At 60.3% G+C, this 57,671-nt stretch carries 39 protein-coding genes (1 of these 39 cut by a window edge); 15 read left to right on the top strand and 24 right to left on the bottom strand.

Annotated features, from left to right (window positions below):
* Positions 1–159, bottom strand: partial view of an acyloxyacyl hydrolase gene (locus LGH74_RS16230; RefSeq protein ID WP_226177267.1) — the beginning only. It extends 951 nt beyond the left edge of the window; only the first 159 of its 1,110 coding nucleotides appear in the window; its start codon is at positions 157–159; its stop codon lies beyond the left edge, outside the window.
* A gap of 271 nt (positions 160–430) precedes the next feature.
* On the opposite strand from LGH74_RS16230, the gene LGH74_RS16225 reads away from it, so the two are divergent.
* The 4 genes from LGH74_RS16225 to LGH74_RS16210 all read left to right on the top strand — a co-directional run bounded on the left by LGH74_RS16225 (position 431) and on the right by LGH74_RS16210 (position 3,864).
* Positions 431–1,171, top strand: coding sequence for a porin family protein (locus LGH74_RS16225; protein ID WP_226177265.1), 741 nt, complete (start codon positions 431–433; stop codon positions 1,169–1,171).
* Positions 1,172–1,324: 153 nt separating this feature from the next.
* Positions 1,325–1,939 carry a porin family protein gene (locus tag LGH74_RS16220; RefSeq protein ID WP_226177264.1) on the top strand — a complete coding sequence of 205 codons (615 nt, stop codon included), beginning with the start codon at positions 1,325–1,327 and terminating at the stop codon, positions 1,937–1,939.
* A 144-nt stretch (positions 1,940–2,083) separates the two neighbouring features.
* Positions 2,084–2,776: a porin family protein gene (locus tag LGH74_RS16215; RefSeq protein WP_226177262.1), complete on the top strand. Its 693-nt coding sequence runs from the start codon at positions 2,084–2,086 to the stop codon at positions 2,774–2,776.
* Between the two features lie 476 nt (positions 2,777–3,252).
* On the top strand, positions 3,253–3,864 hold the full coding sequence (locus LGH74_RS16210) for a porin family protein (RefSeq protein ID WP_226177260.1): 612 nt from the start codon (positions 3,253–3,255) through the stop codon (positions 3,862–3,864).
* An 87-nt stretch (positions 3,865–3,951) separates the two neighbouring features.
* On the opposite strand, the gene LGH74_RS16205 is transcribed toward LGH74_RS16210, so the two are convergent.
* The 8 genes from LGH74_RS16205 to prmA all read right to left on the bottom strand — a co-directional run bounded on the left by LGH74_RS16205 (position 3,952) and on the right by prmA (position 14,980).
* Positions 3,952–5,313, bottom strand: coding sequence for a dipeptidase (locus LGH74_RS16205; protein ID WP_226177257.1), 1,362 nt, complete (start codon positions 5,311–5,313; stop codon positions 3,952–3,954).
* Between the two features lie 120 nt (positions 5,314–5,433).
* Positions 5,434–5,844: an STAS/SEC14 domain-containing protein gene (locus LGH74_RS16200; protein WP_226177255.1), complete on the bottom strand. Its 411-nt coding sequence runs from the start codon at positions 5,842–5,844 to the stop codon at positions 5,434–5,436.
* A 77-nt stretch (positions 5,845–5,921) separates the two neighbouring features.
* Positions 5,922–6,359 carry a hypothetical protein gene (locus LGH74_RS16195; RefSeq protein ID WP_226177253.1) on the bottom strand — a complete coding sequence of 146 codons (438 nt, stop codon included), beginning with the start codon at positions 6,357–6,359 and terminating at the stop codon, positions 5,922–5,924.
* A gap of 193 nt (positions 6,360–6,552) precedes the next feature.
* Positions 6,553–7,059 (bottom strand): hypothetical protein, encoded by a 507-nt coding sequence (locus LGH74_RS16190; RefSeq protein WP_226177251.1) that lies wholly within the window; start codon positions 7,057–7,059, stop codon positions 6,553–6,555.
* A gap of 184 nt (positions 7,060–7,243) precedes the next feature.
* Positions 7,244–7,747 carry a DUF2199 domain-containing protein gene (locus LGH74_RS16185; protein WP_226177249.1) on the bottom strand — a complete coding sequence of 168 codons (504 nt, stop codon included), beginning with the start codon at positions 7,745–7,747 and terminating at the stop codon, positions 7,244–7,246.
* Between the two features lie 30 nt (positions 7,748–7,777).
* Complete coding sequence (gene plsY / locus LGH74_RS16180) at positions 7,778–8,446, bottom strand: glycerol-3-phosphate 1-O-acyltransferase PlsY (protein WP_226177247.1); 669 nt, start codon at positions 8,444–8,446, stop codon at positions 7,778–7,780.
* A 304-nt stretch (positions 8,447–8,750) separates the two neighbouring features.
* Entirely contained in the window at positions 8,751–14,120 is a 5,370-nt protein-coding gene (locus tag LGH74_RS16175) for a hypothetical protein (RefSeq protein WP_226177245.1), read from the bottom strand.
* 29 nt (positions 14,121–14,149) lie between these two features.
* Positions 14,150–14,980, bottom strand: coding sequence for a 50S ribosomal protein L11 methyltransferase (gene prmA, locus LGH74_RS16170; protein WP_226177242.1), 831 nt, complete (start codon positions 14,978–14,980; stop codon positions 14,150–14,152).
* 262 nt (positions 14,981–15,242) lie between these two features.
* On the opposite strand from prmA, the gene LGH74_RS16165 reads away from it, so the two are divergent.
* Both LGH74_RS16165 and LGH74_RS16160 read left to right on the top strand, forming a co-directional pair.
* Positions 15,243–15,956 carry a hypothetical protein gene (locus LGH74_RS16165; RefSeq protein ID WP_226177241.1) on the top strand — a complete coding sequence of 238 codons (714 nt, stop codon included), beginning with the start codon at positions 15,243–15,245 and terminating at the stop codon, positions 15,954–15,956.
* 26 nt (positions 15,957–15,982) lie between these two features.
* Positions 15,983–16,297: an OmpA family protein gene (locus tag LGH74_RS16160; protein ID WP_226177303.1), complete on the top strand. Its 315-nt coding sequence runs from the start codon at positions 15,983–15,985 to the stop codon at positions 16,295–16,297.
* Positions 16,298–16,368: 71 nt separating this feature from the next.
* On the opposite strand, the gene LGH74_RS16155 is transcribed toward LGH74_RS16160, so the two are convergent.
* The 3 genes from LGH74_RS16155 to LGH74_RS16145 form a co-directional block, all read right to left on the bottom strand.
* The gene (locus tag LGH74_RS16155) at positions 16,369–16,755 is read right to left on the bottom strand and encodes a 7(1) septoil knot domain-containing protein (RefSeq protein WP_226177240.1); all 387 of its coding nucleotides are present in this window, start codon (positions 16,753–16,755) and stop codon (positions 16,369–16,371) included.
* Positions 16,756–17,005: 250 nt separating this feature from the next.
* Positions 17,006–17,770 (bottom strand): triose-phosphate isomerase, encoded by a 765-nt coding sequence (gene tpiA / locus LGH74_RS16150; protein WP_226177239.1) that lies wholly within the window; start codon positions 17,768–17,770, stop codon positions 17,006–17,008.
* Between the two features lie 98 nt (positions 17,771–17,868).
* Positions 17,869–18,669 carry a tryptophan-rich sensory protein gene (locus LGH74_RS16145; RefSeq protein ID WP_226177238.1) on the bottom strand — a complete coding sequence of 267 codons (801 nt, stop codon included), beginning with the start codon at positions 18,667–18,669 and terminating at the stop codon, positions 17,869–17,871.
* Between the two features lie 184 nt (positions 18,670–18,853).
* On the opposite strand from LGH74_RS16145, the gene LGH74_RS16140 reads away from it, so the two are divergent.
* A complete protein-coding gene (locus tag LGH74_RS16140) occupies positions 18,854–21,313 on the top strand; it encodes a TonB-dependent receptor (RefSeq protein WP_226177237.1) in 2,460 nt (819 codons plus the stop codon).
* 96 nt (positions 21,314–21,409) lie between these two features.
* A complete protein-coding gene (locus LGH74_RS16135; protein ID WP_226177236.1) occupies positions 21,410–22,552 on the top strand; it encodes a PepSY-associated TM helix domain-containing protein in 1,143 nt (380 codons plus the stop codon).
* A gap of 105 nt (positions 22,553–22,657) precedes the next feature.
* On the opposite strand, the gene LGH74_RS16130 is transcribed toward LGH74_RS16135, so the two are convergent.
* The 3 genes from LGH74_RS16130 to LGH74_RS16120 all read right to left on the bottom strand — a co-directional run bounded on the left by LGH74_RS16130 (position 22,658) and on the right by LGH74_RS16120 (position 27,007).
* Entirely contained in the window at positions 22,658–23,071 is a 414-nt protein-coding gene (locus tag LGH74_RS16130) for a DUF2251 domain-containing protein (RefSeq protein ID WP_226177234.1), read from the bottom strand.
* Between the two features lie 75 nt (positions 23,072–23,146).
* Entirely contained in the window at positions 23,147–25,984 is a 2,838-nt protein-coding gene (gene uvrA, locus LGH74_RS16125) for an excinuclease ABC subunit UvrA (protein ID WP_226177233.1), read from the bottom strand.
* A gap of 126 nt (positions 25,985–26,110) precedes the next feature.
* The gene (locus LGH74_RS16120; RefSeq protein ID WP_226177232.1) at positions 26,111–27,007 is read right to left on the bottom strand and encodes a TolB-like translocation protein; all 897 of its coding nucleotides are present in this window, start codon (positions 27,005–27,007) and stop codon (positions 26,111–26,113) included.
* A 503-nt stretch (positions 27,008–27,510) separates the two neighbouring features.
* Here LGH74_RS16120 and LGH74_RS16115 point away from each other — a divergent pair.
* The 3 genes from LGH74_RS16115 to LGH74_RS16105 all read left to right on the top strand — a co-directional run bounded on the left by LGH74_RS16115 (position 27,511) and on the right by LGH74_RS16105 (position 33,262).
* Entirely contained in the window at positions 27,511–30,696 is a 3,186-nt protein-coding gene (locus LGH74_RS16115; RefSeq protein WP_226177231.1) for a TonB-dependent receptor, read from the top strand.
* 446 nt (positions 30,697–31,142) lie between these two features.
* A complete protein-coding gene (locus tag LGH74_RS16110; protein ID WP_226177230.1) occupies positions 31,143–32,633 on the top strand; it encodes an alpha/beta hydrolase family protein in 1,491 nt (496 codons plus the stop codon).
* An 80-nt stretch (positions 32,634–32,713) separates the two neighbouring features.
* Positions 32,714–33,262: a hypothetical protein gene (locus LGH74_RS16105; RefSeq protein ID WP_226177229.1), complete on the top strand. Its 549-nt coding sequence runs from the start codon at positions 32,714–32,716 to the stop codon at positions 33,260–33,262.
* A gap of 292 nt (positions 33,263–33,554) precedes the next feature.
* On the opposite strand, the gene LGH74_RS16100 is transcribed toward LGH74_RS16105, so the two are convergent.
* From LGH74_RS16100 to LGH74_RS16070, 7 genes are all read right to left on the bottom strand, one after another.
* Positions 33,555–42,896 carry a CARDB domain-containing protein gene (locus LGH74_RS16100; RefSeq protein ID WP_226177228.1) on the bottom strand — a complete coding sequence of 3,114 codons (9,342 nt, stop codon included), beginning with the start codon at positions 42,894–42,896 and terminating at the stop codon, positions 33,555–33,557.
* Between the two features lie 38 nt (positions 42,897–42,934).
* Positions 42,935–43,867 (bottom strand): hypothetical protein, encoded by a 933-nt coding sequence (locus LGH74_RS16095; protein WP_226177227.1) that lies wholly within the window; start codon positions 43,865–43,867, stop codon positions 42,935–42,937.
* 262 nt (positions 43,868–44,129) lie between these two features.
* Complete coding sequence (locus LGH74_RS16090) at positions 44,130–46,265, bottom strand: LA_2272 family surface repeat-containing protein (RefSeq protein WP_226177226.1); 2,136 nt, start codon at positions 46,263–46,265, stop codon at positions 44,130–44,132.
* A 76-nt stretch (positions 46,266–46,341) separates the two neighbouring features.
* Positions 46,342–47,445 (bottom strand): FecR family protein, encoded by a 1,104-nt coding sequence (locus LGH74_RS16085; RefSeq protein WP_226177224.1) that lies wholly within the window; start codon positions 47,443–47,445, stop codon positions 46,342–46,344.
* A 158-nt stretch (positions 47,446–47,603) separates the two neighbouring features.
* On the bottom strand, positions 47,604–48,446 hold the full coding sequence (locus LGH74_RS16080; protein ID WP_226177222.1) for a DUF4249 domain-containing protein: 843 nt from the start codon (positions 48,444–48,446) through the stop codon (positions 47,604–47,606).
* Between the two features lie 28 nt (positions 48,447–48,474).
* Positions 48,475–50,838, bottom strand: coding sequence for a TonB-dependent receptor (locus tag LGH74_RS16075; RefSeq protein ID WP_226177221.1), 2,364 nt, complete (start codon positions 50,836–50,838; stop codon positions 48,475–48,477).
* Between the two features lie 243 nt (positions 50,839–51,081).
* Complete coding sequence (locus LGH74_RS16070) at positions 51,082–51,810, bottom strand: head GIN domain-containing protein (RefSeq protein WP_226177220.1); 729 nt, start codon at positions 51,808–51,810, stop codon at positions 51,082–51,084.
* A gap of 210 nt (positions 51,811–52,020) precedes the next feature.
* Between LGH74_RS16070 and tssD the strand changes: the two genes are divergently transcribed.
* On the top strand, positions 52,021–53,898 hold the full coding sequence (gene tssD, locus LGH74_RS16065; RefSeq protein ID WP_226177219.1) for a type VI secretion system tube protein TssD: 1,878 nt from the start codon (positions 52,021–52,023) through the stop codon (positions 53,896–53,898).
* Entirely contained in the window at positions 53,895–54,293 is a 399-nt protein-coding gene (locus LGH74_RS16060; RefSeq protein WP_226177218.1) for a toxin-antitoxin system YwqK family antitoxin, read from the top strand. Before tssD ends, LGH74_RS16060 begins: the two co-directional genes overlap by 4 nt.
* A 20-nt stretch (positions 54,294–54,313) precedes the next feature.
* Here LGH74_RS16060 and LGH74_RS16055 read toward each other — a convergent pair whose 3' ends face one another.
* Together LGH74_RS16055 and LGH74_RS16050 are read right to left on the bottom strand one after the other, a co-directional pair.
* Positions 54,314–54,895: an RNA polymerase sigma-70 factor gene (locus tag LGH74_RS16055; protein WP_226177217.1), complete on the bottom strand. Its 582-nt coding sequence runs from the start codon at positions 54,893–54,895 to the stop codon at positions 54,314–54,316.
* Between the two features lie 118 nt (positions 54,896–55,013).
* Positions 55,014–56,315 carry an MFS transporter gene (locus LGH74_RS16050; protein ID WP_226177215.1) on the bottom strand — a complete coding sequence of 434 codons (1,302 nt, stop codon included), beginning with the start codon at positions 56,313–56,315 and terminating at the stop codon, positions 55,014–55,016.
* Between the two features lie 189 nt (positions 56,316–56,504).
* On the opposite strand from LGH74_RS16050, the gene LGH74_RS16045 reads away from it, so the two are divergent.
* Positions 56,505–56,930, top strand: coding sequence for a hypothetical protein (locus tag LGH74_RS16045; RefSeq protein WP_226177213.1), 426 nt, complete (start codon positions 56,505–56,507; stop codon positions 56,928–56,930).
* A gap of 75 nt (positions 56,931–57,005) precedes the next feature.
* The gene (locus LGH74_RS16040) at positions 57,006–57,578 is read left to right on the top strand and encodes a DUF6799 domain-containing protein (protein ID WP_226177211.1); all 573 of its coding nucleotides are present in this window, start codon (positions 57,006–57,008) and stop codon (positions 57,576–57,578) included.
* Positions 57,579–57,671 lie beyond the last annotated feature (93 nt).

Here is a 57,671-nt window from a genome sequence, read left to right as displayed (position 1 = left end):
GTGCTTCACCGAGGGCGTGTGAGCAATAATAAAGCTACCCTGCGCATATAGACCCAAAATCAGGGGCGGACGCGCGTCGTGGGGGGCGGTAGGCAGCTGGGCCCGGCTGGCGGTGGCTGCCAGCAGCATAGTCACGAGCAAACCGAGGCGAATCATCATAAAGCAGTAGAATCCAAGCTCCCAAAAGTAGCTAAAGGGGGGCAAGCAGCCGCGGAAACGTTTCTTTATTGAGCTGTATCCAACAGCCTGACCCTATTACCAGTTGCGGGAAACCAGCTAGCTACCAATGGCTTTCTTCTTAAGAAAAGCTTTACTCATCCGCAACAATTGCGTCTGATTTTGCGGTAAGAAGGGCATACCATCATCTTTCGAGCACGCTGTTGCTCTCAAATATCTCTTCCCACATCATTCCTTTTTTGCTCCTACGCTCATGAAAAAATACGCAGCTCTCGCCTTTGCCCTTGCTACCGCTTCTGCCGCTTCTGCCCAGGATGCCGGTGGTTTCCGCCTCGGAGTAAAAGTGGGCGGCACCTACTCCAACGTTTCCGGCGACAACGTTACCCAACTCACCGGCACCGGCTACAGCAGCGAGTTGGGCGACTATAAGTTCGGCTACAATGCCGGTATCAGCGCCAGCGTACCTATCACCGACGACGGGTTTTTCTCCTTCGCCCCCGAGCTGCTATACAACCGCAAGGGCTACGAAATCACCTCGACCCAGAAAAACGTTACCGGCAACATCGCCAAGGTTGAGACCGAGCAGCAGCGCGTACTGCACTACCTGGATGTGCCACTGCTGGCAAAAATCAACGCGGGCGGCCTGTTCTTTGAGTTGGGCCCGCAGGTAAGCTACCTGTTTGGTTCGAAAGTGAAGCAGCAGACCACCACCAAGTACACCGACGGCACCAAGGATAAGGTGGAAGACAATAACGGCTTCCTCGACTACACCGGCGTTTCACGCGACGAAGCCAGTAAGTCAGACCTCGCGCAGTTCGACATCAGCGGCGTAGCCGGCCTGGGCTACCAAACCGAAGGCGGCCTGAGCCTGGGACTGCGCTATGCCCGTGGCTTCAACTCGCTGATTGACACGAAAGACGCCGACAACGAGCCCAAAGCCTTCAATAATGCCTTTACCCTGCAGGTAGGCTACTTGCTGCCACTGGGCAAATAGCATTTTTAACCTGTTGATAGTCTGGCCGCTTCTCCCGAGGCGGCCAGATTTTTTATATTCAGCTATACCCTAGCCGGCTCAATTGCGTTTGAGGGCACATCCTGGCCATTTGCAGGATACGCTTTCATTTCCGTTCACCACACTCCCTTTCTCATGAAAAAGACCACTGTCCTGTTGTCCATCTTAGCTGCCGTCGGTTTCTCAACTGCCGCGCAGGCTCAGGTACGTTTCGGCGTGAAGGGTGGCGTTAGTCTGTCCAATTATTCCGGCTTGACAGATGCTGAAAAAAAAGGCGTTGAAAACCTGGTAAACGGTAATGCCGGCGTCATGCTGAATGCGCCTATCACCGACGACGGGTTCTTTTCTATTCAGCCCGAGCTCCTGTATTCCGGGAAAGGCGGCAAGTTCTCTGACAGCGGCGTGGAAATAACCAACCGCATGCACTATGTTGACCTGCCCATTCTCGCTAAAATCAATGCTGACGGCTTTATCTTCGAAGCCGGGCCGCAGGTGGGTTACCTGGTAGCCCGCAACTACGAAGCCACCAGCACCGGGCCGGTAGTGAAGTCTTCCACCCTGAACGACTACAACCGCTTCGATGCAGGCTACGTGGTCGGCGTAGGCTACGAACTGGAAAGCGGCCTGGGCCTGGGCATCCGCTACAACGGGGGCCTCACCAACGTGCTGAAAGAAGTAGCCGGCGTGCAGTCAAAGGCCAAAAACTCGGTATTCCAATTTCAGGTCGGTTACCTGTTCGGCGGCCAATAGCCTCTTTAAATGCCTAAAAAAAGCCCCGTTCTGCACTAGGACGGGGCTTTTCTGCGTTTATAGGTTTTCGGGGGCACTTGCACTTTGGCATATTTTTCGCCTTGCTCCTACCATTCCATTCTCCGTTCTTTCTCTCCCCACACTATGAAAAAGACCATCATTGCTTTAACCTCTTTGCTCTCCGTCGCTACCATCAGTGCTTCCCGGGCCCAGGGCGTCCGGCTGGGCCTGCGGGCCGGGGCCAACTACTCCAACCTGGCCGGCGAGGTGCAGAACGAAAATACCTACAACAACAAAATCGGCTTTCTGGGCGGCGTAATGCTCAACGCCGACCTGAGCGGCGACGGGTTCCTGTCGGTGCAGCCCGAAATCCTGTTCTCGCAGAAAGGCTTCGAAAACAAGCCCACCGAATACAAAAACCTGCTCGGCACCACCCAGAAGCGTGAAGGACAGGTAAATTACAACTACCTCGACGTGCCGGTACTCTTCAAAGTAAACGCCAGCGGCCTGGTGTTCGAAGCAGGTCCACAGTACTCCTACCTGCTCAGCGTGAAGGACGAAACCAAGGTAACGACCACCTCGGGCCTCACCGGCAACACGAGCACCGCCACCAGCCACGACCAGAAAGACCTGAGTAAGCTCAATCGGAACGAGCTGGGCTACGTGGCGGGCATCGGCTACCAGGCTGAGAATGGCGTGAGCCTGAACCTGCGCTACACCGGCGCCTTCAGCGACTTTGCCAAGAGCGACGACGGCTCGTACTTCGACGGCGACCTGAAAAACGCCCGCAACTCGGCCTTCCAGGTGTCGCTGGGCTACCTGCTCCCGAATAAATAACACCCCTGTTTTGTACCAGTGCAAAAGCCCCGACATCTGCCGGGGCTTTTTTTCTCTTCCCACCTGTTGCCCCTGCAGTCGTAGTCAGGTGGTGAAAAACAGGATTTTTACCGACTATGGGCAACGCCCCAGAAGCAGCAGAGCGTTTGTCGCCGGCAGCGGCAGGGCCGGCAAGCTGCCTTTGGGCTAAGTGGCTCAGCCGGGGCAGAGTTGAAATCTTGCTGGCCAGCTAGGCTCCACCGGTACTGTAGCCAGGGCTTTAGGGCTAACTATAAGAACATTATCCGTCTCGAAGCCCAACTGCCCCTTCTGCTTCCTCAAGCAGAGCCAGGTCATGCGCTTACCCAACTACCTGGTTGAAAGCTGCCGCAGCAACTCTGCCACGCACAGCGACATAGTACCGGCAGACATCGTCAAGTTTGTATGATTTCGTGTACCTTCGCATCACCATTCATTATTTTCAAGTTTCCTTACTCATGAAGAGAATTCTCCTCTCTGCCCTACTGCTTGCCGGCCTTGCTGCCACTGCTTCGGCACAATCGGTTGGTTCTATCGGCGTCAAAGCGGGCTTCAACTACTCTAGTATTGAGGGCAAAAACATTGATGTGGATTATCGTCCTGGCTACAGCGCAGGGTTTTTCCTGAATGCTCCGCTGAGTGCCGATGGTGCCTTGTCGTTGCAGCAGGAAGTATCCTTCGCCGTGAAAGGCTCTAAAGCCGAAGAGGGTGGTGCCAAGGAAACCCTGCACCTGGGCTATATCGAAACGCCCCTGGTGCTGCGCTACAAAAAGAGCAACATTTTCGTCGAAGGTGGTTTGCAGGCCGGCATTCTGGTTGACACCAAGTACACCCTGAAGGTTGATGATGAAGAACTCAGCACCAACAAGGCTTCTGACCTGGGGTTGAGCAGCTTCGACCTGAGCTACGTAGGCGGCGTAGGCTACCAGATGGAAAACGGTTTCCAGGCTGGCCTGCGCTACACCCGCAGCTTCACCAATCTGTTCAACGAGGATGATCTGCTGGGCGGCACCAAGGGCCGTAACTCAGTATTTCAGCTGTATGTAGCCTACTCGCTCAGCGGCAAATAAGCAGTTCGCAGCATACGTACGCCCATAAAAAAAGCCCCACCGGAATATATTCCGGTGGGGCTTTTTTTATGGGCGTACGCCGCACTTTTACTTCGTTGCGGCCGCGTAGTTGCGGTAGAAGTGCGGAATGGTTTCGATGCCTTTCAGGAAGTTGAAGACACCGTAGTGCTCGTTGGGCGAGTGAATGGCGTCGGAGTCGAGGCCGAATCCCAACAGCACCGTATCAAGGCCCAGCTCCGACTTGAACATGGCCACAATCGGGATGGAGCCGCCACCGCGGGTAGGAATGGGGCGCTTGCCAAAGGTGGTTTCCATGGCATCGGCGGCGGCTTTGTAGGCTACCGAGTCGGTGGGCGTTACCACGGGCTCCCCGCCGTGGTGAGGCTTCACCTTCACCGTTACACTGGCCGGGGCAATGCTTTCGAAGTGTTTCTGGAACAGCGCCGTGATTTCGTCGGAAGTCTGGTGGGGCACCAGGCGCATCGAGATTTTGGCGTAGGCCTTGGAGGCAATAACGGTTTTGGCCCCCTCGCCGGTGTAGCCGCCCCAAATGCCGTTGACATCCAGCGTGGGCCGTATGCTGACGCGCTCCAGGGTGCTATAGCCCTTCTCGCCGTGGATGTCGGTGAGGCCGATGCTTTGCTTGAACTCGTCGTCGGAGTGCGGAGCCTTGGCCATTTCGGCCCGCTCGTCGGCGCTCAGCTCGTCCACGTTATCGTAGAAGCCGGGGATGGTAATGTGGTTGTTCTCGTCGTGCAGCGAGGCAATCATCTGGCACAGGATGTTGATGGGGTTGGCCACCGCGCCGCCGTAGAGGCCCGAGTGCAGGTCGCGGTTAGGACCCGTCACTTCTACCTCGTGGTAGCTCAGGCCGCGCAGGCCCACCTCAATGCTGGGCACGTCGTTGGCAATCATGCCGGTGTCAGAAATCAGGATGACGTCGGCCTTGAGCTTTTCCTTGTTTTCGCGCACGAAGATGCCCAAGTTGTTGGACCCAATTTCCTCTTCGCCCTCAATCATCACTTTCACGTTGCAGGGCACGCCCCCTTCCTGCATCATCACCTCGAAGGCCTTTACGTGCATGTACACCTGGCCTTTGTCGTCGCAGGCACCGCGGGCGTAAATTTTGCCGTCTTTAATAACAGGCTCGAAGGGCGGGGAAGTCCAAAGCTCGTAGGGGTCGGCGGGCTGCACGTCGTAGTGGCCATACACGAGCACCGTGGGCAGGCTGGGGTCAATGATTTTCTCGCCGTACACGATGGGGTTGCCAGCCGTCTGGCACAACTCCACGTTTTCGATGCCCACTTCTTCGAGGCGGGTCTTGAGGTATTCGGCAGCCTTGAGCACGTCGCCGTGAAACTTAGGATCGGCCGAAACGGAAGGGATGCGCAGCCAGTCGAGCAGCTCGCTCAGGAAACGTTCTTGGTTGCTTTCGAGGTAGGAAGCCATGCAGGATGGGGTTTGGGAAGTGTAGCCGTAAAAGTAGCTAACGAACCAGTAGTAACTAGCGCTGCGGTGGCAAGTTCCCGGCCTGTGCCGGGGAAGGAATCTGTTTTGCTGGTGCTACGCTTACTTGCCACAGGTAGTACGCAGCCACGCTTTGGCGTCGTCGTCGTTGCCGAAAATCCGCACCTCAAAGCCCTTGAGCTGGGCGTAGAACGAAGCCGCCGAGGCATCGGCCATCGAGTCGGGCACCGAAACCATGGCGAAATGACGGATGCCGGCGGCCGTAGCGTTGGGCGCCCACTCGTTCAGAATCCAGTCCATCGAATGGTCCCAGGGGCCAATTACCTTGCGCGTATCATTCAGCACGCAGCGCAGCCCCGACGCCGCCACGGCATCGATGTAGGCCTGGGCTCCGGCCTTGATGCTCTCGGCCGTGAGGTAGCCCGCCCACTCTACCAACACCCAGCGGTTGGTCATGTCGGTATCGATAGTAAGGTAGGGCCGCCCCAGGGAGCTTCGCAGTTCTTGTTTCATGTACATATAGGCAACTAAAACCAGCCCGCAGGCCGGCAAAACAAGAAAAAAGGAATAATCCACCGGTTGGGGTGCCCTTAGCGCAACACCTGCCGCAGCCAGCGTTTGGCCTCAGCCAGGGTATGGTGATGCGCCGGCTCGATGTAGTAGCTGGTGGCCTCTTCGGTCTGGGTGGTGTATTGCTGCACCGAAATCTGACCAAAGACGCTTTCCGGCGACACGAAGCTACAGTGCCGGATACCGGCGGCGTAGGCCCGGGGGTTCCAGTCGTGGGCCAGCCACTGCTGAATGGCGGGGGTAGTAGCACCCACCAGCCGCGTATCGGCCAGCCAGCCCAGGAGCCGGGTGCGCTGCACCTCCTGCTCGTACAGGGTCAGCCCCCGGTCCATCAGCGACTGGAACTGCTGACGGTTGGCAAAGCCGTGCCATTGCACAACCATACAGGGCACTTCCGGGGCCAACAGCATCGAGCCGTAGGACTCCGCCAGCAGGGTGGTATCAGATATTAGAGGCAAGGTAAGACAACTACGGCTCCTAACCTGCCAAGCCGGACTGCGGTTTGAAAATAGCTGGCAAATGCTCGGGAGCATAGCCCGCCCACGCCGCACCGGCGCGGGTGTGGCGCAGCCTAGCGCGCACCCACACCCGCAGGCAGCCCCACGCCCCGGCGGCTCTGTGGCCACCGGGGCGTGGGGCTGCTTAGGAGAGCTATGCGGCCGGGGCGGCCGGAGCCGCTGCGGCGTCTACCACGTACTCATGGGCCTTGGTGGCGTCGGTCAGCTTCCAGAGAGAGTCGCCGGCGGCGCAGAGCTGCACCAGCTGCCGGTAGAGGCCGTTGGCAAACAGCAGGCGCGCCCGGGTAGCGCCGCTGCGGGTATTTTCGGCCTCCTTGCGCTCAGTGAGGCCTTCTACAAATTCCTCGTTGTTGCGGGCTACCTCATCGAGCATGGCCGCCGTGAGGCCCTCGGTTTTGTACTCATCGAGGTACTTGCGGCCCTGCTTCACGAGCATGGTAGCGGCTAGGTGCAGCTTGGGCTCACTCACGCCCGTTATGTCGGCCACGCCAAAGCGCTTGTAGCGGGCCGAGCGGGCGTCATCTTTCAGGCTAATAACGCCCATCACCTGCTGGATACTGGTTTCCAGGGCCTTCACTATAGCATCTTTTTCTTCCGTCACGGCGGCTCCCTCCTGCATCAGCACGGTATCGGGTTCCATGGTGCCGAAGGCAGCCGTGTCGGCAGCAAATTGAGGCAGCGCTGCCAGAATAACCTTACGGCGCGGGACGTTCGCGGCAGAGCCGCTCCGGCGTAAGGGTCACTCGGCATAGCCGAGCGACTGCGGGGGCAAATGGGCAGAAGCGGTTGGGACTTGGGCCAGCGACGGCGACGGGGCGTTTTGTTCAGACAGATAAATCTTCTGGCTTTATGTATTCGTGCACAATTTCCCAGGCCCGCTCCAAGCTGATACCGTCTCGCTGTGCCACTGCCAGAGGAGGATGATCAGTAGGCTCCAACTCTATCCAAGGGCGTAAGCCATTGCCTTGAAAATGCACCATGGTTTTTAAGCTTGACGTTGAGCCAAAAGCTGGTATATCACTACAGAGCCAACCAAAATAGGGCCCAATATCGGCGGTGTCCGGATTTCGCCTGTAGGTTTCGAAATTTTCGTCTTTCTGACTTACCCACACCCCTAACCCAAACGTGGTTTCCTGTCCGTGCACGGGTAGCTCAATAAGCCCGCGGATAAAGAATTCTTCGTTGTTGATGACGCAGGTATCGGTTGTCAATTCAATTCGCTCTTCCCGCTCTGCTTGCGGTATGGTGAAGTACGGATCGGGTTTAGCAAAACCAACATCTGGCAGGCCCTCGTGTAGTTGGCCGCAGCAGGCGCATAGGTAGCTCATAGGACTTTAAAATTGCTGTCAGACGCCTGCCTACTTCCGCCCGAACAGCGGCACGCGGCTTTCGTTGCCGGCGCGGAGGCGGCCGATGTTGGCGCGGTGGGTATAGATGAGCAGGGCGGCCAGGATGAAGCCGAAGTAGAGCAGCAGCGGGTTGTCGGGGCGGAACGCGTCCATCCCAGTGCTGTCGGGCAAAAGCACGGCTATTAGCTGAAGCAGCGCGAAGGCCACGCCGGCCGACATGGAAGCCAGCGACACGTAGCGGAACAGCATGAGCATCACGAGGAACACCAGGATGCAGACGCCCACCGTGGCCGGGGCAATGGCCAGCATCATGCCCAGCACCGTGGCCACGCCCTTGCCCCCCCGGAACTGCGCAAAAACCGGATAGATGTGGCCAATGACGGCCAATACCCCGCAGGCCAGCTGGAAGTAGAGCAGCTGATCGGGCCGGATGGCACCCTGGTTGAGCATCACGGTAGCCATCATGGTGGCGGCCCAGCCCTTGAGCACGTCGATGGCCATAACCACTGAGCCGGGCTTTTTGCCCAGAACCCGGAAGGTGTTGGTAGCCCCGGCGTTGCCCGAGCCATGCTCCCGGATATCGAGGCCGAAGAAGCGGCGGCCCACCCAGAGGGCAGTAGGAATGGAGCCAAGCAGGTAGGCGGCCACGAGCAGGGCCAGAACGATAGGAATGTTCATAGGAAAAAGGGCGGAACAGGGCGGTGTGGCCAAAGATAAGAGGCTTCCACAGGCTTGTACGCAAATTTGCGGCGCTGTGCCGGCAGGTGGCCGTCGTCCCGCAACATGAATTTGGAAACCCGTCCGCCCTGTCGACCAACGGGAGACATCTTGCGGGCCATGGTAAAATCAATTACTACTGCCCGCGAGATGTCTCCCGTTGGTCGACAGGACATGCTTGGTTTAAACCGAACCTTCCAAAAAAAACAGCCCCGCCTCGGATACCGGGGCGGGGCTGTGGATGCTCGGGGAAGCGGAGAGGAGCTTACGAGTCGCCGAAGGGGTCGTCCTCCTTCTTCTTCTTATTCTTCTCGGCTTCTTTAGCCTTTTTCTCTTCCTCCTTCTTAAGCTTTTCGGCTTCCTTGGCTTTGGCAGCTTCCTCCTTTTTGAGTTGGGCGGCCGTCTTGCCTTCGTCTACCGGGGCGTCGGTGGGCGGCGTGGCCTGATCGGCTACCGGCTCATCCTTCTTCTTTTTCTTCTTGCCCGTATCCTCTACCGGGGCGTCGGCCGCGGGCGTAGTGGCATCTACGGCCGCAGCGTCCTTGTCCTTTTTCTTCTTTTTACCGGTGTCTTCTACCGGCGCATCAGCGGGCTGGCTGCCGTCGTCGAAGGCGGCATCTTTCTCCTTTTTCTTCTTCTTTTTCTCCTCCATGAAGTCGAAGCTGCCTTCGCTCACGGGGCGGGCTGGGGCAGCTTTGGGCTTGCTGTTGTCGCCGAGGTAGTCTTTGCGGAAGTGGCGGGTGAAGAGGTCCTTCTCCTGCTCGTCGCCGAGGTAGAAGCCGTACTCGGTGGCCGTGTTGTAGTCGCCCTTAGCCTTGAAACCAATAATTTCGTCGTAGGAGCCGTGCTGGGCCTTGGTCAGGAGCACGTTGTTGGAGTAGCGGATGTGGTACCAAGTCTGGGGCTCGGCTTCGAGGTACATTTCTACCGCGTCGCCGGTGCTTTCCTTCTTGATTTCGATATAGCCGTCAATCAGGGCGTTGATGTCCTTCTTGCCCACGCTCACCAGGCCAATCTTGCCCACCGAGTACCAGGCCTTGAACTTCTCCGACCAGCGCAAATCAATCTTGCTGAAGACCAGCGTATGCAGGAACTTGGCCGATACCTTCTGGAGCGGCGTGTAGCCCCCTTTGCGGTCCTGGTAGCTCTGCACGGCCTTGCTGCCGATAAACTCGCCCATCTTGTACATCAGGGCCGGGCTGCCGTCGAGTGCTTCGGCCAGGCCCTTGGTGTTGGTGGCCATGTCCGTCGCCATGGCTTCCACGGCCTTCTCCGGAATGTTGATGTCAAAGGTCATGAACGTATCGAGGCGGTAGATGCTGCTATCAGGCTTGGCATAGCCCACGGCGGCCGACTGCACGTTGTAGTCCTTGTTGGAGTTGAGCAGCTGCACCTTACCGCGGAAGTCCAGGGCGCCGGTCGAGTCGTGCAGGGTCATCACGCTGCCCTCGTAGATGTTCGGGTCCGAGAGGTCGTTGCGGGTGATGGTGTAGTCGCCCTTTTTGGCGTCGAAGCTCAGCGTACCATCTACCTGGAACAGGTTCATGTCGGTAATGCCCGGCTTCACGGCCACGAACAGCGGATATACCTTGGCCGTAGCATCGGACAGGTAGAGGCCCGAAACCATCAGCGTTCCGTCGCTCGACTTAGGCTCCATGAGCTTTATTCGAATGCCTTTCGGGTCGATACTATCCTGTACCGGGAACCAGTCGGCGGCGGCAGCCTGCTTGCTGAACTCCAGGCGGCTCTGGCCGTCGAAGGTAAAGCCACGCTTCTGCGAGTTCAGGTTTACGGCACCCCGGTAGGCAATGCGCGGAGCCAAGTGAAACTTGTCGGTGGCCTGAATGGTGGCTACGGCCGTGGTCGGCGGCGCAAACGGCGTGTCGTCATCCTTCTTCTTCAGGATTCCCTTGCCGCCTTTGCCAGCGTTGGCCTTCCGGTTGCCAGCCCCCGCCACTGCCGCCGAGTCGACGGCGAAGTTGGTGAACTTGATGGCAAAGGAGTCGGCCGAGGCGTTCTTGTAGCTATACAGCGCATTGCCCATAAACGAGGTGCGCGACTGAATCTTGATTTCGCCCTTGTACAGGTTGTGGTACTTAGCCAAAGTATCCATCGTGATGCGGGCATTCTGGAAGGCGCGCATCTGGGCCCCGGCCATAACGTACACCTTGTTACTGTCGGGCTCAATCCAGGCGTCGGCAGCGGCAATGTAGGGCACACCGCCGGCAATGAGGCGGTAGCGGCTCAAATCGTACTGGCCGGTGCTGGCCCGGAACTTCAGGCCCTTCTGCTCGGGCTTGGTGGAGTAGAAGTAGGAGCGCGACGAGTCGGCTCCGGGGGCTACGCGCATCTGCACGATCTTCTTTTTGAAGTCCCATTTACCGCCGCTCAGCGTGGTACGGTACTCCGAGTAGGGCAAATCGATGCTGGCTTTACTGCCCTCCTCGCGGGAGAAGTCGGCGTAGCCCTGCTTGATGTCATACTGGAAGGCTACCTCGTTGGCTGTTACGGCTGGCTTGTTGGCCTCCGCCGATTTGATGCTCAGCGTCGACTTCTTACCCGAGTAGCTGGTGGGCTTGAATACGAAAGCGCGGGACCGGATGAACGACTGCGGGCCGTCCATGCGGCCGTCGCCGTAGAGGCCGCCGGGCGTCAGAATGGCGGTACCCTTAAAGTTGTGGTCCCCGGCATAGAACTTCATCGGCTGGCCGTCGCGCGGGGCGCTCAGGTACATCGAGTCGGCTTTTACCACCCACTTCATCTGGTAGCCCGGCAGCAGCGACACCTTGGCAAACTCCACCCCGTTGAGCGGTCCCTGTGCGATAGTAGCCGTCTTACCAACCGTCACCACGGAGTCTTTGTAGAAAATGAACTGGTCGCTGAACAGGTCGCCGGTGAGGTATTTCATTTCCCCAATGCCCTGAATACCGCGGTTGCTCATGCTCACTTTGTTGAACAGCCGCGCCTTACCGCCATACAGCGGGAAGCCGTCCTTGGGTACGTCGTACACGAAGCCCAGGGAGCCGTCGTCCTGCAAACTCAGCTTGGTTTTGAACTCCGGCATGATGTTGCCCGACACAAACGTGCCCTTGAAGCCCACGGCCGAGCGGTTCTTGTTGTTGAGCGAGTCAATCTTGAACGGCGGAATATCGAAGTATACCGTCGTATCATAGGCGCCGCCGAGCACTTCGGGCTTATTGAAGAACACGTAGGCCCCGGTGCTGGCATCGAACGATGGGAAGGCACCCAGCTTCTTGCGGCCCGACTTGTTGTTGGGCGCGTTGATGTAGAGGCGGCCGGCGGAGGTTTTGTTCTTGTTGGTCAGCGCAAAGTCGGTTTCCTTGCGGGCCTTCATTACCGAGCCCTTCGAGCCTTTGCCCTTCACGATGATGGAGTCAATCTTGACCAGATCCACGTAGAAGCCGTCGTAGTCGAACTTGAACTCCTTGCCCTTGAAGATAAAGGCCGAGGCCACTACCGTACCGTTAAACAGCACGCCCCGGTTTTTCTGAATCCGGATGATGGAGCTGTCGGGCTTCACGAACACCGTCACGGAGTCGTCGGAGAAGTTGAACCGGTCGACGCCGCGCACAATCAGGTCGTTGGTAGCCAGGTTGAGCGTGGCGTTCTTGCCCGACGGCGACAGGGAGCGAATGGCAATGTGGTCGTAATCCTTCTTGCCACGCGACGAATTCACGTAGTGCATGGCCTTGGGCAGCAGCACAATCTGCTCGGTCTGGGGGTTCCACTGCACGTAGCCGTCCTTGGCCAGGCCGGCCACGGCCGAGCGCACGTTGGGCTCCTTCACCTTCAGGGCCGTAGCCACATCCTGCACTGTGAAGGATTTGGCGTTGCCGTTCTGCTGGCTGTAGCCCACCACCAGCTGCAGCGGGTGCAGCTTGTTGATGCCCTTGATCTGCTGGTAGCGGGTGTTGGTGTAGAATTCCTTGGACTCGAAGTTAGCCGTTACCTGGTTTTTAGCGGTCAGGATGGCCAGGTTGATGTAAGGCGTCTTGAGCGGCCAAGTCAGCAGCTCCGTCGCAATTTCCATCTGGTGGTAGGAGTCGTTGTAGGGCGTGGTCTTGTAGAGGCCATCTTCGCGGGCCAGCTGCAGCACCTGCCGGCTCTTGGAGTAGCGCAGCTTCACGCCGGGGTGGGTCAATGAGTCGCTCTTGTCCTGGAAGATGGTCACGGCGGCGCGGTCGGCTGAAATCAGCGTGTCGCCGAGCAGGTACGCCCGCGACGAAGCCCGGAACTTGGTTTTGCCATCCACGTCCACAATAATGCGCGAGAGGCTGCCGTCGAGCGAGGCCGAGAGCGTGCGGCTGCCGGCCAGCGAGAAGCCGCCGAAGTAGCGGATGTTGTCGCCGATATTCTTGACGCGGGCGTCGTTGGTGAGCGAGATAAAGCGCGGGTAGCCAGTATCAGTGGCTCCCACTTTCTTCTTGATGCTCTTATAGGAGAAGGCCCCACGGATGGGAGCTTCCAGCACGGCCGGGTAGGTCAGCGTCACGGGCTCGGCCGTGAATTCGGCCTTGCCCATGTCGAAGTCGTAGTTCACGAAGTCGGCCGTTACCAGGTTCTGCTTGATAGACCACACGTACTGCCCACCCTGCCCGATAAAGCGGTTGGTGCCGGGCACGACCACCCCGCTGGTTTTGCGGATGAAGATAGAGTCGCCGGCGGCGGCCATAAATAGGTCAGCATCCTTGATGAGCATCACCGGGCCGCGCGTGGCGGGTGCCACGTACGAGTCGTAGTACTGGGCCGGAGCGGGCTCAGGCTCGGGTTCGGGCTCGGGGGCTTTGGCGGCGGGCGTGGTGCCTTTGGCCGGGGCTTTGGCTACCGGCTTTTTCTTGGGCGCGCCCCAGCCATCATCTCCCCAGCCCCCGCCGGTGTCCCACACGTCGCCGGTATCCCAGCCCGAGCTGCTCTTTTTCTTGGCTGCGGGCTTGGCAGCGGGTTTGGCCGTCGGCGTAGTTGTCGTTTTCAGGGGCTGCGTTACGACGGCCGCGGCGGGTGGTGCCGGCTGGGGCGCGGGCGTGGGCTGGGGCATATCTACTTCGTTGTAGGCGAAGCTGAAGGTGCCGCCAATCGCGCGCAGCGTGTTGTAGCGGGATTTGTAGAGCGTTTTGGTATCCAGAAACTGGCCCGCGCTAACCAGAAACTTCTCGGAGTTGGCCACCGATTCCCGGTTCACGGTTTTCACCACGACTTCCAGAAAATCGTCCATCTGCTTGTCGGAGAAGCTGTGCACGACGGCCCCGGCCACCACGCCCTGGTAGAAGCCCTCAATGGCGGGGTGTGGCTTGTACTTACGCAGCAGCATCTGCTGCGAAATCTCCACGATACGCGCCTGCTGGGTGGCCGTAAGCTTATTGCTGGCCCACAGCTGCTGCAACTTCACGCCCACGGCCTTGGCCTGAGCATTATTGGCTGCCACCATCATCGACTGCACATCGATGATGAACTGCTGGGGGTCCTTCGACAGCTTGCCCGTGAACTTGGGCAACGCGGGAGCAGCCGGCGCGGCGGCCGGGGGCTGTTTGGAGGGAGTTTTCGTTTGTTGGGACCAGGCGGGGGTACTGAGTCCCAGCATCACCGCGCATAGCCACCCAAAAGCAAGTTGCTTCATACTTTTTCCGTCAAGGCCTACTAAGACGGCTACAATTTCGTGAAAATCGCCGAAACCCAGTTATTCTTGGTTCGGTGTGATTGATAGACCAATGCGTGTTTTGTCGCTTCGGCTTCAATCTTGGATAAATCCTCTTGGTAAAAGCCGCTGAAAAGGATAGGACGGCCCTGCGGCAACAAGGCTGCATAGGCGTGCATATCCTCCAGAAGCACATTCCGGTTGATGTTGGCCAGAATAATATCGAAGGGAGCTTCGCGCTCCAACACTTCTACCCCACCGAGGCGGCATTCAATATTCGTGCAATTATTTTCGGCGGCGTTGTCGGCGGCGTTTTCCACGGTCCAGGGCTCCACATCCACGGCCAGCACTTCCTTCGCACCCAGGTGCACGGCCATAATGGCCAGAATACCGGTGCCGCAGCCCATATCGAGCACACGCTTACCAGCATGGTCGATGTCGAGCTGGTTTTCAATCATCAGGGCGGTGGTTTCGTGGTGGCCGGTACCGAAGGACATGCGCGGCATTATCACGATTTCGTACTCCAGGCCCTCGGGCTTCTCGTGGAAGGGCGCCCGCACCGACACCCGGTCGGCAATGATGAGAGGCTGGAAGTTCTTTTCCCACTCGGCATTCCAGTTCTGGCGCGTAATGACGCGGTGCTCGTAGCCCAGCTCGCCCAGGCCCTCGTAGCGCGACATTACCTCGGCCACGGCATCGGGGTTGAAGTCGCCCTCACCGATGTAGGCGCAAAAGCCTTCGTCGTTGTCCTCAAAGGTGTCGTAGCCGACTTCGGCCAGCTCGGCTACCAGAATATCGGCCAGTTCACGGGGGGCTTGTACGCGTACTTCTACAAAATCCATCTTATCTAGTTGTGGTTGAGGCGGGAGAAGCGCAAAACGCTTCTGCGGTTAAGATGGCAAGTTCGCACGAAAAAACGGGTGCGTCGCAACCAACCCGCACATTGCCAGTCTGCGGCAACAGCGGGGCGGCGGTTTCCGGTTCCGGCGAGGCGCGCTAATCCTGCGCCTCACATAGCAGCATTTCTATTGATTAATATAATTAAGCGTTTATTTGCCGGTCTTTTCCAAAGAAGGACATATCCACTCTTCCCTTTATTATTCCATGAAACAAACTGCTCTGACCCTTTCCTGCCTCGTTTTGCTGGGTAGCGCCAGCCTTATTGGCTGCAAGCCGAAAGAAACGGAAGCCGGCGAAACCACCGCCGCTGCTACCACTCCCGCCGCCGAAACCACCGCGCCGGCTACCACCGAAGCCGCCGCGCCGGCCGCCACCGAAACGGCCGCCGGCCCGGCCGCCACCTTCGACCTGAGCAGCGTGCCGGTATCGACGGCCAATCTGGGCGCCTTTCCTTATCTGAGCCGGCTGAAAGGCTACGAAACCCGCTACGACAGCGACAGTACCGGCTTCGACTTCGACCGGACCTACGTTTACGACGGCAAGAACATTGTTCCCATCGAAGGTAAAATCGTGCGCCGCCACTACCGCCCCGCCGAATCCGAAAAGGCCGCCTCCGAGTTGATGATTCAACGCAACTACGAAAACCTGGTGACCAGCCTGGGCGGCGTGAAAGTATCGTCGGCGAAGATTCCGGATGACGTACTAAAGAAAACCGGCGAGAGTGAGTACGAAAAGCACAGCGGCGGCATGCACAACTACCAGCCCGTTGACACCTATGTGATTCGCCAGAAAGACAAGGAAGTGTGGGTGCAGGTGCAGACCTCGTCCGACCACCAGTATAAGCTCAACGTGACGGAGCGGGCCGCCATGCCTCAGCAGGCCGGCGTAGTACAGGCCACGGAGTTAAAAAAAAACTAGATACCGAGGGTAAAGCCACGGTTTACATCAACTTCGACACCGACAAGGCCACCATCAAGCCCGAGTCGGAAGCCACAGTGGCCGAAGTGGTGAAGCTCTTGCAACAGAACCCGGCGCTACGGCTTTCAGTAGAAGGCCACACCGACAACACCGGCGCGGCGGCCCACAACCGGCAGCTTTCCGAAGCCCGGGCCCAAGCCGTGGTAGCCGACCTGACCCGGCAGGCTGTGGCCGCCAGTCGCCTGCGTGCCGCCGGTTTCGGGCCTGACAAGCCCATTGCCGACAACGCCACCGAAGCCGGCAAAGCCCAAAACCGCCGGGTAGAGTTGGTGAAGTTGTAGGCCTTGGTATTTGAACACAAAAAAGCCCTGCCGGACTTCCGGCAGGGCTTTTTTGTGCTTCAGGCACTCCCCTACTGCTTGCGGCAGCCGGCAAACGAGCGGGACTTGGTGTAGGTGATGGAGAAGTCGGCCAGGGCGCGCCGGTCGGATACGAAGAGCACATAGTCGGCAAAGTCGCGGGTGGGCGTCTGGTACCAGAACCCGTTTTTGTCGGCAAACAGCTTGTTGTCTTCTTTATACACCAGCAAATCGGCAAAGGCTTCCTCGGGCTCCAGATAAATGGTGGCAAAGCAGTAGCTGCGCCGCACCGGGTCGGTTTCGAGATACACGGAGCCGTAAATCTGGCACGGGTCGATGGAGCCGAACGTGGCCACAACCGGAGCTACAAACGGCACGGGCGGCGTGGCACGGAACGGATTCAGGGCCAGCAGGCCGGAAAGCAGCAGAGAAGCCAGCATTAGGATAAAACTCAGAGGGTGGAGCGTAGAAAGCCGAAGAAGGCAAAGATGCTGCCAGCTAAACCAGCGGAGTGGAGAAGTAAGTTCTGACCAACTGGTTTTAGAAGACCCTGAAACAGCAGAACGTCATGCCAAGCGAAGCCGAAGCATCTTGCGTGCAATAGTAATCAGATTACTCTGGCAACCTCAGCACGCGAGACGTCTCGCTTTGCTCAACATGACGCTCTATAGTACGGTAAGGAGTCAGCCTTTAAAACGACTTGATAATCTCGGTGAAGTCGCGCGACTTGAGCGAAGCGCCGCCGATGAGGCCGCCATCCACGTCGGGCTGGCCGAACAGCTCCCGGGCATTTTGGGCATTGGCCGAGCCGCCGTAGAGGATGGTGGTGTTCAGGGCCGCTTCGGCGTCGTAGGCGCGGGCAATCTGCTCCCGGATGAAGGCGTGCACTTCCTGGGCCTGCTGGCTGGTGGCGGTGCGGCCGGTGCCAATGGCCCAGATGGGCTCGTAGGCAATGACAACCTGCGCAAACTCCTCGTTGGAGAGGTGAAACAAGCCGTCTTTGAGCTGGCCGGCCAGGAAATCGAAGGTTTCGTCGGCTTCGCGCGTTTCCAGCGTTTCGCCGATGCAGAAGATGGGCTTGAGGCCGGCGGCCAGCACGGCTTTCAGCTTCTGGCTCAGCAGCTCGTCGTCTTCGTGGAAATACTGGCGCCGCTCGGAGTGGCCCAGAATAACGTACTCCACGCCTACCGACTGCAGCTGCTTGGCTGATACCTCGCCCGTAAACGCGCCGCTTTCCTTCTGGTGGCAGTTCTGGGCCCCGAGGTGAATCGGGCCACCTTCGGCCAGCAGCTTGCCAATGGAGTGCAGAAACGGGGCGGGCGGCGCAATAACGACTTCCACGTTGGCACCCAGCGTTTCATCGGCCACCATATTCGTGATTTCCGAAACCAGGGCCAGACCGTCCTGGTAAGTCATGTTCATTTTCCAGTTGCCGGCAACGATATTCTTGCGCATAAGTAGGGAGAGAAGTGAGGCTACAAAGAAAGGCATTTTGCCTTTGCGGCCACTAGCCGCCGTCATCACCCGGGCAAGCTGCAGGTATTCTGAGCCGGCTACTTACGCTTGCGCCGCCGCGACCTGCGCAACCCCAGCCACGCGCCGCCCACGACCACCACAGCGGCCCCGAGCAAAGCCGCCCAGCCCAGCTCGGCGTATTCAGACCGCTGCGCCACCCAGATGGCCACCAGCGCCCACACCACCACCATGGCCACCACCACGTCGCGGAACACGTTGCTGATAGTCAGGGCCAGAGCCACTATCAGGGCCAGCAACAACAAAGCCAGCAGCACTGAGATATTGATGGGCTGGTTCCAGCCCACTTCCCGCAGCCCGATAGTGACGTTGAGTACCGTAGCTACCGAAATCCAGCCCAGGTAGAGCGCAAAGGGAATAATGACCCAGCGCGGTACCTTGTGGGCCCGCACCTGCCGACGGGCTCGGCCGTAGGTGATAATGAGGGCAACCAGAATCACGAGCATGGTCACCACGCTCACCTCAATCAGCTCGTAGGCAAACAGTACTACCCACCCGGCTGTGGCTAGGCTAGCTACAGTAAGTGGCTGAGCAATGTGGCCAGGCAGGTAGGTGGCGCGCTGGGCCGGCAGCAGTTGCCAGACGGCATATACAACCAGGGCCAGAAAAATAAGCCCCCAGATGCTGAAGGCATAGCCCGCCGGCGTGAGCAGCGTGGGGTACTTGGCCGATACGGCCCCCATCGTCTGCCCGTTGAACGGATGCCGGTTGGCCCAGTAGTTCAGCCCGATGTTACCGAAAATGCTAATGGCCGCCAGCCAGCGCCAGGCATAATCGACGACCTGAGTACGACTACGGACAGAAGAAAGGGTAACATCCATGAGATTCGACGACAGTTGCGCTTGAGTGGGGCTGGCAAGATAGGTCACCTACGCAATAAGTAAACGCCTCAGATTTAGACCTATTTAAATCAATTCTAAATATTATTTATAATTTGTCTAAACAACCTTGGAGAAACCGGCTCTAGTGTGGAGTTTTGCACCGTTCAAATCAATTGTTTCTGTTATGCGACTTCCTACTCTGCAACTACCCCGGCCACTGTTGCTGGCCCTTTTTGCCTTGGTGCTTTCTTTTCTGACGCTGGCCGCGCAGGCGCAACAGGCTACCATTCAGGGCCGGGTGGCCACGCCGGCCGGGCAGGCGGCCGTGGGAGCTTCGGTGGGCATTAAGGGTACTACGCTGGGGGCCACGGCCGATGCGGACGGTAACTTTCTGATTCCGAACCTGGCGGCGGGCAGCTACGTGCTGAATGTGCGCCTAGTGGGCTTTAGCACCCAGGAGCGCCGGGTAAAACTGCTGGCCGGCGAAACCAGCACCCAAAATTTTATCCTGACGCAAAGCACGGAACAGCTGAGCGAGGTGGTGGTAGAAGGTAAAAACACGAATAAGTTTGTGCGGCGCGAGTCGGAGTACGTGGGCAAGATGCCGCTGAGCAACCTGGAGAATCCGCAGGTGTATGCCACCGTGGGCAAGGAACTGCTGGCCGAGCAGCTCGTATTTACCGTGGACGACGCGGTGCGCAACGCGCCGGGTGTGCAGCGCATGTGGGACGCCACGGGCCGGGCCGGCGACGGGGGTGGCTTTTACGGCAGCCGGGGCTTTATTCTGCAAAGCCGGCTCCGCAATGGTATCGTGGGCGGCGTCAGCAACGACATCGACGCGGTGAACCTGGAGAAGCTGGAAGTTATCAAAGGTCCTTCGGCTACGCTCTTCGGCAGCGCCCTGACATCCTACGGCGGGCTTATCAACCGCGTCACGAAGAAGCCCCTCGACACGTTTGGCGGCGAAGTAAGCGTATCGGGCGGCAGCTACGGCTTTCACCGCCTCTCGGCCGACGTGAACCTGGTGGACCCCAATACCCCGGCCGACCAGCCCAAAACCCTGGCTTTCCGCCTGAATACGGCTTATCAGTACGAGGACAGCTTCCAGGACAAAGGCTTTGGCCGCAACCTGGCCGTGGCGCCCAGCCTTACCTACCGCCCCACCGACCGGCTCACCATCAACGTGGATGCCGAGCTGTACCAGAGCCAGAACATGGGCCGGCAACTGTACTTCTTCTACTCGCCGGTGGCCGACCTGGGCGTGTCGCGGGCCGAAGACCTACCGGTGGACTACCGCAAATCGTACGCCGGCAACGGCCTGACGCAAAGCTCGCGCAGCTCCAACCTGTTTGGGCAGGTGAACTACCGGATTTCCGACCACTTCACGTCTTCCACCAACCTGTCGGTGGGCCACAGCTTCTCCGACGGCTTCGGCCCCTACTTCTACCTGGCCTCCGACGCCGTAGCCACCGGCGACACCACCGCGCCGGCCGGGCTGCACTACCTGCTGCGGGCCGACCAGTCGACGCGCAACAGCACCGTGACCAGCTATGAGGCGCAGCAGCTCTTCAACGGCGACTTCCAGCTGGGCAGCCTGCGCAACCGCGTGGTGGTGGGCCTGGACTTTCTGCGCCTGAACAATGACATCAAGTTTTTCGGGGGCATCGTGGATGTGGTGCCGCTGAACGTGCCGGGCTACGACTACGGCCGTAAGTTCAACGGCGACAGTATCAACGACTTTTACGCCAAGAACGCGCCGGGCACTTACCTCAATACCGTCAAGACGAACACCTACAGCGCCTTTGTGTCGGATGTGCTGAACCTAAGCGAAAAGCTGAGCGTGCTGGCCGCGCTGCGCCTCGACCATTTCGACAACCAGGGTGGCAACCTGTACGGCCCGGCCAAGGCGTACTCCCAAACCACGTTGTCGCCCAAGTTTGGGGTGGTGTTTCAGCCGGTGCTGAACCGGATGGCGCTGTTTGCCAACTACCAGAACAGCTTCAACAACCTGGGCTCCTATATGGACGTGAACGGGGCCACGCAGTCGGCTACGGCCGAGCGGGCCAACCAACTGGAAGGCGGCGTGAAGTTGGACGCGGCCGACGGCAAAGTCAGCGCGACACTGAGCTACTACGCCATTCAGGTGAAGGATTTGCTGCGGCCGGCCGGGCTCATTCCGAACGCCCAGATCCAGGACGGCACCCAGCGCAGCAAGGGCTACGAGCTAAGCCTAATTGCCAACCCCTTCGCGGGTTTCAACGCGGTGGCTGGCTTCAGCTATAACGACTCGAAGCTGGTGCGGACGGCCGATGAGGTAAACGGCCGGCGGCCCAACACGGCTTCCTCGCCGTACGTGGCCAACCTGTGGCTGAGCTACCGCCTGCCCGTCGGCCCGCTGCAAGGACTGGGCTTCGGCTTCGGCGGCAACTACGCCAGCGAAAACCGGGTGCAGAACACGAATACCAATGTCTTTACGCTGCCCGAGTACACCATCCTGAACGCCTCGGCCTTCTACGACAAGTCACGCTTCCGCATCTCGGCCAAAGTGGACAACCTCACCGACAAGAAATACTGGGTAGGCTACACCACCGTGAACCCGCAGAAGCTGCGCAGCGTGGTAGGCAGCGTGGCGTATAAGTTTTAATTGAGACGCTTCATCCCGGAACGTCATGTCTCGCTAAGGCTCGAGATATGACGTTCCGGGGTAAAGGCATACTCCCAACCCGTTTATTCTCCTGCTATGACGTTCAAAAAAGCGGTTGGCAAAATTCACCTCTGGCTCGGTCTTTCGACCGGGCTCGTTGTGTTTATCGTGAGTCTGACGGGAGCCATCTTCACGTTTCAGGACGAAATTCGGGATGCTACCCAGAGCTGGCGCAAAGTGGAAGTACCGACTCAGCCAACTCCGTTGCTGCTTCCCTCGCAGCTGCAGGCCGTGACTGAGCGCAACCACCCCGGGCTGAAAACCGCCTTTTTCATGCTGATGGGCCCCGAGCGGTCGGCGGTGGTGTACAGTACCAATGCCAAGGGTGAGTATTTTGCCACTGCCCTGAACCCCTACACGGGCCAGGAGTTGGGTTTTCTGAACCTGCGGGAAGACTTTTTCTCCATCGTACAGGCCCTGCATATGTACCTGCTGCTGCCCGAAGATATTGGGGGAAATGTGGTGGGCGTGTCGGTACTGGTGTTCGTGGTGATGCTCATTACGGGCATCATCATGTGGTGGCCTAAGCGCAAAACCGACCGGAAGCGCAGCTTCACCATCAAGTGGGGCGCCCGGTGGCGGCGGGTGAACTACGACCTGCACAATGTGCTGGGCTTTTACGCGGCCAGCATTGCGTTGCTCCTGGCCCTCACCGGCCTGATGATGAGCTACGAGTGGGTGATGAAATCGGTGTACTTCGTGGCCAATGCTGGGCACAGCTACCCGGCCGAGAAAACCCCGGCTACGGTGGACACTTTGCAGGTAGTGCCGGCCGCCCGTGAGCCGCTCGTGGATGTATTCTACCGCCAGATGATGCACAACTCCCCGGCGGCCAAGATGCTCTACATTCCCGTGGCCGCCTCGCCCAAGCAGCCGGTGTACAGCATTGCCTACCGCAAAACCCTCTACTATTTCCACCGCGACGAATACTACTTCCACCCGGTATCGGGGGCGCTGCTGAAGAGCATCATGCACGCAGGCAAAAGCAACGGTCAGAAAATGGCTGACGTGAACTACGACCTACACACGGGTCAGGCTTTCGGGCTGGGCGGCAAAATCGTGGCGTTTCTGGGCAGCCTGATTTCGGCCAGCCTGCCCGTCACGGGCTTTATGGTGTGGTGGGGCAAGCGCAACAAGCCCAAGAAAAAGCCGCGCGAGGCTGCCGTTACCGCGGTTTGAACGACGACGAGACACATATTTGCGTCTCGTCGTTGAACGACAATCGGTGTAACCTCAGCAACGGTGTAGAGACGCGAATACGCGTCTCTACACCGTTCAACGGAATTATGCGGCGAAGTACTTTTCCACCAGCTCGTCGGTCAGCTCGCGGGAGCCGGACTGGCCGTTTTTGGCGGGTGGGAAGGCGTTGCGGCAAAAGCCCATCTGGCGCTGAAAGTCGTAGAGAGCGTGGCAGTAGCCCCCGATGATGAGCACGGCCGTCGTCTGGGGCGCGTCCCAGAAAATCTGGGCCAGTACGGGCGTTTCGCGGTCCTGCACGTCATCCACATTATAGATGTGCAGCGCGTCGAGGATTTCCAGCTCCTCGCCGTTGCGCAAGGCGTAGAGGTAGCCGGTTTCGCCGTCGTCCTCGAACATGACTTCAAACTCCTGGCCGGCGGCCGTGCTGCTGAGCAGCTGGTTTTCCTGGCCGGGCTCGGGCTGGCCCACCGTTATTTGTTCTTCGGCACCTAGTATCATAGTCGCTTCAATCAAAAAGGAGCCGCCTTGCAAGGCGGCTCCTTTGGTTTTTACGGAAAACTCCGCCGGTTGGGCTTATAGCTTTTCGGCCAGGAACCGCGCCGTGTGGTTGGTATCCTTGTGGGCCAGCATATCCTCGGGCGTGCCCTCAAACAGCAGGTGGCCACCATTGGTACCACCCTCGGGGCCGAGGTCAATAATCCAGTCGGCGCACTTGATGATGTCCATGTTGTGCTCGATGATAAGCACCGAGTTGCCTTGCTCAATCAGCGCGTTGAGGGCTTTGAGCAGTTTGGCAATGTCGTGGAAGTGCAGGCCGGTGCTGGGCTCGTCGAAGATGAACAGGATTTTGTCCTGCTGCAGCGTGGCGCCCTTGGTCAGGAACGAGGCCAGCTTCACGCGCTGGGCTTCGCCGCCCGAAAGTGTGTTGGCCGACTGTCCCAGCCGGATGTAGCCCAGGCCCACGTCGTCGAGCGGCCGGAGGCGCTCGGCTACCTTAGGCTGGCCCTTGAAGAACTCCACGGCGTCGGCCACGGTCATTTCCAGGATGTCGTCGATGCCCTTGTCCTGGAATTTCACGTCCAGAATATCCTGCTTGAACTTGCGGCCACCGCAACTGTCGCAGGTCAGGTAGATGTCGGCCATGAACTGCATTTCGATCTTGACCTGACCTTCGCCCTGGCACACTTCGCAGCGCCCCCCTTCGATGTTGAAGCTGAAGTGCGACGGTTTCAGGCCCCGGGCTTTGGCCAGCGGCTGATCCGAAAACAGCGTCCGGATGGCGTCGTAGGCCTTCACGTAGGTCACCGGGTTGGAGCGGCTGCTCTTGCCGATGGGGTTCTGGTCCACGAACTCGACGTGCGAGACCTGGCCCTGCACGCCCATCAGGCGGTCGAACTTGCCGGTGGCTTCACCGGCACCGCCGCCGAGCTGCTTGGCCACGGCCGGGGCCAGAATGCGCTTCACCAGCGTCGATTTGCCCGAGCCCGATACGCCCGTTACCACAGTCATCACGCCCAGCGGAAACTTGGCGTTGACGTTTTTGAGGTTGTTTTCCCGGGCCCCGGTTACCTCCAGCGCGTTGCGCCAGGGCCGCCGGATCTGGGGCACTTTCACCTCCATAGCGCCGCTGAGGTACTTGCCGGTGTAAGTCGTGGTGTTCTTGAGAATCTCAGGATAAGTACCCTGGAACATGAGGTGGCCACCGCCGGAGCCAGCTTCGGGCCCGATGTCGATAATCTGGTCGGCTTCCTCCATCATCTTCTCCTCGTGCTCCACCACAATAACGGTGTTGCCCAGCTTCTGCAAGGAGCGCAACACGCCAATAAGCTGCTCGGCGTCCTTGGGGTGCAGGCCGATGCTGGGCTCGTCGAGAATGTACATGGAGCCTACCAGCGCCGAGCCGAGCGAAGTAGCCAACGAAATACGCTGACTTTCGCCGCCCGAGAGCGTGCTGCTCAGGCGGTTCAGGGTCAGGTAGCCCAGGCCCACGCGGTTGAGGTAGCCCAGGCGGTTGGTGATTTCCGTGCTCAGGCGCTCAGCTACCTTCATTTCGTGCTCAGTAAGAGCCAGATTCTCGAAAAAATCGAGGGCCTTGCTGATGGGCAGCAGCACAATATCGGTAATGCTCTGGTCCTGGATTTTGACGTACTGGGCATCCTTGCGCAGGCGGGTGCCGCGGCAGTCGGGGCAGGTGGTGCGGCCCCGGTAGCGGCTTTGCAGCACGCGGTACTGGATTTTGTGGGTTTGGGTGCTCACCCACTTGAAATACTCGTCGAGGCCGTCGAAATACTTGTTGCCTTTCCAGAGCAGGGTGCGCTCGGCTTCACTCAGCTCGTTGTAGGGCCGGTGAATGGGGAAATCGAAGCGGATGCCGTTTTTGAGCAACGGCTTGAGCCACTCGCTCTGCTTGTCGGTGCGCCAGGGAGCAATGGCGCCCTCATACACCGTCAGGCTCTTGTCGGGAATCACCAGGTCCTCATCAATGCCCAGCACCGAGCCGAAACCCTCGCAGGTCTGGCAGGCGCCGTAGGGGTTGTTGAAGCTGAAGAAGTTGACGTTGGGCTCCTCGAACACCACACCGTCGAGCTCAAACCGGTCGGAGAACGTGCGGGTTTCATTGTCCATCCGGACTAGGCAAGTGCCGTGGCCCTCGAAAAACGCGGTTTGCACCGAATCCGAGAGGCGGAACTGCATGTCTTCGTCGCCGGGCCGGATGACGGCGCGGTCAATCATGATGTAGACGTCGCCCTTCACCTCGGGCTTGCCTTCGCCAATTAGGTCTTCGATAAAGGCCGTTTCGTCGCCGTTTACCACCACCCGGCTGTAGCCTTTCTGCAAAAGCAGATCCAGCTCCTTACTCATAGGCCGGCCATCGGCCGAGGGCAGCAGCGGGGCCAGCAGCGTCACGCGGGTGCCATCTTCCAGGCCAAAGAGGTAGTCGACCACGTCAGCCACCGAGTCTTTGCGCACCTGCTCCCCGCTGACGGGCGAAAACGTGCGGCCCACGCGGGCAAAGAGCAGCTTGAGGTAGTCGTAGATTTCGGTGCTGGTGCCGACGGTGGAGCGGTTGTTTTTGATAGAAACCTTCTGCTCAATGGCAATGGCCGGCGAAATACCGCGGATGTAGTCCACGTCGGGCTTGTCCATCCGGCCCAGGAACTGGCGGGCGTAGCTGCTCAGGCTTTCCACATACATGCGCTGCCCTTCGGCGTAGAGCGTATCGAAGGCCAGGCTCGACTTGCCCGAGCCCGAGAGGCCCGTGACGACGATAAACTTATTGCGCGGCAGGGCTACGCTGAGGTTTTTGAGGTTGTGCACCCGGGCATTCTTGATCAGAATGAACTCGCGCGGGTCGAGCTGGTCAATCGGGTCGGCCGCGGGGGCGGCTACTTGTAAAGATTCTTTGGCCATAGAAAGGTTAAACAGCCGAAGCAACCGGGAAGGTTTCCGCTGCGGCAATTAGACCTACGAAGGTACGGCGGATTGACAGCCGAAGACGAGACAAGCCAAAGAAATTACTGCTCCCACCGACTGCTATTACCGCCGCACGCGTCGCTCAATTTCCCGGGGCAACCCCAATTCGGCCACCGGAATAGAGTACAAGTCTTCGCGCACAATCGTGTCGCCGTTGCGCTCGGTACGGGAAAAGTAGAGCGTGCGGCCATCAGCCGACAAAGCGGGGCAAAACTCACTGCCCGCCGTATTCACTTTGGGGCCCAGGTTGTAGGGTTGGCTCCAGCCTTTGCCCTGCCGGTAGCTTAGGTAAAGGTCGGTGCCGCCGAAGCCGCCGGGCCGGTCGGAAATGAAGAGCAGCAACTGGTCGTTGGCCGAAATGAAGGGGTTGCCATCCGAGCCGGGCGTATTCAGGGCAAGCGCCTGGGCTGGCTGATACTGCCCGTTTTTCAACCGGGAAGCGTAGATATCGGATTTGCCCGCCCCCCCGCGACGGGTAGAAGTGAAATACATAGTGCCATTGCGGGCTACTGAGGCGTATGATTCACTGGTCGAGTCCTGGGAAACGCCGGCCACGCGCCGGGGCTCCGACCAGCCGCTGCCGGTGCGCTCCACCACCCACACGTCGAAGTTGGGCCGTTCGGTAGCTGAGTTGTCGTAGGGCCGGGTGGAGTTGAAATACAGGCGCTGGCCATCGGGCGAAAAGATGGGGTCGATGTCGCGGAATGGGCTGGCAAAGGGCACCAGCGTGGGCGTTTGCCAGCGCCCGGCCACCCGCTTGGCCTGCATGAGCCGCAAGCTAGTGCGGGTGCGGTCTGAGTCGGTGAAATAGGCTTCGGTGCCATCATGGGACAAAGCCAATCCAAAAACGCCGCCGTCGGAGAGCGTGTCGGGGGCAAAGGTTCTGGCCTGGGCCTGCCCTGCTCGGGGCATCACCAGTAAGAGCAAGCTGAACAGAACGGATAGCAGGGAAAGACGCATTGTCGCAGGTTAAGCAGTTCAATATAAGCCATAGACTATATTATTGCTCCCGGGGCTGCGCGGCCCCCTTCGCCAGCTTCGGGCGCCGGCAATAACGATAGAGTGAGCCGTGCGTCTTAAGCGGCCCGGCTCAGTACTATCGGCGGCCAATTTCGGCTTATCAGTCAGGTGGTTATGGCAATATCCAGCGGCGGATGAGCCAATATGCAGGCCCTGACTATTTCAATATAGAATTGCATTATACGACACCAAAAGTCACCAAAGGGCAATTATTATAACTAGTAACAATACAATTGAATAAGATATGCGCAAACACATTAAAATCGAGATATACAAGCTAAATAAATCTATAGCACGTCATTAAACCGCATACTCTTACTGATTACTAGCTCACTAGATACGGGCCAAAAAGTTAATCATAACTGCATAGTACAAAAATAGAAAAGTGCTTGTACCTTTGCGGCCCCTTAGAAAAAAGGGATTTTTCCAACAACCGCTTATTTATGAGTAACTTACGTTTACGCCATCTGGTGCTTTTGCTCCTGACGCTGCTGTCGGCGCGCTGGGGCATGGCGCAGAGCACCACCGCTGCCATGGGTGGCAGCATCACCGACAAGGATGGAGCCGAACTTCCGGGGGCTACCATCATTGCCATTCACGGGCCGACCAACACCCAGTATATTGCCCCTACCAACTCGGAAGGCCGCTACAACATCCAGAACATGCGCGTTGGCGGGCCGTACACCGTGCGCGTTACCTACATCGGCTACAAGGACATCAGCCGGGAAGGGGTGTATTTGAGCTTGGGCCAGAACCTGCGCCTCGACATCAACCTGAACGAAGCCACCCAGCAGCTGAACGAAGTGGTGGTAAGTGCCCGCCGCGACGGTATCATGAACGCCAGCCGCATGGGTTCGGAAACCCGCATTTCACGGGAGCAGATCCAGCGCCTACCCACGCTCAGCCGCTCGTTGAACGACTTCGTGCGCCTCACGCCCCAGGCCAACGGCGGCGGGAGCAGCTCGATTGGTGGCGCCAACAACCGCTACAACAACATCACCATTGACGGCGCCGTGAACAACGACGTGTTTGGATTGGCCCCCAGCGCCACGCCCGGCGGCCAGGCTGGCACCCAGCCTATTGCCCTCGATGCCATCCAGGAAATCCAGGTGGTAGTGTCGCCCTACGACGTGATGCTCGGCAACTTCACCGGCGGCGGTATCAACGCCATTACCCGCTCGGGCTCGAACGATCTGTCGGCCTCGATTTACGGCTTTGGCCGGAATCAGAACACCATTGGCAAGAGCGTAACGGAACCCCGCACCAAGGCCGACAAGTTTTCGAACTACCAGACCGGCTTCCGGGTGGGCGGCGCTTTGGTACGCGACAAGGTTTTCTTTTTCCTGAACGGTGAAATTGCCCGCGCCAGCACCCCGCTGGGCTTCACGCCCGGCACGTCCGCGTCGAGCATCAACCCCACTACCCTGGCCGGCATTGCCGCCTATGCCAAGCAACGCTACGGCTACGAGGTGGGCAGCGCCGATGAGGAAGTGCTGCGCACGGAAAGCAACAAGGTATTTGCGCGCCTAGACTTCAACCTTTCGGACAACAACCAGCTCACGCTGCGCCACAACTACGTTGAGGCCTTCACCGACAACATTACCCGCTCGTCCATCAACTTCCGCTTCGGCAACAACGGCTACCGCTTCAGCAACGTGACCAACAGCTCGGTAGCCGAACTGAACAGCCGCTTCGGCCGCTTCTCCAACAAGCTGCTGCTCAGCTACAGCCGCATCCGGGACGGCCGCGTGACGCGCGGTGCCCTGCTGCCAGCCTTCAGCATTGCCGACAACGGCAACACTTACCTGTTTGGCACTGAGCGTAACTCGGCCCTCAACAGCCTGAACCAGGACATTGTGGAAGTAACCGACAACCTAACGGCCACTTTCGGCAAGCACACCTTCACGCTGGGCACGCACAACGAAGGCTTCAAGTTCCGCAACTTGTTTATCAGTGACGGCAGCGGTGCTTACACGTTTACATCGCTGCAAAACTTCTACGCCGACAAGGCTACCCGGGTACAGGCGGCCTACGCTACCTCCGGCGACGGAGCAGCGGCTTTCAAGGCTATGCAGCTCGGCTTCTACGTGCAGGACCAGTACTCGCCCATCCAGAACCTGCGCCTGACGGCCGGCTTGCGCCTCGACGTGCCCGTGTTTGTGGATAAGCCGGCTTATAACCCGCTGGTAGAAAACCAATCAGCTTTCGATAAGTACGGCGACCTGAACACCCAGAACGTGCCCAACGGCCAGCTGCTGTGGGCACCCCGCCTGGGCTTCAACTATGACCTGAACAACGACGCCAAAATCCAGGTGCGCGGTGGTACGGGTATTTTCACGGGCCGCGTGCCCTACGTCTGGATTGCCAACAGCTACTCCAACAGCGGCATGATTCAGGGCAACCTGGACATCAACAACACGTCGTACAACACAAGCAACCCAGCTACGCCGAAGTACCTGTCGACGATTGAAACCAACGTGGACCGGATTCCGACTACCTACAGCGCTGGCGCTTCGAAAACCGCCCAGATCAATGTGCTGGCCAAGGACTTCAAGCTGCCCCAGGTGTGGCGCTCCAACCTGGCTGTGGATTTCCGCCTGCCCGGCGACGTCATTGCGACGCTGGAAGGCGTGTACTCGAAGACGCTGAACGACATCTACTACCAGGATGCTAACCTGGCTGCCCCCATCGGCAACCTGGCCGGCCCCGATAAGCGCCCGGTATACGCCAGCGGCGCCGCCCGCCGCGTCGATGCGAACTTCACGAACGTGTATGTGCTGAAAAACACCGACCAGGGCTTCCGCTATAACCTGACGGGCCAGCTCCAGAAGCAGTTTGGCGACGGTCTGAACACCTCCGTGGCCTATACCTATGGCAAGTCGAAGGAAGTAAACAGCGGCTTCAACACCACGGCTTCCTCGAACTTTGGCTTCAACCAGATCATCACCGACCCGAACAACCCGGAGCTGAGCTTCTCGCTCAACGACCGGCGGCACCGGGTGCTGGCCACGGCCGGCTACACCTTCCATTACGCCGGCGATAAGCTGGCCACGACCATCTCGGCCGTGTACGAAGGCTTGTCGGGCCAGCCGCTCACCTACGTGTACGGCAACAGCACCGACCTGAACAGCGACGGCAACAACGGCAACGACCTGTTCTACATTCCGCGGGATGTGCGCGACGTGAACGAAATCAAGCTGGTGACGACCGACACCCGCACGCTGGCCGAAGTACAGGCTCAGCTGGATGCCTTCATCAACAACGACGACTACCTGAGCAAGCACCGCGGCGAGTATGCCCAGCGCTTCTCCTCCCGCCTGCCCTGGACGCACCAGCTTGACCTGCGCGTAGCCCAGGACTTCAACTTCATGGCCGGTGGCAAGAAGAACACCATCCAGGTGACCTTCGACATCATCAACGCTACTAACCTGCTCAACAACGACTGGGGCCACCAGTACTCGGTGCAGAACAACGCCATTGAGCTGCTGCGTGTGGAGTCGACCGGGGCCGGCGTGCAGCCCACCTTCTCGTTCCCCAAGAACATTGCTACCCGTAGCAACCCCTGGGACGTATCGTCGTTGGCTTCGCGCTGGCAGGGTCAGCTTGGCGTGCGCTACATCTTCAACTAAGCACGCGGCTTGCTACCAAGCTAACAGTACCCGGGAGCGGGCGGAGAATTTCTCCGTCCGCTCTTTTTTTGTACCTGGCCAGCTGCCGCAGCCCCACTCCTTATATAGTAGGTCGCGCCCCCGCTACGAGGCTGCTGCTGCGGCCCACCAACGACGCGGTTGAGGGCAGCTATAAAGCTGGTGCGGCGGGCCGGAAAGTACAGGGCAAGCCGCGCAGAGCTGGCACCAAGCTTCATATATGAATTATACAATACTTAATCCGGACCCGCGCAGTCATTTTCAGGAAGGAAGCTGTCGGGTCGGATGCGGCCCGGCTTTGGGCCTGGTGGTGGGCGGCTGCTACGGTCCAGCTCCTGAATCTTCTGCGGTGAGTCTCACGTAAATTTGGTATTTTCGAGGCATTTCCCCTCTGTACACGGCCTCAAACCGTTTATAAGTTGCACTTTATGAATAAATATTTACACGCTGTAATCATAGCGTTACTGCTTTTTTGGGTACCTCTCACCGCTACCCGCAGCCTAGCGGCCAGTGGCGAGCCCGCTCCTTTGAGCGGGCAGTGGAAAGGCCAGCTGAAGGTGCCTGGTGGCAGCTTCGAGCTTATTATTACCATTGTGCCCCTCACCGGCGGCAGCTACTACGCGGCCCTGGATATGCCCCGGCAGAAAATAAGCCGCATGCCCGTGGAAATGTCGCTCGTTAAAGAAGATATTTCCCTCAAGATCGAGCAGGCCGGCAGCCGTTTCAACGGCAAGCTCAGCAGAGACCGGAAATCCATGACGGGTATCTGGGAGCAGCCGGGTCTGAAGGAAGAGGTGAAGTTCATTCAGGGTCCGGCGGCGGTGGTTAGCGCCCCGACCTTTAAGCCCGCGCAGCCCTACAAGACCGAGCAGGTTATCATCACCAACAAGGAAACCGACCTGTGCCTGGGTGCTACCGTGACGACGCCCAACGGCAACGGCCCTTTCCCGGCCATCGTGCTGGTGTCGGATTCGGGTCCGCAGGACCGCGACGCAGCCCAGCAGGAAGACTACCGCATGTTTGCCATCCTGGCCGACTACCTGACGCGGCACGGCATAGCGGTAGTGCGCTACGACGACCGGGGCGTGGGTAAATCGGGGGGGAGATACGCCGCCGCCACTACCGTAGACCTAAAAACGGATGCTGAAGCGGCCATGGACTACATGCGCAGCCACGCCCGGATTGACAAGAAGAAAGTGGGCATGATGGGCCACGGTGAGGGCGCCAACATTGCCCTGCTGGCCGCCACCGAGCCCAAAGGTCCCGACTTCGTGGTTTCCCTGGCCGGCTACGGCATGCCGGGCCGCGACATTCTGCGCCGTCAGCAGGTGGATATTATGCGCATGATTGGGGGCAATGCCACCCAGGTAGACGCGGCCCTGAAGCTGCACGACAAGATGATCAGCATCATTCGGCAGACGCCGAACAGCAACCAGGCCCGGGGCAAGCTCGCGGCCATGATTCGGATGAGCAACGTGGAAATTGACCCCAACATGGCCCGCGCCCGGGCAGCTCAGCTCGTTTCGCCCTGGTACCGCTACTACCTCGACTTCGACCCCAAGCTGAAGCTGCCGGCCGTGAAATGCCCCGTACTGGCCCTCAATGGCGTGGAAGACCTACAGGTAGCGGCCAGCAAAAACCTCGCAATCCTGCAAAAAGGCCTCAAAGCGGGCGGCAACCGCCATGTGAAAGTATACAAGGTGGCCGGCGTCAACCACGCATTTCAGCCCGACGAGTCGGAATGGCCGCTGGTGAATGGTGAGCAGCAGCCTAATTTCTCCCCCAAAGCGCTGGCGCTGATGCAAACCTGGCTCGATCAGTACGCCCGGCCCAGCGACAAAATCATTACGCCCCGCTCGAATCCCAAGCAGGATTTGAAGAAAGTATCCAAGAGCACGGCCCAGAACTCGGGCAAATAAGCAGGCAAAACCCCGGCGGCCCCGCCGATAAGTTCTCGGCCGAGAACTTATCGGCGGGGCCGCCGCTTTATAGCTTATCCATGCCCACTCTGCTCACCGACCTTGAAGATTTGCTGTCCTTCGGCATGCTCAGCGCCCACACGCTGGATATTCTGCAGCATAAGTATGGGGTGAGCGAAGGAGAATTATTCTCGGCCGTAACCAGCGTGGTGCGGCGGCGCCGGGAAGCCGAACTGCCCGAAATGCTGCGGGAGCTGCGCCAGAAGCGCCAGCTTCTACTCACCGACGCCCGCGTGTGCCGGCACTGCGGCGAGACGATTGGGGCCCGCGCCGCTATGCGCCACCTCTGGCAGGTGCACGACATTGTGGCCCGCACCACCTGGCCGGCGCACTATTCGGCGTCGGCCTTTGCCGTCCCGGCGGGCAGCGCCGCCGACCTTACCGATACAGTGAAGCCCCTTAACGCCCGGCGCTACCTCGTGCGCAGCCGCGGCTACACCATCATGATTGTGAGTGAGCGGGGCCTGAACCACCGCTACCGCACCGTCGACCTAAAGCGCGACAACCAGCGCCAGGGCTTCCGGCAATGCCTGCGCGGCACCTTTATTCTGGTCCCGATGCGGGCGTAAGGGTTGCGGCTTTGTGTCAAATCGTACAACTGGCGCTAATGGTTTGCCTCACCCCCAGCCCCCTCTCCGAAAAGGAGAGCAGGAGCCACAGATGCGCAGGACTCCCTTAATTTAATAGCATACAAGAGACCAATACATCTGTAGCAAAATCGGTGTCCCCTCTCCTCTTTCGGATAGAGGGTCAGGGGGTGAGGCGCAACGCCAGAACAATACGCGTACGTCCGCGCACCCATATAAAGCAAAAAGCCCGTTCGCAGCTGCGAACGGGCTTTTTCAATCGGGGCAAAAGACCTTACTCCTTCACCAGCTTCTGCTGCTGCACCGACTCACCCAGTTTGGTGGTGAGCAGGTACATGCCGGTGGGCAGAGGTGCCAACTCGGGCAGTGCTACCGTAGTCGAGCCGGCAGTGAGCTTCACGGTGCGGGCCAACACGGTGCGGCCGGCCAGGTCTACCACGCGCAGCTCGGCCACTCCGGCTTTCGGCGCTTCGATGCTGATTTCCAGCTCCGAGCTACGGAAGGGGTTCGGGTGAGCCTGCACCTGCAGCTTGGCTTGTTCCAGCATCACGGTGGCTACGGGCGAGTAGGCCGTGGTGCCGTCGACATCAACCTGACGCAGGCGGTAGTAGCGCAGGCCACCGGCGGCGGGCAGCTGGGTATCGAGGTACTCGTAGCTGCTGGCGCTGCTCGTAGTGCCTTTGCCCTGTACCCGTCCGATTTCCCGGAAACCGGCTTGCGGATCGTTGGTAGCCTCCACGGCGAAGTAGTGGCTGTTGCGCTCCTGGGCCGTGTGCCAGCGGACGGCCACCGCCTTGCCTTGCAGCGTGGCGGTGAACTTGGTCAGCTGCACGGGCAGCGGCGTGGCGGGGCCGTTGAGGTAGAACTCCGAGAAGTGGTCCGTTACCGTGACTTCGGCCACGAAGTACGGCTCAGTATCCACGGCCGTAGTCGTAGGTGTGAGCAGGCGCACTTCGGTGGCTGGGCCGCTGAGCGTGTTGTTGCTCAGCACACAGTCCTCGTTCGGGCCGCTGTACTGGGTCAGGCGCAGGTCGGTGAGCTTCTGCACGTCGTTGGCGTCGCCGTCGTTGGCCGCTTTGAGGCGGTCAAACTCGGTTTTCAGACCGTAGAAACGCACATCCACCGAGCCGCCCACAAATGGGTTCTGCGCCACTACGTGCCAGTTGCGGTCCATTACCTCCATGCTGTTCATGGAACGGGCGGGACTGCCTTCCATTACGCTGAACTGCACGGCCACCTTGCCCAGGGCGCGGCCCCGGTCGTTGATGGCGGCTACCACCTTGCCGTCCTTGTACAACCGCTGCCACTGGCCGGCGCCGGTGCTGACGATAGTATCCGTCACCAGGCACTGGTTATGCACCAAATCGAATACTTCCAGCGCGTCGTCGATGACGGTGTAGGTGTCGCCGACGAGCTTCATGGCCTCGCGGTTGTCGGTGCTGTCGGTGGCCAGGGTGAAGAAGTCGTAGCGCACGCCGGGCTCCCCTACGAAGGTGTAGGAGTTGCCGGAGAGGCGGGCTTCAACCTGCTCGAAAGCGCCTTTATCCCGGGCCACGTACAGCGCGTAGCTGCGCAGGCCCGAGCCGTTGGGGTCGTCGCCGCCGGTCCAGCTCAGCTGCACCGAGGTGCTGGCCTGGCGGACGGCCAGCGTGTTGACGTGGCTGCTCGGGGCGGCTCCATCGAGGATGTTCCACCACCTGTTGGTTTTGATGGCCCCGTTGGAGTCGAACACGATGCTGGCCTGCGACGCCAGCGTGTCGCCGGTGAAGGCATTGGCCGAGGCGCTGATGAGGTAGTTGACGAAGCCCTGGCCGCGGCCGGTGGAGTCGTTAATCAGCAGGAAGCCCTTGTTGGGGTCTTCCGGCGCGAGTCCGGTGGCGGGGTCAATGGTTTCCATCTGCCACAGCAGGCGGCGGTTTACCACGTCGATAGTACCCAGCACGCGCACGTCGTAGCCGAGCGAGTCGGGCATATCGAGGGTGCGGGTGTAGGTCGAGGTATTGGCCGGTACGTCGAAGCTGAACTTGCCCCAGCCGAAGGAGCCCACGCGGAACGAGCGGGGCTCGTAGGCGCTGCTCAGCGGCACCTGCACCCGCACGACCTGGGCCGGCGCGGTGGCAATCAGCGGGTCATTCTCAAACTGCACCTGGTAGTTCAGGGTCTGCTGCACGCCCACCATCTTGCGCTTGCCGAGCCCGTCGGGGCCCACAATCAGGTTGGGGTCACTGGAGCCTACTACTTCGGTGCACGAGAGGCCGCGGCCTTTGTAGGTAAACACAATCGAGTCGGCGCAGCCAATCAGAGCACTGGGGTAGCCCACGGCACTGAACGGATCCGGCCGGAACGAGCGGGGACACTCGGTGATGCCATAGTCGCCGCAGATGCCGCCGGGGATGCTGACGGTTTCCGACTTGGCCGTGTAGCCCGTGCGGGCGTTGCGGCCAATCCAGCTCTTATCCAGCAAGCCGGCTTTCGAGTAGTAGTTCTGCAGGCTGTCCTGCCAAGCCACTTGGTTGGTAGCCAGGGCCACCACGCCGGTCGGGTACTGGGCCGGCTGGGCCAATACGGCCTGCCGGTAGCGGCTGATGTGGTCCAGGGTCTGGCGCGAATACCATTCCTCGGTCATAGCGGCCTGGTTCCAAACGACGGGGTACTGACCCACGCGCTGGGGCGTCAGGCGGATATTGACCTGAATAACCTCATCCGGCACCAGATCCTGGGCCACGAAGGGCAGCACCTCAGTCAGGCCGTCTTCCAGGCGGTTGTTGGGCGTATTAGAGCCCGCGCCGGCGTGGAAATCCGACTTCTTGCGCACGTTAGGCGTGTGCGTGATGACGGGGTTGGAGCCAGACGGCAGGTTGTACTGGAACTCCCAGTAGGGCACGTCCACGTTGGAGGTGTTCTTGAGGAAGTACGTCCAGTTGCCGCTGGTACCGGCCCGGATGGTCTTCGGAATGATGGTCGCGAAGTCCACCGACAGGGCGCGGCGGGGCTCCACGGTCAGGCCATTGGTGAGCTGCACGCGCTTGGTGCCGTTTTCGGCCACCACGTTGTACTGACCCACGGCTACCGAGTCGAGCTGCCAGCGCAGGGTCAGCTCCACACTGCTGCGGAACTTAAGCACCCGGGCTTCGGCTACCACCGTTGGGCTGGTGCCCTTGGTCAGGTAGAAGCGGGTGATGCCCTTGCGGAAGCCGGCGCCCAACACTTGCGTAGTCACGCGGCCCTGGCCCACCCGGTCGGCGGTGATGGAGCGCACCTGGAAGCCGAGGGTATCGGCGTACAGGGTGGCCGTTTGCAGACCGGCGTACACGTAGGGCGTCTTCACCAGGATGTAGTAGGGTCCGGCCTGGGTGGTCGGAATCAGCAGCTCCTGGTTGGGGCTCACCTGGTCGGTGTAGATAAAGTCGTAGCTAGCGGGCGTGGGCACGCGGTTGTGGGCCACGTACACCTCGTTTTGACCAAACGGCTGGTTACTGGTCAGCTTGAGCAGCATGTCCTTGTCCGCGCCCGGCGTCACCTTATAATACACCATCGAGTCGAGGTCGAGCTTGAAGGCGGTATTGGTGCGCAAAGCCAGCTCATCCACGCCGATGTTCAGCGAATTGCCGGCGGCCAGCACGTTGTTATTGTTGGCCGGGCCTTCGTAGATGTCGTCGAAGAGGTTGGTAGCCATCAGCCCGTTGTAGGTACCGGGCTCAATAGCCTGCACGTGGTTTTTCACCACGCCGGTAATCGTCTGGTTGGGCTGAATGGTCAGGTTGCGGGTGCTGGAGGCAAAGAGCTTGTCCACGGCGCCGTCCACAACCAAATCCTGCGAGAGGAACAGGCCGTCCTTGAGCAGACCCACGGCGGGGTTGGCACCTTGGTTTTTCACCGAGTAGTGCACCGTCATGGTTTCGCCCAGCTTCTTGTTGCCGGGCACGGCCACGGCCGTTACCACCAGGTCAGCCGGTTGCGGCACCCGAATCAGCAGGCTGCCCTGCTCGATGTTGTTGAGCTCCTGCTCGTGCTCGTACACCGTGCCGTACTGCACCGCTCCACCCCACAAGGTTGTGGGCGAGTAGCCGTTGCTCTGAGAGTTGTCGGCCACGAGGAAAATGTAGTAGTTGCCCGACAGATACGCCGGCACCGTCACGTTCAGCAGCGTCGAGTACGAAGCGCCACCGGCCAGGGTACCCACCCGGTTGTAGTTGCCGATGCGGGTAGCACCGTTCACGGTGGGAGCCGTATTCACGTAGATACCGTCGTTCCAGTTGCCTTCCAGCGTGGCGCCGGTGCCCTGGTTTTTGATGGCAAACGGAATCTGCACCTGCTGCCCGGCCACGACATCGGTCGGGAAAGTGACGGACTGTACCACCAGGTCGGCGGGCGGTGTGAGCGTGATGGGCAGCGCCACCGTGCGCACGTTGTTGGCCAGGTTAGTATCAACCAGCACCGGGGAGCTGGTGTAGCCGCAGCTCCAGCCGTTACGGTTGCCGGTTTTGGCAATGACGTAGAAGCTGCCCTGCAAGCCGTGCGGGAGCTTCACCGTGGCCTGGGCCGCGTAGCTGCCGCCTACTGCCAGCTCGCCGTTGCGCTGCACCGTAGAGAGGTTCAGGTCAGAGGCATCCAGCACGTTGTCCTTGGACAGGAACACTTGGTCGTACCAGCCGGTAGCCAGCGTGCGGAATGCGCCCTGGTTGTCGACGGTCCAGTTTACCTGCACCGACTGGCCCGAGTAGGCCGCGCCGGTGGTCGTCAGAGCCGTCACGCGCAGGTCGTCGGAGTAGCGGTAGGTGAAGGCCACGCGCTGCTCGTTGTTGGTCTCGAAGTCGTACTCGTACACGCTGCCGTTGGCGTCGGTTTTGAGCACGAGGTCGTACTCACCCGGGTCTACCCAGCGCGGAATCGTAAGGGTCATCGAGCCAGTGTAGGTCTGGCCAGGAGCCAGCGGACCGGTGTGCGAAACCGTGCCCAGCGTGGTGCAATAGGCGTTGCCGCCGTTGCGCTGGTGCAGGTACACCACGTCGTTCCAGGTGCCAGTGGCATTGCCCACGGCGTTGCTGGTGTTACGGATAGTGTAGTTCACCGTGAAGGTTTCGAAGGCATCCACGGTGCTTGGGCCCGTGAAGGCAGCCGGGGCCAGGTCGGCATAAGTCAGGCCGATGGTAACGGGACTGGCCGAGCGGATCAGGTTGTTGCCTTCGTAGGTGTACTCGAACACGTTGCCGCCTTCCTTATTCTGCACGAAATCCGCCTTGCCGTACACGTAGTACTGACCCGACATACCGTTGGGAATGTTCAGAGCAATAGTGCGCCGGTAGTGGTGGTTCGGGGCCAGCGTGTCGCCGTTGAAGACGTTGTAGACCCCGATTTCGGTGGCCGTAGCCGGGTTGAACGTGGCGTCCTTGCTCAGCCAGAACTTATCGGCCCAGTAGGTTTCCACCGGCACGTTCAGGCCGGTATTGCGCACGTCCCAGGTGATGTTCATGCTCGTACCCGCCAGCGTATTGGCCGGCACCGACAAGCGGAACGGGGCCAGATCAGCCGGGGGCCGCAGAATGATGTTCACCGCTACCGGGGCGTTGGCGTTGTTGGTCGAGGCGGTTTCAAACACGGCGTTGTTGGCGTCCGTGTACACGTAGAAGTAGCGCGTGCCGTACTGCGTGTGCGGAATCCGCAGGTTCACCGTGCGCTGGTAGTAGCCGCCGGGCAGCAGGGTATCCGTCACCGTCTGGGAACCTAGCAGCAGGGCATTGGGGCCCAGCGCCAGTTGGGCGGTGTTGGCGGCAATGTTCTGAATGGTATCCGGCGAAATGAAATACTGATCTACGCGGGGCACCGTGCTGGCCACTGTGCCGCGGTTGTACACCCGGTAGCGCAGCTGCACCATTGAGTTGCCCACCGAGTTGTCGGGCGGCGACACGAAGTTTTCCACCGCGAAGTCCGGGGTTTCGGGCACGATGACCAGTACCCGGTCGGCGGCGCGGCGGCGGTTGTTCGTCTCATTCGTTTCCGGCAGCTGACCGTAGTCATCGGCTTTCACGAACACGTAGTAGCGGCCGGCCTGCGAGTACGGCACCGGGAAGGTAGCCGTGGTAATATACGTGCCGTTGGGCTGCAAAAAGGTAGTATTGCCCCGGGCTCCAACCACCGTAGCGGCGCTGCTGAAGGTTGAATCCTGGGAAATATACACCCGGTCGCTCCACTGCTGGGCCAGCGTGCTGCCGGCGCCCGAGTTGGTTATGTTCCAGCTCAGCTCCATGGTCTGGCCGGCGTACACGGTATCGGGCACCACGATGTTGGTGACGCGAATATCGGGCAGCTCTCGCAGACGGAAGGTCTGAACTGGTCCTTCGGTACGGCCGCAGGGCGTCACACTTACCACGCGCCACTTGTAGGGCTGGCCGTAGGGCAACGCGCCGCTGTAGGTATAGGCCAGCGTGTTAATGTTAGGCACTGTGGCTTGCGTAGGCTGAGTGCCGGCAGCCGGCCAGATAAACAGCTCATACGAAGCCGCGCCCGTAGCCGGAGCCCAGGAGAAGGAAATTGGCAAACTCAGGCCGTTGGAGTTGTCCACGGGCTGCATCTGGCTTACCATGCCCGGCGTGGCCGTGTACGGATTGATGCGCACTTTCTGAGTGAACGTGTAGGAGCAGCCCGCACCGTTGGTCACCGTTACCGAGTAGGTCGTCTGCACCGTTGGCGTGGCGGTAATGCTACTGGTCGTGGCACCCGTGCTCCAGACGTAGGTAGCGCCGGCCCCGGCCCCCGTTACGCGCAGCGTCACGCTTTGGCCCGCGCACACCAGCGAGTCGCTGGCGGCAAAGACGGGCTTGGGCAGCACTTCGATAGTCTGGGTAGCGGTGTTGGCGCAGCCGCTGCCGTTAGTGTAGGTGTAGGTCAGCGTGTGCAGGCCCGGGCCGGCCGCAGCCGGATTGAACTGCCCACCGGTTACGCCCGGACCGCTATACGTACCGCCCGTAGGCGCGCCGCCCGTGAGGGCAAAGGCGGCCGTTTCGCGGCACACCGGACCCGGCACGGCGAAAGTCACGACCGGCAGCGGGTTCACCGTAATGGTCTGCGTTGCCGAAGCCGGGCAGCCGTTCTGGTTGTAGCTGTAGGTGATAGTATGCGTACCCACGCCCGCCGTAGTCGGCGTGAAGTAGCCGCCACTCACGCCGGGGCCGCTGTAGGTGCCGCTCACCGGCGAGCCACCGGTCAGCAGTACGCTGCCGGGGTTGGCACACACGGCCGCAAAGGGCTGCAGGGACACCGTCGGAGCCGGCGTTACGGTGATGGTCACCTGGTCAGTGCACACCTTCGAGCCCACTTTGACCGTCACGGTGTAGGTGGTCGTCATCGTGGGCGCTACGGAAATGCTGGCCGTCGTTTCGCCCGTGCTCCACAGAATAGTGCCGTTAATGGGCGTGCGCAAGGTCAGGTTTACACTGGTTCCGGAGCACACCGTCTGGTTGTTCTGCACGATATCGGCGTTGGGCAGCACCACGTAGGTGCTATCCTTCTGCTGGCAGGCACCCATCACGGTCACCTTGTACCAGCCTGGCGTGCTCACACTGATGCTGCGGGCCGTGGAGCCGGTACTCCAGAGGTAGGACGAAGCTCCCGCGCCGGCGTCCAGCGTTGCGCTGCTCGCGCCACAGGCCACGGCCGTGGTATCGGGCAGGTTCAGGGGCAGCGGCGGGGCAATGCTGATGGTCACCTGGTCGGTGCAGCTGTATGAACCGGCCTTCACCGTGGCGGTGTAGGTGGTCGTTATGGTGGGCTTCACCGAAATGCTGGCCGTCGTTTCGCCGGTGCTCCATCGGATAGTGCCGTTGGTCGGGCCATTCAGAGAAAGCGCTACGGTAGTACCCGTGCACACGGTCTGGTTGGCCTGGGCAATATCGGCACGGGGAATCACCACGTAGGTGCCGGCCGTAGCCGAGCAGGAGCTGCTGCTGCTGTTGGCTCCCGTCACCGTTACCGAGTAAGCACCCGGCGTGGCGGTGGTGATGGTGCGCGTCGTAGCGCCGGTGCTCCACAGGTAACTACCGAAGCCGGCGCCGGCGTCCAGCGTCACGCTGGTTGCGCCGCAGGTGGCAGCCGTGGTATCGGGCAGGCTTACTACGGGGCCGGGGGTAAACAGCACCCGCGTCGTGTCGGTGCCTACGCAGCCGCCGGCGCTGGTCACGTCCACGAAGTAGCGGCCGGCCGTATTCACCGTAATCGACTGGGTGGTTTCGCCGGTGTTCCAGCGGTAGGTGCTGCCGGCACCGGCCGCGGCCGACGTCAGCGTGACGGGCTGGCCCGAACAGGCCTGCAGGGTATCCGGCAGGTTGGGCTGAAACTTGGTGGGCGCCGTGATGCTGAACGGGTGGGCGTAGGCCAACGACGGTTTGCCATTGGCATCCACCGCCGACACACGCAATACGTAGGCACCGGCTTCCGTCAGGCAGAGCTGGGGCGAGAAGGTCACGTCCACCTTATTGGCCCGCGTGGCCACCGGCAGCACGTAGGTTTCGGGCGCCGTCACGGCCGTCGTGCCACGCATTACCTGGTATTGGAGCTTGGTAATGAGGGGGGCCGGGCTGCTCGAGCCGTCTGAAGTCACCTTCAGGAACGTCTGGCTGTGGGTCAGGCTCCAACGACCGTTGGCATCCTTTACCCGCACGTTAATGGTATGCACGCCACCCGCTACGGCGCTCAGATCCAGCGTCTGTACCTGGTCGATGCTCTGGCCGGGCGTGACGCTGATGGCCGTGCCGCGCCCGTAGCCGGGGTCGGTATCGAGGTAGTATTCGGCCCGGGTGATGTTGGGCGCGGTACCGCTCCCACTATTGCTGCCCATTTTCAGGAAGCTTTGCGTGTGGGTCAGGCTCCAGTGCTTGTTGGCATCCATCGTGCGCACGTTGATGGTGTGCACGCCCGGCGTCAAGGCACTCAGGTCGAGGCTGTAAGTGTGGTCGATGCTGGCGCCGGAGGTTACCGGCAGCGCGGTGCCCCGGCCCAGGCCGGGGTTGCTGTCGATATAATACTCGGCCCGGGTGATGTTGGGCGCGGTACCGTTGCCGCTGGCGTTGCCCATCTTTAGAAACGACTGGCTGTAGGTCAGACTCCAGTGCTTGTTGGCGTCCCGCACCCGCACATTGAGAGTGTGCACGCCGGCTGGCAGCGCGCTCAGGTCCAGGGTATACACCTGGTCGAGCTGCCGAGTGGCTGTTACGGGCAGGGCCGTGGCTTGGCCCAGGCCGGGGTCAGTATCCAGATAGTACTCGGCCTGGGTGATGTTGGGCGGTGTACCGCTGCCGGAGGCGGTACTCGATTTAAGAAAGGAGCGCACCAGCGTCTGGCTCCAGCGGCCACCCTTGGCGTGTACCCGCGCATACAGCGTATGAATGCCGGGCGTGGCGGCCGAAAAGTCGGCAGTAAACGTATGGTCCTGCGCGGCGGCAGCCGCCGGGAATAGTACGCGGGTACCGCGCCCGTAGCCGGGGTCGGTATCGAGGTAGTATTCGGCGTAGTCGAGGGGCTGTTGAGCCCGGGCAGCAAAGGCGGCTCCCAGCCAGGCCAGTAGCCACAGCAGGGTAACGCGCCCCAGCCAGCCGGGGACGAGAAGTCGTCGGTGTATCATTTATCCTGCGAAAAATCGGGATAGGACGGAAACCGACCTTAGTTGTGTGCGTTGGCCTTGATGCGGATCTGCAGCGTGCCCGAAGCCGGCACAATCGAAGGCTGCGAAAACGACCAGATAGCCGGAATTGGGGGCAGGCCGCTCAGGATGTAGGGCTCGTTGCCGCCAAACATGCCGCACTCTTCGCCATTGATACCCGCACCCAGGGCCGGCGAGCCGGCTTTGAGCTTCCACTTGCCATCCGTGGAGCCCGTGCCCACGAAAACGTTGGTCATCGTCACATTCTGCACGTTGCCGTTGCCGGCCGCAAACTGGGTACCGTTGCACAGATTGTTGTTGTACGAGTTGCCGGTGCCGCTCACCGAGCCGCTGTTCATGATGTTGTTGTACACGAACGAGTTGTAGGTCGTGATACCCGGGCCGTTAATAACGTTCTGGGCCACGTGAATGACGGCAGTAGTAGAGCTGCTGATGCCGCTGGAAAAGATGTAGTTGTTGGTGATAAAAACGTTGGTGCAGCTCGAGCCAACATAGACAGCGTAGATGTAATTCTGCGAAACAAAGACGTTGCTGACACCCGTGCTGATATAGTAGCCGATGTAGGCATAGCAGTCCTTATTGCGCCGCATCACAATGTTGCTCGTCCGGATATCGCACGAAACACCTTCAAAGCCCATTACCTCTGACCCCTGCGAGCCAGGATTTAAAACGATGTTGCTTAGCCTTGCCGTTTGGGTCACCACCTGCGTTTCCGGGTTTTCGTTCAGGAAATAGCCTGGCCCAATCATGACCAGCTTCTTAGTTAGCGTGGCGCTACCGTAGTCCGTGGCCGAGCCGTTGAAGTACAGCGTGTCGCCGGAGGCTACGCTGCTGCTGGTAACGGCGGCAGTAGCCGTAGTGAAGTCGCCGGGGGTGCCGGTGTTGTTGTCCACGCGCCACACTTTGGCTTCGGCGGAGGTGGCAATCAGCATAGCGGCGGTAAAGCAGCTGCAAAGGAGAGTTAGGATTTTTTTCATGGAGCTTGAAATGATTGAAACTGAAGAAGGTGCTACCGCGTAGTACACGGTTCGGCACAGTCAAAAGTAAATCGGCCCCTTGCCCCTCACAATCGCCAGAAGTGGGTATTTTTTATATCGTATCTTTTTATTACAATACGCCCGCAGGCAGTATATCCGACAAAGCGACTTATCATTTATCTGGTATTACACGGTTCTGAGCAATAACCAGCGCCACTCAAAAGCGCAGCCCAATCTGCAAGCCCGGCCACAGCCGCACCAGCGTCTGGCCCGTCTTGGTATCGAGCAGCAGCAGCTGGTTTTTGCCGAAATCAGAGTTGGTGCCGCCCCCGTCATTCTCATACAGTCCCAGATTCAGCGTAGGCGAAAGGACTAAGCCGAGGTGGCCCTGGGGCTCGATCTGCCACACCAGAGAAGGCCGCAGTTGGGTATAGGAGAGCAGCGTACCCTCGGTGCCCGGCTGCTTGAGCAGGTACCAGTCGAGCAGGTCCAGGTTCCAAGAGAAGCGCCCGTGCGGCCGGCTGGCCGTGCCAATACCGAAGCCGGTAGCCCAGTGAATACGGGTACCGAAGGGCTGAGTGGCAGCCGAGAGAATGGTATAATACCGCGTCGTGCCCAGCTTCAGGGCCGCATTCAGGGGCAGCGTCTCACTGGCCCACACCTCCCCGTGCAGGTAGCCATGCCGCACGATGTTGATAATACCCAGCGTAACGCCGTCCACCGAATCGGCCACGTTGATGAGGCCAAACTGCACGCCTTTCACATGCTTGGCTACGTTAACAAGGCCAAACTGCATACCCGTCACGCGGCGGGCTGAGTTCAGCAGCGGAGCCGTTTGCAGGCCCCGGATGTCGGTGCCGGTAAGGTTGGCCAGGCCGGCAGCCTGCAGCAGCGGCCCGGGCAGCGACATGGCGCTGGGTGCGCTCAGGTGGCTGGCCACCGAGTCGGTAGCCAGCAGGCGTGGCAGCCCCAGCAGCTGACGGGCCTGCGTGGGGCGGCTGCCGCCGCGCCGGGAGCGGGCCGCGCCTCCCACCATATTCACGAGCCCGGCCACCTGCACACCCCGGGCATCGTCGCGCACCACGTTCAGCAGGCCGGCCGCCTGAATGCCTTGCACCGAGCCGCCCACTACGTTCAGCAGCCCGGCCGCCTGCACGCCCTGCGCCTCCGTGCCCGTGAGGTTCACAAGGCCGGCGGCCTGCACGCCCCGCATCGTGTCGCGCACTACGTTCACTAGGCCGCCTACTTCCGCGCCTCGCACCCCGGCCGAGTAGCCGGCCAGCACGTTCAGGGAGAAAGTATTGATGCTGCGGCCACTGCGCAGCCAGTTGCTACCCAATGGGGCCACAAAGGCTACCTGTGCCAGGTGCCGGTCGTAGGTTTTGGCGGCCACGGGCACGGGCACTACTACCGGCGCCAGCACCGTGTCCCGGCCCGGCAGCCCACTCTGGACGGTAGCCCTGCGCCCGGCCAGCGTGTCGCGCCTGACGGCCTGGGCCAGGCGGCGCGCGCCGTCGTGCAGGGGCTCTTTCAGGCCGGCCGTGGCTACTGTAATGGTATCGACCACGGCATTAGCTTTATCAACTACCTGTTCGGCACTTTTACCCACGGCCCGGCCGGTAAGGCGGGCCGTGCGGGCCACAGCACCAGTAGCCGTCTGGGCGGCAAGGCGGGCTTTTTCCCGCAGCCGGGCTAGTTTCGATTGCGCGGCCGGGGTTGTCGTGTCGGGTGCGGCGGTAAGGCGCCGAATAGTGTCGGCGGGCAGCGGCAGGGTTTGAGGTAGCGTAGCGGCCGGCGCCACCGGTGCGGCCGGCCGCTTTTGCAAGGTTGTAGGCTGGGTGCTGGCCGTCACCGTGCTAATACTGCCAACCGGGCGCGTTTTGTAGTTGGCCGGATTTACTCGTTTCGGGGACGTGCCGGCGGTTGCGCCCCGGCGGGCGGCTGGACCAACTTTGTGCATGGCTACCGTTTCAGCAGTTGGCGTAGCGCTGGAAGAAGGCTTGGGGGAGCTGACTGGAGCAAAAGGAGGTTTGTCGCCGGTGCGCCAGAGCACTATTTGGCTGCCGATAACCTGGTAGGAAACGCCCCGACTCTGAAACAGTAGCCGCAGCACTTCGCCCACCGGCCGGGCGCCGTTGGTGTGCAGCGTCACGCGCTTTTGGAGCGGAATAAACGTGCTGCTGTAGCTGAACGGCACCCCGCTCTGACGAGCAATATCGCGCAAAACCTGCTGCAGGGGCGCATCGGTAGCAGCCACGCTCACCCGGCGAGCCAGCAGGCTGGCCGAGGATTGAGCCCAGCTGCCGCCGCTAAGCAGCCACAGGCATACGATAAGACCAAACAGATACCGCATAGCGGCGGGAATGAGAGTTGGGAAGCGGGAAACAGCCAGCCGAAAGCTGGTTTTCAGCTCTTCAAGCCAGCACCGATTACTCGCAGCCCTGGCCACCGAGGATATAGCCATTGACAGCGTCGCCGGCCAGGGTTGCATTGGTGGCCACGCTCACCACCTGTAGCACCTGGGCGGGGTTGGGCTGGCGGAACGTGCCGGTGAAGCGGCACTTCAACAGGGCTTTGTCGGCCACCAGAATGTTGGTGCCAAAAGTGGTGCGCAGCGTCCGGATGACGTGGCTGAGGGAGGCGTTATCAAACACCAGCTCGTCGGTTTGCCAGGCCCGGAAGTTGGCGTCGGCCGTGGCTGTCTGGCGCACCGGCTTTTTATCCTGATCTACACCTACCAATACCCCGCGCTGGCCGGGCAGCAGCAGCACCGAATCCTGGTGGCTGCGGCGGCTGGCAAAAGCCACTTTGCCCGTCACTACCGACACTTCCACCGAGTCTTCGGCCGGGTAGGCCCGCACGTTGAACGAGGTACCCAGCACCCGGGTGCGCGACTCGGCGCTCAGTACCGTGAAGGGATGCTCCGGGTCTTTCTGCACGTCAAAAAATGCTTCGCCCGTAAGCTGTACCTCCCGCGGGCCGGCGCTGAAATCAGCGGCGTATTCCAGGGTAGAATGCCGGTTGAGCCACACTTTGCTGCCGTCGGGCAAGGCCACCAGCCGCTTCTGCGCGCCGGCCGAGGCTACCACGGGCGGCACCGGCAGCAACTCGCGCCGGTAGCTCTGGAAGGCATACACGGCCCCAATCAGCAGTAGAATGGTGGCGGCAATACGCAGCAGCATAGGCAGGGGCCGGGGCCGCAGGGGAATAACGTTGGCTTCGGTGGCGCCGGCGGCTTCCACAAGGTCCGGCTCGGGGCGACTTATCTGCATGCGGGGTGCGGCCGGTTTGGCACCCGTCATTTTGGGCCGGAAGCGCTGCCAGGCGGCTTCCACGTCGGCTTCACTAAACAGCTCGGCGACGGGCGCGGCACCGGTCCGCTCCCAGGCGCGGGTGGCGTCGGTGAGCAAGCCCAGCCGCTTGGGGTCGGCCGTTATCCAGTTTCGCAGCTGCTCCAGCTCCTCGGGCATGGCTTCGCCAGCCAAGTGCTTGGCCAGCAAATCCCAGGGCGCCTCGGCTTCGGAGTGGAGCATTATAGTTGTTGGTTGTCAGTTGTTCGTTGTCGGTTTCAAACGACTAGTGCTCAATGATGAGCGGCAGCACAAATATTGCCATTGATTTTCAGAAGAGCTTTACATGACAAGGCAATGAGTAATCAAACCGGACAACTGACAACTGACAACTAAACTATCTATTCAATCACCAATGAATCGGCGCGCAGGGTGTGGCCAGCAAAGTAGCCCACGGCGGCCTTGTCGGAGCCGGGCTGCACGTTGCGGACGTTGGTGCGCACGTTGGCCGGCGGCGTCGAAAACAAGCCCACGTTATTGATCTGGGTTACCATCTCGTTGAGAAAGTAGAAGTAGTCGCGGGGCAACGACAGGGCCTCGACGCGCACTTTGTCGCCCTTTTTGAACGGGATTCCCCCGGAACCTTCCTCATCCGTCAGCTCTACGCCATTGATGTAGTTGCCGTCCACCATTTCGTCGTTGGTCACAATCAGGTCGCCGGGCCGGTTGAGGAGCTGCCCGTTGTGGTACACTTTAAACCGGTAATAGTCGCCCACGCCGGGCGTTTCCTTGCCGTAGTACAGGATGTAGTAGCCCTCGTCATCGGTGGGTGATTTGGCCCGGAATTCGGCCCGGATGCTGTCAATTTCGGGGGTGCGGCGGATTTCGGTTTCGGCCCGGTACTCCTCCCCTTCCGCCCGGATGGTCAGCACATACTGGTTACCGATTTTGCCTTGCAGCGTGCTGGTGGCGTAGCGGCCGGGGCTGGTTTCCCGCAGCGTTTCGCTGTGCCCTTCACTGTCCGTCAGCGTCAGTACGGCGCCGGTTACGCGGGGCAGCTCGGCCTCGTCGAAGTACGGGGCCGTTTTAGTGAGCGTGACGTAGTACGGCCCGGGTTGGTCGGTTATTTCGCCGTCGACGGCCAGTAAGGGCCGACCTTCGGGAATGTCCACGTCTACCACGTCGAGGCAGCCAGTGAGCGGCAGCAGGCAGGCGGCAAGCAAAAAAGCGGCAATGCGGTTCATATGCAAAGTATGTTAGGGGCCCGCAGGCTTAGAAGTTGAAATTATAGGACACTGAGGGCAGCACCGAGCCGAACACGGACAGGCGCACGGCTTCGGTTTTGGCCGGGTTGTCCTCGTTCTGCCGGAAATAGATGCTGTAGGGGTTGCGGCGGGCATAGGCATTGTACACCGAGAACGTCCAGCTGCTGTGCCAGCGCTTGGCCGGATCAATCTTGCCCTCGCGGGTAGCGGCCAAGTCGAGGCGGTGGTAGGCAGGCACGCGGTAGTTGTTGCGCACGTCGCCGTTCACGTTGGGAATCACCAGGCCTTGGTACACGTAGCGCGAGTCGGGGAAGGTGGTGGCAATGCCGGTGCTGTAGCTAAACGTGCTCGACACCGTCCAGCGCTCCGAGAGGCTATAAATGCCCACGACCGAGAGGTAATGCGTCTTGTCGTACTTGTTCACGTACCACTCGTTGTTGTTGATGCCGTCAATCTTGCGCTCCGAGCGGCTCAGCGTATAGCTTACCCAGCCCGTAAGCTTGCCCTCGTTCTTTTTCAGGTAGAACTCAGCCCCGTAGGCCCGGCCGGTGCCGTAGAGCAGCTCGGCTTCCAGGTTCTTATTGAGCAGCGTGTTGGCCCCGTTGATGTAGTCAATCTGGTTATCCATGCGCTTGCCGAAAACTTCCACCGAGGCCTCATAGGCGTTATCCTTCAGGTTGCGGAAGTAGCCCACGGCCACTTGGTCGGCATGCTCGGGCTTGATGTTGTTGGTGCTCGGCGTCCACACGTCCAGCGGTGAGGAGGCCGTAGTATTCGACACCAGATGGATGTACTGCACCATGCGGTTGTAGCTGGCTTTCAACGAGCTGTTGTCGGTCAAAACATAGCGCAGCGAGGCCCGGGGCTCCAGATTGGGGTAGCGCTTGATGAGTTGGCCCTTCGAGTACTGCTGCGGGTTCACCGGTGTTTTCTGGCGGCCGTTGGGGCCTTCGTAGTCGTACACGGTGCCGCCGCCCAGGAAGTCGAACATGCTCAGACGCAGGCCGTACTGGGCCGAGAGCCGGGGCGAAAACGTCTGCTCGTTGTCGATATAGGCGCCGTATTCCACGGCCTGCTGCTCGTCGAGGGCAATGGGTCGGAAGATAGACGTGGAGCTCAGCGGCGTGACGCGGCCGGGCAGAAAGGTGTAGTAAATGGCGCTGGCCCCGAAGTTGAGCGTGCTCTGGGGCGTGCGGTAGTAGTTGAAATCGGCCTTGAGGCTGTAATTCACGATGTTCGACTTCCACTCAAACGACTGGTTGCCCTCGGGCACGCCCAGACCGTAGTCATATTTGCTCACCAGGGCTGTGGCGTTGGCAAACAGCCGGGAGTTGAACACGTGGTTCCAGCGCACGGTGCCGGTGCGGTTGCCCAGCGTGTTCTTGAAGGCCTTGCCAAAGGCGAATACGTCGCGCCCCAGGTAGCCCGACACGTATACCCGGTCTTTCTCGCCGAGGGTGTAGTTGGCCTTGGCCGAGAGGTCGTAGAAATAGGCCTGGTTGTCTTTCTGGTCGGGTACGAGCTTGAGGAATAAGTCGCCGTAGGAGCGCCGCCCGGCCACAATAAACGAGCCTTTATCCTTTACAATCGGCGCTTCTACGGCCAGGCGCGACATGATGAGGCCCACCCCGCCCGATACGCCCAGGCGCTGGGTGTTGCCTTCCTTCATCCGCACATCGAGCAAGGAGGAAAGCCGCCCGCCGTACTGCGCCGGAATGCCGCCCTTCACCAGCTTGATGTCCTTGACGGCATCGGGGTTGAAGGTCGAGAAGAGCCCGAACAGGTGGGAGGCGTTATAAATCGGGGCCTCGTCGAGCAGAATCAGGTTCTGGTCGACGCCGCCGCCGCGCACGTTGAAGCCTGAAGCCCCCTCGCCCACCGTGCTGATACCCGGCAACAGCTGAATGCTGCGAATCACATCGACCTCGCCCAGCAGGGCCGGCACCAGCTTCACGGTTTTCATGTCGAGACGGGTGGTGCCCATTTCGGTGCTTTTCACGTTCTCGTCGGGCTTTTTACCCGTTACCACCACCTCGCCGGTTTGCACGCCCTGGGTAGCGAGGCGCACCGAGCGGGTCAGGTTTTCACTGAGCGTGAGCGTCACGTTCTGGGGCTCGTAGCCCAGAAAGGTGTAGGTAACGGTGTAGGTGCCCTTGGGCAAAGTCAGGGAGTAAAAGCCGTACTCGTTGGCTGTAGCACCCACGCTGAGGCTTTTTACGACGATGGTAGCGCCCACCAGCGCCTCACCGTTGGCGGCATCTTTCAGGTAGCCGCTCAGCGTTACCCGGCCGCTGGCCGCCGCCGACTGAGCCCGCACGTCGGGCGTCAAAACCAGAAAAAACAAAGAGAGAAACGCGAAAAAGCGAAGCATAGCTACACGTACTAAAGAATGAGTCGAAGAAAATGACAGCGTATTAGTCGCCCCAGCCGACGGGCGAGGCTCGGAAAAATCGTCCCGTCCGTTTTGAAAATCGACGGGACGCTTTAGAAAGTGGACCCGTCGATTCTGAAAATCGTCCCGTCCGTTTGGGCTGGTCGACGGGTCTGTTTTTGCAGGCACCCGGGGGCTTTGGGTTAAGACATAGTTATGTCTTAACCCAAAGCCCCACCGGAGTTAGTTGGCATCTACCACGCGGCCCGAGCCGGAGGTGTGTACCGTTACTGAGGGCCGGCCTTTATAATACACCGTGCCCGAGCCGCTGATAGAGGCGTGTAGGGTCTGCGTAACCGTAAGGCGGGTGCTGCCCGAACCGCTGATGCTGACCTCGGCCGCCTGAGTCGTCAGCGGGAAAGCCTCCACCGAGCCTGAACCGCTCAGGTGCAGGTCGTGGTGTTCGGCGTCGCCGGCCAGCCGCACCACGCCCGAGCCTGATATGCTGGTGCTCATGCTCTTGGCGCCCACTACGCTCATTTCTATGCCCCCCGAGCCCGAGAGGCTTACGCCAAAGTCTTCCACCCGCCAGGCATTCTGCCCCACAATCTTGCCCGAGCCCGACACCGATACGCTCGACAACGACGGCGCCGTGACGAACACCTTGATGGGCTCGTGGCGGCGCACGTTCACCCGACCGTAGCCGACGGACAGCTTTTCGCCGCTCACGTTGGTTTGTAGCACGTCCAGGATGTTTTGCTGGGCCTCGATGCGCACGGTGCGGGTGGGGCCCTGGGTCAGAAACAACTCGGCATCCACGGCCAGGTCGAGGCGGGAGAAGCCGGCCACGGTGCGGGTTTCGGCTACCACCGGGCCGCTGCCGGTTACTTTGTCGGGGAAGATGTCGTCGCAGTCGCAGCCGGCCAGCAGCAGGCCGAGGGGAAGCAGGCAGAGGTAGAGCAGGTTTTTCATAGCCGTTGGTAAGGTTTGAGGTCAGCAGAAGGATGGTTCTTTCTCTCTGACCCGCTGCCCGGCCCTTACCCCTACGCGGCGGCAAAATATTTTTCACGAACCGTCCCCAGGCTCAAAATGACTTATGTTTGCCCGGTTATGCAGACTATTCTTCGCCCGAATAGCCGTCGGCTCTGTTGATCCGGCGGCCTGACAAGCCTTATTGCTCCTATGAATATTTCCTTCTCCGGCACCCTGCGCATTGCCGGGTATGAGTGGCCCATCATCAACTCCGGCCACGAGTTCTGCCAGTACCTGGGCGTGCGAGGCGCGCCGGCCAGCAAAGTGCAGGCCCAGGGCCTCTGGATCCTGCTCGACGGCAGCGGCTCCGACACCCGGTTTTTTACCGATCTGCTGCTGGCCACGCCCCGCCCTACGGCCCAGAGCGGCCACGCCACCTACCACAACGCCGATGGCCAAACCCTGCGGCAGGTAGAATTTGAGGAAGGCTACGTAGTAGCGCACCACACCGTATTTGAGCCCGGCCGGGCCGATGGCCTGCCGGCCCTGCTAGAGCTGGTACATATTAAAGCGCCCGTGTGGTATGTTGATGGGCAACGGCACCCTTTCCTGCCCGAAGCTCCGGCCCGGGAGCGGCCGCCCGTAGGGCAGGATAAGCCCAGCCCGCCCGACCTGAAATGTCAGGTTGTCTTCAGCCGCAAAACTATCTACGACGGCGACTTCGGCTTCGACTGGCTGCAGTGGAAAAAGGGTACCGACACTATCGAGCAAGTGCAGGATACCGACATTGCCAACTTCGAGTATGCCTTCGACGAGGCCACCCATACCTATCAAGCCGTGAAAACCCACCCGGCTCTGCTCGACAAGGTGCGCCGTGAATACACGCGCCTTTCGGTGTACGGCAAGCCCTACTTCGCGCCCTGGCTGGCGATGCAGCCGGGCCAGACCATCACGCTGCTCATGACGACGCAGTTTCTCAACTCGGAGGCGCTGCGCCAGGACTACCTCACCTTCGCGCCCAATGCGGCCTACGAGGTGACGGTGAACGGGCAAACCAACGAGGCCATCCGCCTGACGCCCGCCGATAATTCGGCCATCAGCATCAGCATCAAGTGCCTGCGCGCCGGCCCGGCCACCAAGCTGCTGGTCAAGGACGAGTTGGGCACCACCGTCGGGCAAATCAGCGTGGTGGAGAATCAGTACAAGTACAAGCTGCCGCTGCGGGTGGCCTATATGGCCCGGGAAGGCGCTACCAAGGCCGCCGAGCTACAGGCGTTGCAGGCCAAGGTTAAGGCCCACCTACCCACACTCACCACTTACCTGAACACGAAGTCGTTCAACCAGGCCTTTATCGAATGCTCGTTTGAGCAGCCGGCCAAGCCCCACGTCGTCACCTTCGACCCCAAGCAGTGGGCTAAGGAAGGCTACTACAACCCGGCCACGAACGAGCTCAAAGACAAGAACGGCAATGAGTCGTTGTTGAGTTACGTGTCGCAGAAAGTCAGCACGCTGCCGGCCTTCCGGGGCGTCACCATCTTCATGACCAGCCTGGAGTTTGAGGACAACAACCCCAACGGCTTCATCTACGGCTTTGGGCAGATATCCCCCTCGGCGTCGTCGAATCTGGTCCTGTTTTCTCAGGGTATTACGGGCACCCGCACCTTCGCCCACGAAATGGGGCACGTTTTAGGCTTACGACACTCGTTTCTGGACAGCGACACCAAGCAGCGCATTGCCGCGCTGGGCCCTTATAAGGCGAATATCAAGAAACTGATAACGCTACAGCAGGGCCTGGTGAAGACGATGACCGGTAACATAAAGAAGATGAAAAGCATCGGCCAAGACTCCCGGCAGGAAGAAGCCAACCTGCGCGACCAGAAAAAGTATCTGAGCAGCAGCGAGCAAAGCCTGGCGGCCGTGGAGGATGAGCTGCGCACCTACGCCAAAAACAAGCTACTCTTCACGAAAGGCTCGTCGGAAAATATCATGGACTATTACAACCAGGACCGCTCGTTCTGGCACTGGCAATGGGCGTTGATGCAGACGGACACCATCAATTTCTACGGCTCTAAAGTCGCCAACAAATGAAGCACTTGCCCCTAGCGCTGCTGGTTCTGCTCTTCAGCCTGCAATGGCCGACTTCGTGCGTCAGCCAGCACAAGCAGATTCAGCCCACCACTCCCATCGTTACGAACGACATTTATCGCACTACCGACGGAATTCACTATTTCCGGACGGATGACAAGCAACCCATGAACGGCACGTACGATATCTACGAAACCGAGACAGTGCCCGGCCACGTGGACCTCGACGCCGTGTCTTCACCTATCAAAGTCACCGGCAACCGGCACAGCACCGGCACATTCACGAAAGGCCTCAAAACCGGCGTCTGGCGGTATTACCAAGGCGAGCGGAAAATCAAAGAGGAAACCTACCGCGCCGGCCGCCCCGTGAGTACGCGCAAATGCCCCTGCCCGAAGTAGCCGCCCGACTGATTGCGGGGCTACAGCAGCAACGAGTACAGGTTTTTGAGCAGGCCGCTGAGCTGCTGGCGCATAATGCGCAGGGCCTTACCCATCTGGTTTTCCACGGTTTTGGGCGAAATGTCGAGCGTATCGGCAATCTGCTGGTAGCTCATCTCGTCGTAGCGGCTCATGGTAAACACCACCCGGCACTGGGGCGGCAGCAGGTCGAGGGCGGCTTCCACCGAGCCCTCGGCTTCCTGCTGGTACAGCGCGTGCAGGGCATCATCAACCCGCGGCTCGGCCGATACCGGCGCGTCGTCCCAGGCGACCTGCCGCTTGCCGCGTTCCTGGTAACGCAGAGCCGCGTTCAGGGCCGCCCGGTGCAGGTAGGCGCGGTAGGTGGTACTGATGACGAGCGTGTCGCGCCCGTTCCAGATGCGCAGAAACACATCCTGCAGCAGGTCTTCAGTAGCCTCCTTGTCTCTGACGACGCGCTGAATTACGTTGCCCAGCGGCCGGTAGAATTCGCGGAACAGCAGCTCCATAAACGCCTCGGCGTCGGAGGCCCGCAAGTGGGCGAGCCGGGCTTCTAAAGCGTCTGGAGCATCGGAAGTAGCCATAGCGCGGGGTGGCCGCAAAGCCAGTAGCTGCCGGAAGTGGCATAATTCAGGGGCAAAGCTACACTATATAGCGTTTCCCCTACCCTTTCCTCACATACTTATGCGAGTTCGTCCGGCTTTATACCGCGGGTTCGGGCTCGGGCACTGGCTTTTGCGGAGTCATATCCAGGGTCCGCAGCTTATCGGCCCGGGCGGCCGTAATGAGCACGATTACAATGGTCATTATTCCGCCAAATACCACTGAGCGCACTACACCCAGCAGCTTAGCCGCCGCCCCCGACTCGAAGGCCCCGATTTCGTTGCTCGAACCAATGAAGATGTTATTCACGGCCGATACGCGGCCCTTCATGTACTCCGGCGTAAAGGTGTGTACCAACGTGGAGCGCACAATCACCGACACCGAGTCGAACACGCCGGTGAGAAACAGTAGTCCCAACGACAGCCAGAAGTTGGTGGACAGGGCAAAGGCAATAGTAGCCGCTCCAAAGCCCGCCACGGCCCACAGCAGCTTGCGCCCGGCGTGCCGCTTCAGCGGGAAATACGTTAGCACCACGGCCATCAGCACCGAGCCCACGGCTGGCGCCGCCTCCAGGTGGCCCAGCCCGGCCGCTCCCACGTGCAGAATATCAACGGCAAAAACCGGCAGCAGCGCCACGGCCCCACCAAAGAGCACAGCAAACATATCCAGGGCCAGCGCGGCCAGCACCAGCTGGTTGCTGAAGATGAATTTCAACCCGCTCAGCACGCTTTCCTGCAAACTCAGCTTCTCGCCTTCCCGTTCGGGCAAGGGCCGCGAGGCAATGGCTCCAAACTGTAGCACTGCCAGTAGCAGCAGCCCCGCCGCTACGGCGTAGGAGTTGGCCACGCCCAGGTGGGCCACCAGGTAGCCACCAATGGCCGGCCCCAGTACCGCCGATGCCTGGTAAGTCGTGCTGTTCCAGGTAATGGCGTTGGCCAGCCGCTCCCGGTTGGGCAACAGTTGGGGCATAAACGAAAACAAAGCCGGCCCCAGAAAGCCCCGCGCAATGCCGCTGATGAAGATGACAATGTAGAGCGGCAGCGTGTAGAACGAGTCCTTCGCCAGCAGCGGCAGCCCGCTCGGCGAGGCCAGGCCCCATAAGGCCACCGCGCACAGCAGCAGCACCGTCACGGTTACCATAATGATGTTCTTGCGCTTCACCGAATCGGCCACGTGGCCCGCGTAGAGCGACACCCCGATGCTGGGCAGCGCCTCGGCCAGCCCAATGAAGCCCAGGGCCAGCGGGTCGTTCGTGAGTCGGAATATCTGCCAGGCCACCACCAGGCCCTGCACCCGGGTGGCCACCGTGAAGCAGACTCGGGCCGAAATCAGCCGGCGAAAGTCAGGAATGCGGAGGGCCGCGTAAGGGTCGTGGGGCGTGAGGGAAGTATCAGCAGCCATAAAGGATTGGTCAGAATAGGAAGCCGGGCAAAGGTAAGCCGAAAGCCGGGGCCAACGGCTGGTTTGGCCCTTTGTTTGGCCTAGGCCGTAGTAGTAATCCGGCTTGAAATACTGCCGCGTATTCTCTATCTTACTAACCGGTACTTATGCCGTTAGCCGCGCCACCCACCTTTCTTTCCCTTGTCTCCCGTGCCCACCGTTACTACCGTTGCCGATTTTGTGGAGCTTACCCTGCGCGAAGACCTTGGCACCCTGCTCGGGCGCTGGCTGCGGCAGGTCAGCACCGACGAGGTGCGCCAGGGCTACGAAGCCACGCTGCGGGCCGCCGCGCCCCAGCGGGTGCGCTACTGGCTGCTCGACCTGCGCCGCCGCGGCACTATCAGCGAAGATTCCACCCAGTGGGTTCTCAGCACGTTTTTGCCCCGCCTCACACCCCTGCTCGGTGGCCGGGTTTACTTGGCCTTTCTGATGTCGCCGGCTCACCTGAGCAACGTGGACCAGGAAAACGGTGCGCCCCTAGTTTCCAACGCCGACTGCCACGTGCGCCTCTTCAGCGACGAAGGCCTGGCCACCGAGTGGCTGGCCCGCCGCCGCGCCCACGAAAACAACGCGTAACCTTCCGGCCGCAAAGCGCGTCAGCAGGAAAAGGTACGCTCTGTTTTTCCCTCCTCACCCACTGTTCCGGTTTTCATGCGCTACTTCGTTCTTGCCTGTTTCGCCGTCGGCAGCGTATTGCTGACGGCTGCTCCCACCCGGGCCCAAACCCAGCCCACTGCTACTACCCCAGCGCCCAGCCTGAAGGATGGCGTCGTGCGGCGCGGTGGCGTTACGCTGCGCCTGCAGGCCGGCCAAAGCAGCCGCTTGTCGGCCCCTATCACGATGGCCAATGGCCTCACCGTGCGCCCCGATGGCATTATGGTGGGCAAGGACGGTTCGCGCCAGATGCTGCCCGAAGGCAAGGCCGTGAACATGCAGGGTACGGTAGTCAACTTCACCGACGACATGATGTCGGCGCCCGCCATTGAGCAGCACGCCCGCCAGGTAACCGGCCAGCCCACCGAAACCACGCTGCCCGGCGGCTCGCTGCCTCTGGTACCGCAGCGCCTAGCCACCGAGTTGCGCCGCACCGAGCAGCGCTTGCTGTTGCTGCAGCAGCTCTCCGACCGCCTCGCCGAACGCACCACGGCCGCTGTGGGCCCGAATCCTGGGGCCGCGACCATCGATACAAAGCTCCAGGGTATCGACTCTCAACTACGGCGCTGAACCCGAATCCAGCCCGTGCTGTAAAGCCCGCTCCGGCGGGCTTTTTTGTGCCTTTAGGTACCCGCGCAAACGAATTTTGGCTCGACAAATTTT

The organism is Hymenobacter lucidus (assembly GCF_020447265.1).
Taxonomy (GTDB): domain Bacteria; phylum Bacteroidota; class Bacteroidia; order Cytophagales; family Hymenobacteraceae; genus Hymenobacter; species Hymenobacter lucidus.
Note: the sequence above shows the minus strand (reverse complement) of the source record. Positions and strands in the feature narration are given on the sequence as shown.

Bases quoted from the DNA above. Each gene is read 5' to 3' on its own strand.
- LGH74_RS16220 (WP_226177264.1), top strand. From the start codon at position 1,325: ATGAAAAAGACCACTGTCCTGTTGTCCATCTTAGCTGCCGTCGGTTTC.
- LGH74_RS16165 (WP_226177241.1), top strand. From the start codon at position 15,243: ATGAAACAAACTGCTCTGACCCTTTCCTGCCTCGTTTTGCTGGGTAGC.
- LGH74_RS16210 (WP_226177260.1), top strand. From the start codon at position 3,253: ATGAAGAGAATTCTCCTCTCTGCCCTACTGCTTGCCGGCCTTGCTGCC.
- LGH74_RS16145 (WP_226177238.1), bottom strand. From the start codon at position 18,669: ATGGATGTTACCCTTTCTTCTGTCCGTAGTCGTACTCAGGTCGTCGAT.
- LGH74_RS16140 (WP_226177237.1), top strand. From the start codon at position 18,854: ATGCGACTTCCTACTCTGCAACTACCCCGGCCACTGTTGCTGGCCCTT.
- LGH74_RS16185 (WP_226177249.1), bottom strand. From the start codon at position 7,747: ATGAGCTACCTATGCGCCTGCTGCGGCCAACTACACGAGGGCCTGCCA.
- LGH74_RS16070 (WP_226177220.1), bottom strand. From the start codon at position 51,810: ATGAAAAACCTGCTCTACCTCTGCCTGCTTCCCCTCGGCCTGCTGCTG.
- LGH74_RS16085 (WP_226177224.1), bottom strand. From the start codon at position 47,445: ATGCTCCACTCCGAAGCCGAGGCGCCCTGGGATTTGCTGGCCAAGCAC.
- LGH74_RS16225 (WP_226177265.1), top strand. From the start codon at position 431: ATGAAAAAATACGCAGCTCTCGCCTTTGCCCTTGCTACCGCTTCTGCC.
- LGH74_RS16205 (WP_226177257.1), bottom strand. From the start codon at position 5,313: ATGGCTTCCTACCTCGAAAGCAACCAAGAACGTTTCCTGAGCGAGCTG.
- LGH74_RS16115 (WP_226177231.1), top strand. From the start codon at position 27,511: ATGAGTAACTTACGTTTACGCCATCTGGTGCTTTTGCTCCTGACGCTG.
- LGH74_RS16105 (WP_226177229.1), top strand. From the start codon at position 32,714: ATGCCCACTCTGCTCACCGACCTTGAAGATTTGCTGTCCTTCGGCATG.
- LGH74_RS16190 (WP_226177251.1), bottom strand. From the start codon at position 7,059: ATGGAACCCGATACCGTGCTGATGCAGGAGGGAGCCGCCGTGACGGAA.
- prmA (WP_226177242.1), bottom strand. From the start codon at position 14,980: ATGGATTTTGTAGAAGTACGCGTACAAGCCCCCCGTGAACTGGCCGAT.
- LGH74_RS16100 (WP_226177228.1), bottom strand. From the start codon at position 42,896: ATGATACACCGACGACTTCTCGTCCCCGGCTGGCTGGGGCGCGTTACC.
- LGH74_RS16055 (WP_226177217.1), bottom strand. From the start codon at position 54,895: ATGGCTACTTCCGATGCTCCAGACGCTTTAGAAGCCCGGCTCGCCCAC.
- LGH74_RS16050 (WP_226177215.1), bottom strand. From the start codon at position 56,315: ATGGCTGCTGATACTTCCCTCACGCCCCACGACCCTTACGCGGCCCTC.
- LGH74_RS16040 (WP_226177211.1), top strand. From the start codon at position 57,006: ATGCGCTACTTCGTTCTTGCCTGTTTCGCCGTCGGCAGCGTATTGCTG.
- LGH74_RS16215 (WP_226177262.1), top strand. From the start codon at position 2,084: ATGAAAAAGACCATCATTGCTTTAACCTCTTTGCTCTCCGTCGCTACC.
- LGH74_RS16130 (WP_226177234.1), bottom strand. From the start codon at position 23,071: ATGATACTAGGTGCCGAAGAACAAATAACGGTGGGCCAGCCCGAGCCC.
- LGH74_RS16200 (WP_226177255.1), bottom strand. From the start codon at position 5,844: ATGAAACAAGAACTGCGAAGCTCCCTGGGGCGGCCCTACCTTACTATC.
- uvrA (WP_226177233.1), bottom strand. From the start codon at position 25,984: ATGGCCAAAGAATCTTTACAAGTAGCCGCCCCCGCGGCCGACCCGATT.
- LGH74_RS16090 (WP_226177226.1), bottom strand. From the start codon at position 46,265: ATGCGGTATCTGTTTGGTCTTATCGTATGCCTGTGGCTGCTTAGCGGC.
- LGH74_RS16060 (WP_226177218.1), top strand. From the start codon at position 53,895: ATGAAGCACTTGCCCCTAGCGCTGCTGGTTCTGCTCTTCAGCCTGCAA.
- tpiA (WP_226177239.1), bottom strand. From the start codon at position 17,770: ATGCGCAAGAATATCGTTGCCGGCAACTGGAAAATGAACATGACTTAC.
- LGH74_RS16120 (WP_226177232.1), bottom strand. From the start codon at position 27,007: ATGCGTCTTTCCCTGCTATCCGTTCTGTTCAGCTTGCTCTTACTGGTG.
- LGH74_RS16155 (WP_226177240.1), bottom strand. From the start codon at position 16,755: ATGCTGGCTTCTCTGCTGCTTTCCGGCCTGCTGGCCCTGAATCCGTTC.
- tssD (WP_226177219.1), top strand. From the start codon at position 52,021: ATGAATATTTCCTTCTCCGGCACCCTGCGCATTGCCGGGTATGAGTGG.
- LGH74_RS16135 (WP_226177236.1), top strand. From the start codon at position 21,410: ATGACGTTCAAAAAAGCGGTTGGCAAAATTCACCTCTGGCTCGGTCTT.
- LGH74_RS16075 (WP_226177221.1), bottom strand. From the start codon at position 50,838: ATGCTTCGCTTTTTCGCGTTTCTCTCTTTGTTTTTTCTGGTTTTGACG.
- plsY (WP_226177247.1), bottom strand. From the start codon at position 8,446: ATGAACATTCCTATCGTTCTGGCCCTGCTCGTGGCCGCCTACCTGCTT.
- LGH74_RS16110 (WP_226177230.1), top strand. From the start codon at position 31,143: ATGAATAAATATTTACACGCTGTAATCATAGCGTTACTGCTTTTTTGG.
- LGH74_RS16175 (WP_226177245.1), bottom strand. From the start codon at position 14,120: ATGAAGCAACTTGCTTTTGGGTGGCTATGCGCGGTGATGCTGGGACTC.
- LGH74_RS16095 (WP_226177227.1), bottom strand. From the start codon at position 43,867: ATGCTGATTGCCACCTCCGCCGAAGCCAAAGTGTGGCGCGTGGACAAC.
- LGH74_RS16080 (WP_226177222.1), bottom strand. From the start codon at position 48,446: ATGAACCGCATTGCCGCTTTTTTGCTTGCCGCCTGCCTGCTGCCGCTC.